Genomic DNA, 57,327 nt, shown 5'->3' with positions numbered 1-57,327 from the left:
GCCTGGGCGGGCTTCAGGTGCGCGAGCACGAGGGCGATGGTCTGGGGCAGCTCGCCCTCGAGCAGGGCGATGACCTGGCCGGGCTCGGCGTCGTCGAGGAACTCGAACGACTGACCGGCCAGGTTCGACGCCAGCCGGTCCATCACACCGGCGGCGCGCTCGGCGCCGAAGGACGCCTCGAGCAGGCCCAACGCGGTCTCCTTGCCGCCGCGACGGTTCGTGCGGCCGGTGCGGGTGAGGCGGTGGAACTCGCCGAGGGTGCGGTCGACGACCTCGTCGTCGACGCGGCGCATCCGGACGATCTCCTGCGAGATCTCCTCGGCCTCCAGCTCGGTGAACTGCTTCATGACCTCGGCGGCCCGCTCGGTGTCCATCTGCATGAGGATGAGCGCGACCTTCTGCGCCCCGGTCAGCGGTCGGTCGGTGCCGGGTGCGGGGACGACGGCGCTCACACCGACGCCCGGTCGTCGAGCAGGCCGCGGAGGAGCTCGGCAGTGCGCTTCGGGTCGCGCTCGGCGAGGGCCGCGATGTCCTGGCGGCGGCGTTCCGCGGTGATCTCGTCCGTGGTGAGGACCTCGGTCGGGGCGTCGTCGTGCGGCAGGGCCTGCAGCGCCACGGTCGGGGCGTCCCCGGCCTCGAGACCGGTGCGGACGTCGGCCGGTTCGACGGCGAGCGGCAGCGGGAACGCCTCACCGAAGGCGTCGAGCTCACCGATGTCGACCTGTTCGCGCTGCTGGCGGCGGCTGCGACGTGCCAGGACCACCATCAGGGCGACGAGGGCCAGGACGATCCCGACGACGATCCCGGCGGTGCGGATCGCCGACCAGAGCGCCTCCTGCTGGTCCGCCTGCTGCTGCGCTTCGAGCGCCTTCGCGGCGTCGTCGGCGGCACTGGTGTCGAAGTCCATCATCGCGACCTTGACCTGGTCGCCGCGGGTCGTGTCGACGCCGGCGGCGTTCGCCACCAGGTCGTTGATGCTCTGCAGGTTGACGCCCTGCACGGACTTCGCCTTGGAGTTGAGCGCGACCGAGATCGTCTGGCGGTCCATCGCACCGGCCGGGATCTGCGTCGTCTCGGTGGTCTTGTCGACGGCGTTGTTCTTCGTCGCGGACTGGTTCTCGTACCCGCCGTCGCCGTTCCCGGTGCCCGAGCTGGCGGTGCCGTTCGGGACGGCGATGTTGTCCGGACCGAGGACGCCCGTCGCGCCGGCGCCGGCACCGGTGGCCCCGGCGCCGTACTGCTCCTTCGTGGACGACTCGTTGAGCGCCACCGGGCCGGTCGTCGGCGTCGTGTAGGACTCGGTCGTGCGGGTGCCGGAGTTGTCGCTCATGGTCGCGGCGACGACGACGCTGGCGTTGCCGGCACCGAGCGTGGTGTCGAGCAGGTCCTGCACCTTCTTGCTCGTCGCGGCGTCGTAGTCGGCGGCCTGGTCGGTGCCGGAGCCGGTCGCGCCGGTGCCGACCGCCGACAGGGTCTGGCCCTTCTGGTCGACCACGGACACGTCGGTCGGCTGCATGCCCTCGACGGCGGCGCTCGTCAGGTGCACGATGGCCTGGACCTGGTCGGTGCCGAGCTGGGAGCCGTTCTTCGTGGCGATGAAGACCGACGCGGTGGGGTCCTTCTCCTCGGACACGAACACCGACTTCTTCGGGATCGCCAGCTGCACGCTCGCGGTCTGCACGCCGTCCAGCGCGGAGATCGTCTTGGCGAGCTCGCCCTCGATCGCGCGCTTGTAGGTGACGTCCTGCTGGAACTCGGAGCTCGTCACGCCCATGGTGTCGAGCAGCGAGTAGCCGCCCTCGTTCGACGACGGCAACCCGTTCGAGGCGGCCTTGAGTCGCTCCGTGTAGACCTTCGCCTGCGGGACCAGGATCGTCGCGCCGCCGTCGGTGAGCTGGAAGGGCACGCCGTCGGTGGTGAGCTGGTCGGTGACCGAACTCGCGTCGGCAGCGGCCAGGCCGGTGAACAGCGGCGCGTACGACGGCTTGCCGAGCCAGGACGCGAGCGCGATGCCGCCGAGCACGAGTGCCGCGATGCCGATGACCGCGATGGTCCGCTGTGCGGCGGTGAACCCCTTGACGTACGCGCCGAGGCGGCCGAGCACGTTCTGCATGCCGGCGGGCATCAGGCCTGCATCCGCATGATCTCGTTGAACGCGTCGACGCCCTTGTTGCGGACCGCGGCGACGAGCTCGAGTGTGACCTGCGCACGGGTGGACGCGATGGTGGCGTCGTGGATGTCGTCGAGGTTGCCGGTGACGGCCTTCAGGGCCAGCGTCTTCGAGTCGCTCTGCAGCTGCTGCAGCCCGTCGACGGCGTTGCCGAGACTGGCGGCGAACCCGTCGCCCCCGGTCCCGGTGACCGCGGACGAACCGAGGTCGCTGCTGGTGCCGGTGACGTTGGTCACGGCGTTCGTCATCGCGTTGGTGGTCACACCGTTCACGGCGTCGATGGGCATCAGTTCTTCCCGATCTGCAGTGCCGCCTCGTAGGCGGTCTTGGCACGGTCGACCACGGCGGCGTTCGCCTGGTAGCCGCGCTGGGCCATGATGAGGTCCGCCATCTGCGTACCGAGGTCGATGTCCGGCATGCGGACGTAGCCCTCGGGGTTCGCGAGCGGGTTGTCCGGGTCGTAGGTGACCCGGCCGGCGGCGCTGCCGAACGCGGCGCCCTTGACGTAGGCGCCGGAGACGCCGTTGCCCTCCTGGACCTCGACGTAGCGGGCCTGGAACGCGGAGTCGTCCATGGACCGGACGGTGTTGACGTTGGCGATGTTGTCGGAGATCGCGTCGAGCCACTTGCGGTGCACGGTCATGCCGGTGCTCGCGATCCCGATCGCGTCGAAGGTCGTCACGAGTTGGTCCGCATCGCCGCACGGACGCTGGTGAGCTCGGAGTTCATCGCCTGCGTCGCGAACTGGTACCGCAGCACCGTGTCGACGTTCGACAGCGTCTCCTCGTCGAGGTTGACGTTGTTGCCGTTCGTGTTCGTCGGCTCCAGGCTCCGCGCGACGGTCGGCGTGGTGCGGCCGTTCCCGTCGACGATCGACTTCGCGAGCGCGTCCTCGAACTGGACCTTGCCGGCCCGGAAGTCCGTGGTGTTGATGTTCGCGATGTTGTCGGCGATCACGCGCTGACGCATCGACAGGCCGTCGAGTGCGCTCTGCAGCGCGGCAGACGTCACGGAGTCGAACACGGATGGGTCCCCTCGTCGGGCGTCGTCGGGGTGACGTCGCCGTGGCGGTGGTGGCCGATCCGTGGCCGGGTGGTCGAGCGATCCGTGCTCAGAGAGGCCTATCGGCGGCTCCGCTGAGCCGTGTAAGCCGTCGCCCCGAACGGGGGCCGGTGTGGCGTCAGGCGCTCGCGTCGAGGTAGACGGAGGCCTGCGGCGTGCGCGTGGCGTCGACCGCGCGGAGCGCGCCGAGGTGCTCGAGCGTCACGCGGCGGGCGTCCTCGACCACCGTCATCCGGTCCCGCTGCGCGGCGAGCAGCCGGGAGGCACGACCCACCAGGTCGCGTGGGATCGGTCCCAGCCCGGTCGGCTCGGACCAGGGGGTGCCGTCACCGGCCGCGGCGGTCACGTCGGCCGCGTCGCGCTCGAGGGTTGCCTCGAGGTCGGCGAGGGCCGCTTCCCAGCGGTCGTGGGTGTCCTTGTCAGGCGACACCGAGCGCCCCGCCCGCGGTGTGCTGCGGGGCGACCTGGGCCGCCGGCAACGAGGCGGCGGCGTCGTGCCACGCCTGACGGAGCGGGTCGAGGATCCGGATGCAGTCCCGGGTGGCCTGGACGTCACGGTGGACGTTCGCGGTGATGAGCGACGTCGACGCGTAGTTGTACACGGCGAGCAGTCCTTCGCCGCCGTCCCACACGTCGATCTTCAGCGTCGAGGACAGCTCCCCGACGATGGCCTGCGCGTGCAGGAGCTGCTCGCGGGCGGCGTCCCAGTCCGCGGCGACCTGGGCGGTCTCGGCGCGGTGTAGGTCGAGCAGCAGGCGGTCGTACAGCATCGTGACGAGCTGCGCGGGCGTCGCCGACAGCACGGCCTCGTTCGTGTACTGGGCGCGGCGCTGGTCGGTGACGGACCGGGGCTGCGCGGCCTGCCGGAAGGCGGCGGCGCCGCTGAGGTCGAAGGCGTTCATGACGGTTCTCCTGCGGCTCAGCTGGACAGCGTCGACAGCTGACCGGCCAGCCAGCTCGACTGCGACTGCAGCTTGCTGAGGCTGGTCTCGAGCGCGGCGTACTGCGTCTGCAGGGTCGCGCGGCGCAGGGTCAGTCGGTCGGTCCAGGAGTCGATCTGCGTGTTGAGGTCCTTGACCACGGACTGCTTGCCCGTGATCGCGGTCGTGATGGAACCGGTGTACTTGTCGCTGGCGGCCGTGGCGGCGTCCGAGACGGCCTTCGCCACGCCGGACAGCACCGCCTGCGTGCCGGCGGGGTCGGCGGCGAGGGCCTTCTGGAACGCGGCGGCGTCGAAGTCGAAGTCGCCGTCCTTCGAGATCACGATGCCGATCGACGACGGCGACTTCCCGTTGACCGGGGTCGACATCGCGCTGGTCAGCCGCTGGACGGCCGAGCGCGTCGTGGCGTCGCCGAGCAGGACCCCCGCCGTGGTGCTCGTCGTCCCGCTCGTCGGACTCGTGGTGCTCGTGACGCCGGTGTTCGACGCGTAGTACGACGTGACGGCGTTGAGCGCATCGACGAGCCCCGAGGCCACGCCCTGCGCCTTCGTGCTGTCCCGGCCGACCGTGATCGTCGTGGGGTCCGTCGACGCCTTCGAGACGGTGACGTTGACGCCGGGCAGCAGGTCGCTGAACGCGTTCGTCGCACTGGTGACGGTCTGCGCGGCCGCGGTCCCGGCCCACAGGGTCACCGACGCGTCGGCGGCCCGGGTGACGACGGCCGCGCCGGGCTCGGCCAGCACGTCGGTCGCGGTCCCCGCGGTCACGTCCGCCGCGGTCCCCCGGTGCAGGGTGAACCCGTTCGCGGCACCTGTGGCGGTGCTCGTCAACTGCAGCCGGTAGAGCTTGGTGCCGCTGGCGTCGGTCCCCGCAGCGACCTTCGTCGCGGTGACCCCGGCGGCGGAGCCGTTGATCGCGGTCACGGTGTCATCGAGTGAGCCCGAGGCCGGGGTGACCGTCGTGCTGGTGCCGTCCGGCTTCGTGAAGGTCAGCGGCGACGCGGTGTCCCCCCAGGACGACATCGCGGCGGTGACACCGACCTGCGCGGCGGCGGTCTGACCGACCGTGAAGGACACCGAGCCCGCGGTGGCGCTCGCGCCCGTCGACACGCTGGCGTTCGTGGCGCTCGACGTGGCCGTGAAGGTGTCGAGCGAACCGGCCTTCGCGGCCGCCGAGGCCTTCGTCGCCAGGGACTGCACGAGTCCGTTGATCGTCTGCAGCGACGAGATGAACGAGTTGGTCGTGGTGACCTTGGACTTGAGCAGGGTCTGCGGGACCTGCTCGATGCTCATCAGCGAGTTGATGAGGTCGGTGGTCTTGAGTCCGGAGACCAGGCCGTCGATCGCGAGCGAGGTGCTCGTCGCGGACGTGGTGGACATCGCTGGCTCCCCGGTGGTCGGCGGCTCGGAGTGGAGGCGGACCGGCCGAGGTCAGTCCGCAGGGGTGGAGGCCACCACCGAGGAGCACCCGAACGGCTCCTCGGCGGTGGCGACCGGTGCGACTAGCGGAGCAGCGACAGGACGCCCTGCGTGCTCTGGTTCGCCTGCGCGAGCATCGACGTGCCGGCCTGGCTGAGGATGTTGTCGCGCGTGTACTTGACCATCTCCTCCGCCATGTCGACGTCGGTGATGCGGGACTTCGCCGCGGTGAGGTTCTCCTTGGCCACGTTCGTCACGTTGATGGCGTGGTCGAAGCGGTTCTGGATCGCACCGAGGTTGGAGCGAGCCGACGAGACCTGAGCGATCTGCGCGTCGATCAGCTTGATCGAGGCCTGGGCGTTCGCCGCGGTGTCGAACTTGACCCCGCCGGTCACGGCCGTGCCAGCAGCGCCGGCGCCGAGGCCGTCGCCAGCGGTGGCGTTGTCAGCGGTGGCGAGGGTGCCACCGTCGAGTGCCGTGACCACGATGCCGACACCGGCACCGTTGTCGTCCTTCTTGACCGCCACGGAGAAGTGCGACGAGAAGTCGGCGTCCGAACGGAGGGCCGACGCGTACTCGTCGACGCTCTGGAACTTGGCGGCGGAGCCGTCAGCGGTGTCCTTGAGCGTGCCGGTCTTGACGGTGGTGCTGACGCCGTCCTTCGTCGAGGTGAACGACACGGAACCGGTGGTCAGGTCCGCGACGTCGTCGATGGCGAAGGTGGTGCCGGTCAGGTCGAGGTCGCCTCCGGAGAGTGCGTTCGAGATCGACTTGACGTTGGCGCCCGACAGGTCGACCGTGATCTGGCTGTTCTCGTCACCGTTCGCGCCGACCTGGAACTTCATGTTGGTCTGGGACCCGTCGAGCAGGTTGATCCCGTTGAAGTTCGTCGACGTCGCGATGCGGCCGAGCTCCTTCTGGAGCTGGTCCGACTCGGTCTTGATCGCCGCACGCGACGTGTCGTTGTTCGAGTCGTTGCCGGCCTGGACGGCCAGGTCGCGCATGCGCTGGAGGATCGAGTGGGTCTCGGTGAGGCCACCTTCAGCGGTCTGCACGACGGAGATGCCGTCCTGCGCGTTGCGGGCGGCGACCGTGAGGCCACCGACCTGGGACTTCAGTCCCTCGGAGATCGACAGACCGGCAGCGTCGTCGGCAGCACGGTTGATGCGGAGGCCGCTCGAGAGCTTCTCGAGGGACTTCGACAGGTCGTTCTGCGTCGCGTTGAGGTTCCGGTACGTGTTGAGTGCCGAGAGGTTGGTGTTGATGGACATACCCATGATGTGTTCCTCCGTGAAACTGGGCCGATCGTCAGCCCGTCCGTGGGCTGACATGTGTTCCTCTCGGCCGTTCGGCCGGAGGCGTTAGACGATCCGTCGGACGAGTTCACGTCCGCTGGACCGCCGGACGGTCAACTGGCCGCGACGACGCCGACCGAGGTCGCGTCCTGCACCGCACGGGTGACCCCGGCGGCGGCGTTCGTGGCGACGCGGGCCAGGTAGGCGCTCCGGCGGGCGGCGGTGGTGCGGGACGCCGGCTCGGGGGCGGCACCACCGTCGCCGTAGTGCTCGGCGAGGCCGTCGCGGAGCAGGCGCATCGCCTCCGACCGCTGCTGCGAGACGGCGGAGTGGGTGATGCCCAGCTCGGCGGCGACGTCGGTTACCGTGCGGTCGCCGAAGTACACGGCCTCGACGATCAGGCGCATCCGGTCGGGCAGCGCCTGCACGGCGGCGACCAGGTAGCGGCGCTTCTCGGCTTCGAGCAGGTCCTCGCCGGGCAGCGGCAGGTCGGCGGCGACGGTGTCGTGCACGGTCTCGTCGATCGGGCTGACGGTGCGCGCGGCGTCGGTGAGGGCGTCCACGGCGGTCTGCCGGTCGACGCCCATCGCGTCGGCGATCTCCTGCGGGGTGACACGGCGTCCGAGCCCGGCGGACAGGGCCTCCTGGGTGGCGAGGGTCTCCCGGATGCGCTTCCGGGTCCCGCGACTGGCCCAGTCGCCGGCGCGCAGGTCGTCGGCGATCGCACCGGTGATACGGGTGCGGGCGTACGCGCCGAACGGCACACCGAGGGTCGGGTCGAAGGCGTCGGCGGCCTGCACCAGTGCGACGGAGCCGACCTGTCCGAGGTCGTCGCGGCTGAGGTGCGTGGCGCGAGCGCAGGTCTCGGCGACGATGTAGCCGACGAGCGGCAGGTGCTCGACGATCATCGCGTTGCGTTCGTTCCGGTCCATGGTGTTCCCCTGGTCGTCCTGTGTCGACTGACCCGTCCCTGGGCATGACGATCACCGGCGTCGGGACCGCCGGATACGTCGAAGAACCGCCGGGATCCGTCCCTGCGGTGCGCTCGCGCCCGTGGACGCGAGTGTGGGGTTGTCCCCCGGTGCTGATCTCGAACCTATCGGCTGCCTGAGCGCCGGACGAGACATGTTCCGTACCCAATGCGGGGGGAGGGGCACCCCACTCCGGTCCGCCGTTCAGGGGACCTCAGCCGGGTTTGTCCCCCGATCGGAGGACGCCGTGCCCGGTGCTTACGCCGGAGCGGTCAGCGTCGATAAGTCCTGGTGACCGCAGCTGGCGGTCGCCTGATCCCGGAGGGAGCTGATGAGCGTGAACGACCTGTCCGCCGTCCTGTGGCGCGAACGCGAATTGCTCGAACTGCTCACGTTCAAGCTCGAGGAGGAGCAGCTCCTGCTCGCCGCCGGGCGCTCCCGCTGGATCTCGCACGCCAGCCGTGAGGTCGAGCAGGTCCTCGACCGGCTCCGCACCACCGGCCTCGAGCGCAGCGCCCAGAGCGCCGCCGTCGCCGAGGAGTGGGGCATGCCCTCCGACGCTCCCCTGCGTGAGGTCGTCGCCGCCGCACCGTCCGGCCCCTGGGGCGAGATCCTCGCGTCGCACCTCGCCGCGATGCTCGAGCTCACCACGCACATCGGGTCCCTGCGCGACGAGAACGACCGCTTCCTGCGCGTCGCCGCCCAGGCGACGCAGGAGACCCTCGCCGGCACCGTGACCGACGCCGACACCTACGACGCCAGTGGGTCGTCCGGCAACGCCACCGACGGCGCACGACTCTTCGACGGGAACCTGTAGCGATGGTGAGCACCTTCGGCTCCCTGCAGACCGCCTACTCGGGTCTCGCCGCGGCCCGCGCGGGCCTCGACGTCACCGGCCAGAACATGGCGAACGTCGGCACCACCGGCTACACCCGGCAGCGGATCGTGCAGACCGAGGTCGGCGCTCCCGCCCAGACCGGGTTCGTCCGCGGCACCGCGGCGCTCGCAGGTCAGGGTGTGTCCGTCGACGCGATCGCCCGGCTGGCGTCCTCGACCCTGGACACCCGTGTCCGGTTCTCGGCCGGCGCCGCCGCGTACGCCGACACCCGGAGCGCCGCGCTCGACCAGCTCGAGACCGGTCTGCACGAGCCCGGCGCCGACGGCCTCTCCGCGAAGCTCGACGGGCTCTGGTCCGCCTGGAGCGACCTCGCCACGCACATCGACGACCCCGGCTCGGCCAGCGCACTGATCGGCGCGGCGAAGACCGTCGCCACCGCCCTGTCCGCCGGCTCGTCCGCGATCGACGCCCAGTGGTCCGCGACCCGCTCGACCCTCGCCACGCAGGTCGGCCAGCTCAACGACGCCGCGAAGCAGGTCGCCGACCTCAACGGCGCGATCCGCACCGCGCTGGCATCGGGCGGCACGGCGAACGAGCTCCTCGACCAGCGCGACCAGCTCACCGAGGAGATCGCGACCCTGACCGGCGCGGCCGTCCGCGACAACGGCGACGGCACGGTCGACGTCGTGATCGGCGGCAACCCGCTCGTGCAGGGCACCACCGCGCGCAGTGTCACGCTCGAGGGCCCGCCCACCCTCGACGCCATGAACACGACGACGAGCACCGGGCAGCCGTCGGCCCCGTCCCTCCGCTGGGTCGGCGGCTCGGTCGGCCCGGTCGCCCTCGACGGTGGCTCGATCGCCGGCGGCCTGTCGCTGCTCGCACCGGCGAACGACGCCCACACCGGCGGCGCCCTCGCCGAAGCCTCCGCCGCGTACGACCGCGTCGCCACCGACCTCGCCACGAAGGTCAACGCCCTGCACGCCACCGGCACGACCCCCTCGGGTGCGAAGGGCACCGCGTTCTTCGCCCTCGCCGCCGGGGTCCCCGCCGCACGGGGGCTGTCCGTCGTCCCCACCGACGGCTCCGGCCTCGCGACGCGGAGCGCCTCTGGCCAGTTCGACGCCTCGGTGCTCACCGCGATCGCGGGCATCGGCTCCGGCGCCGGAGCCCCTGACACGACCTGGGCGACGTTCGTGACGGGGGTGGGCAGCGCCTCCCGGACGGCCGCGTCGGAATCGACGCTCACCGGACTCGCCCTGACCAACGCGCGGACGCAACAGCAGTCCAGCGCCGGCGTCGACATGGACGAGGAGAACGTCTCCCTGCTCGCCTACCAGCACGCCTACCAGGGTGCGGCGCGGGTCCTCACCGCCGTCGACGAGATGCTCGACACCATCATCAACCGCCTCGGCCTCGTCGGGAGGAGCTGACCGTGATCACCCGTGTGACCACCCACATGACCATGGCGGCCGCGCAGGCTCGGCTGCAGGCCGGTGCCGCGAAGGTCGCCGACCTGACCGACCAGGCGACCACGCTCAAGGCGATCCGGAAGCCCTCCGACGACCCGGCCGGCACGGCCACCGCGATGCAGGTGCGCAAGGAGCAGGCGCAGGCCGCCCAGCACGCCCGGAACGCGGACGACGCCGCCGGTTGGCTCGCCACGACCGACTCCGCCCTCGCGGACGTCGGCGACGTCCTCGGCAAGGTCCGCGACCTCACCGTGCAGGCCGCGAGCGACGGCACCATGAACCCCACCGCCCGCGATGCCTTCGTGAAGGAGTTGCAGGGGCTGAAGGCCGACCTGCTCAGCACGGCGAACACGAAGTACGGCACCCGCTCGGTCTTCGCGGGGTCCTCGCCCGCCGGCTCCGCGTACGCCGACGACACCACGTGGGCCGGCAGCTCGAGCTCGAGCGTCACCCGCACCATCGGCACCGGCGAGCAGGTCCGCGTCGACACCGACGGCAGCGCCGTCTTCGGGACCGGCAGCTCGTCGGTCTTCGCACTCCTCGACGGCATCGTCGCCGACCTTCAGGCAGGCACGAACGTGAACCCACGACTCAACCAGATCGATGCCGCCCAGCTCGCCGTCCGCGGCGCCCAGGCCGACGTCGGTGTCCGGCACTCGGCCGCGCTGTCCGCGCAGGACTCGCTGAAGACCCTGTCCACCACGCTGGAGGGACGCCGGTCCGGTGTCGAGGACAAGGCCCTCGCCCAGGCCGTCCTGGACCTGCAGGTCCAGAGCACCAACTACCAGGCAGCCCTCGCCGTCACCGCGAAGGTCCTGCAGCCGACCCTGATGGACTACCTCCGATGAGCATCGACCTGACCTTCCCCGTCGCACCGTTCGGCCTCGAGCCGCTGCGCGCGTTCACGCTCGACCTGGTCGACGGTGCCGAGGGCCTGTTCGCCCTGGTCGGCCTCGGCACCACAGCCTCCGGAGTGGACGCCCCGCGGCTCTACCTGCTCGACGCCGCGGTGCACCTGCCCGACTACGCGCCGCGTCTGTCCGACGAGCAGGCCGACGTCATCGAGCTGACCCGCGCCGAGGAGGCGATGCTGCTGGTCGTCGCGAACCCCGACGCGTCGGGCACGACGGTGAACCTCCTGGCACCCGTCGTCGTGAACGCCCGCACCGGTGTCGGCGCGCAGTTCATCCTCGAGGACCAGGACCTGCCGCTCCGCGCGGAGCTCGCGCGCCACTGACGCCCAGCGTCCCCGGGCACCCCCGGCGTAGCGTCGCCGACATGTCCAGCACCCCCCGTGACCACGACGCGCTCGTGCCGACGCCCGCAGCACCCGTCCAGTCCGCTCCCTCCCCCGACGCCGGGCGCCTGCAGCCCGACGCCCCCGCATGGAACGGCTGGCTCGACCGGGCCATCTCGGTCCAGCGTCCGGCCGTCGTCGCGCACGTCGCCCGCGTCCGTCGCCGGCACCCGGACGCGTCCCCCGCGCAGGTCATCGAGATCCTGGAGCGCCAGTACCTGACCGCGGTCACGTCCGGCGGGGCCGCGGTCGGTGCCAGCGCGGTCATCCCGGGCGTCGGCATGATCGCGAGCCTCGGGCTGAGCGGCGCCGAGACCGTCGGGTTCCTCGAGGCCAGCGCGCTCTTCGCCCAGTCCGTCACCGAGGTGCACGGCATCACCGTCGAGGACCCCGAGCGGGCCCGCGCCCTGGTCATGGCGATGATGCTCGGCGCGCCCGGCTCGCAGCTCGTCAAGCAGCTCGCCGGGCAGGCCGGCGGCGGGCAGGGTCGGACCGCCTTCTGGGGTGAGCTCGTCACGTCGTCCCTGCCGAAGCAGGCCGTCAGCGGCATCGGCGGCCGGCTCCGCGCGTCGTTCGTGAAGCGGTTCCTGACCCGTCAGGGCACGTCGATCCTCGGCCGCGCGATCCCGTTCGGCATCGGCGCGGTCGTCGGGGGGCTCGGCAACCACGCGCTCGGCCGCAAGGTCGTGCAGTCCTCCCGGAGCGCCTTCGGTCCGCCGCCCGCGCACTTCACGGTCGTGCTGCCCCAGCAGGCCGGCGGCGAACCGAAGGACACGAAGTCGCTGAGCAAGCGGCAGCAGCGTGCCCTGGACCGCGGACGCGGCCACTGACGCAGACCCTGCCGATGACGGACGGGAGGCCCGCCACCAGCTGGTGGCGGGCCTCCCGTCCGTCGTGCGGTCGCGACCGGCGAAGCGTCAGCGCCGGATCGGCGTCATGACGACCTGACCGGCGTGCGCGAACCCGCCGCCGAAGCCGAACAGCAGTGCCGGGACGCCCTCGGGGAGCTCCCCGCGGTGCCAGGCCTTCGACAGCCCGAGCGGGACGCTCGCGGCCGAGGTGTTGCCGGACTCGACGACGTCGCGGACGACGTACTTGCCCTCGCCGCCGAGCGCGGTGACGAGCGGCTCGATGATCCGCAGGTTCGCCTGGTGGAACGCGAACACCCCGATGTCGTCGAGCGTCAGGCCGGCGCGCTCGACGACGGCGCGGGCGTGCCCCTCGGCCTCGGTGATCGCCCACCGGTAGATCGAGCGGCCCTCCTGCTGGAAGACCTCGGGGTCGTGCGTGACGCGGACGGCGTCCTGCAGGTGCGGCACGCTGCCCCACGACACGGAGCTGATCTGCGGCTCGTCGGACACGCCCAGGACCGCTGCGCCCGCGCCGTCACCGACCAGGACACAGGTCGAACGGTCGGTCCAGTCGGCGATCCGGGAGAGCGTCTCGGAGCCGATCACGAGTGCGGTGTCGGCGGCACCTGTGCGGATCGCCTGGTCGGCCGTCGCCATGGCGTACTCGAAGCCGCTGCACGCGGTGTTGATGTCGATCGGCGCGGGACCGTTCGACATGCCGAGTGCCGCCGCGACCCGGCCGGCCGTGTACGGCGAGCGGTCCCGGTGGGTGGTCGATGCCACCACCACCAGGTCCACGTCGGTCGGCGCGACGCCGGCGTCCGCCAGGGCGTTGCGCGCGGCCTCGGTCGCCATCGACGTGACGCTGTCGTCGGGCCCGGCGATGTGCCGCGTCTTGATGCCGGTGCGGGTGGTGATCCACTCGTCGTTCGTGTCGACCATGGTCGACAGTTCGTCGTTGGTGAGGATCCGGTCGGGCTGGTGGTGGCCGAACCCGATGATCCGGCTGCCTCGGAGTGCTGGGATGTTCACACCCGGCACGCTACGCCTGTCGTCCAGCGCGGCATGCCCGGCACGGCATGCTCACTCCCGGGCCTTCGCCGTCGCGCGACGGTTCGCCTTCTTGATCGCGTCCACGAGCTCGTCCTTCGTCATGCCGGAACGGCCGCTGACGTCCAGACGCTTCGCGACGTCGAGCAGGTGCGCCTTCGAGGCGTTCGCGTCGACGCCCTCCTCGGTCGTGCCGGAGCCGCGGGACCCTGCTGCGCCGGAGTCCGACGGGCCGGAGGAGTCCTTCTCCTCCCAGTGGTCGCCGACCTTCTCGTACTCGTGCTTCACCGCGGCCCAGGCCGTGCGGCCGGCGCGCTGCCCGTCGCCGTACTCGGCCTCGGCGGACTCCCGGGCGGCGCGGTAGATCTCCTGCGCGTGCTCCGGGGACCGCTGCAGGGTGCTGGGGAGGTCGTCGTCGGCGGGCATGATCGCTCCTTCGTCGCGTGCTGGTCCGGCTCCTCACCGGTACTCCCAGTGCCTGGCAGGGCATCGAGGCAGGGGCGTAGACCTGGACCATGGACTACACACACCTCGGACGGACAGGGCTGTCGGTGTCACGGGCAGTGCTCGGCACGATGAACTTCGGACCGGAGACCAGCGAGGACGACTCGCACGCGATCATGGACCGGGCCCACGAACTCGGCGTCAACTTCTTCGACACCGCCAACGCGTACGGCGGCTCGGTGGGCAAGGGCGCCACCGAGGAGATCATCGGACGGTGGTTCGCCCGGGGCGGCGGACGCCGCGAGAAGACGATCCTCGCCACGAAGGTCTACGGCGACATGACCGGCTGGCCGAACGGCGAGAAGCTCAGCGCGTACAACATCCGCCAGTCGATCGACGCCTCGCTCCGACGCCTGCAGACCGACCACATCGACCTGTACCAGATGCACCACGTCGACCGGGACACGCCCTGGGACGAGATCTGGCAGGCGATGGAGATCGCGGTCGGCCAGGGGAAGATCCTCTACGTCGGCTCGTCGAACTTCGCCGGGTGGCACATCGCCCAGGCGCAGGAGGCCGCGAAGCACCGGAACTTCCTCGGGCTCGTCAGCGAGCAGTCGATCTACAACCTGGTCGTCCGGGACATCGAGCGCGAGGTCCTGCCGGCCGCGCAGCACTACGGCCTCGGCGTCATCCCGTGGTCGCCGTTGCAGGGCGGTCTGCTCGGTGGTGTCATCGAGAAGACCGAGAACGGGTCCCGCCGCCTGTCCGGCCGCAGCGCCGAGTACGTCGACGCGCACCGTGACCAGCTGACCGCGTACGAGTCGTTCGCGAAGGAGCTCGGACACACGCCGGGCGAGGTCGCGCTCGCGTGGCTGCTGCACCAGCCGGGCGTCACCGCGCCGATCACCGGCCCCCGCACGATGGAGCAGTGGGAGTCCGCGGTCCGTGCCGTCGACGTGCGCCTGGACCAGTCGGCGCTCGACCGCCTCGACGAGCTCTTCCCGGGACACAAGACGTCCCCCGAGGACTACGCCTGGTGACCTGACCTCCCGCAAGACGCAACGTGGGCGGTGTCACGCAACGGTGTTCCGTTGCGCGGCGCCGCCCACGTTGCGTTTCCCGGACGGCTCGGGTGCGGGTCCAGCCGGCCGGGGCTACGGATGGCTCGACGGAACCACCGACGAAGGGACACGCACGATGACCACCTCGATGCCCAACGACCACGGCGGCGACGGCGGCAACACCGAGCTCGGTGAGGCGATGCAGCACGAGGCTGCGACCACCGGGGACACCGCAGGCGGCAGCACCCACGTCGAGGAGCGCGCAGACGACGACCGCTCCGGCCTCGATCTGGAGGACCGTGGGGACCAGGAGCAGTCCGCTCTGGCCGCCCTGGGGAACGACGCTCGTGGTGGCGATGCCCTCGTCGGCGGTGGCGACGACCTCGGCGACACCTCCGCCGGCACCCAGACCGACGACCAGGCAGCACCGGGCGGCTCGCGCGAGCGTGGCGCCGACACGGACTGACCTCGTCCCGTCCGGCCCCGCGAAACGCAACCGCGGCGGCATCGCGCAGCGGTACTCCGTTGCGCGGCGTCGCCCACGTTGCGTTTCGCGGGCGCACGCACGACGACGGCCCCCGCTCGAGTGAGCGGGGGCCGTCGTCGTGTGGAGCGAGCGTGTCAGCGGACGCCGACCGGGCTCTTGTCCTCCTCGTCGTAGAGGACGTAGCCCTCTTCGCCGTGGACCGCGGTGTCGATGCCGGCGACCTCGTCCTCGGTCTTGACGCGGAAGCCGATCGTCTTCTCGATGATGAAGCCGATGACGAAGGCCAGGACGAAGGAGTAGACACCGACGGCTGCGGCGGCCGCGGCCTGCTTGCCGAGCTGCTCGAACGAGCCCGAGTAGATCAGGCCGGTGTCGTTGGCGAAGAAGCCGAGGAACAGCGTGCCGAAGATGCCGCCGACCAGGTGCACGCCGACCACGTCGAGCGAGTCGTCGAAGCCCAGGCGGTACTTCCAGTCGATCGCGAAGCAGCAGACGATGCCGGCGAGGAAGCCGAGCACCAGGCCCCATCCGGGCGTCAGGTTGGCGCAGGCCGGGGTGATCGCGACGAGACCGGTGACGGCACCCGAGGCGGCGCCGACGGAGGTGGCCTTGCCGTCCTTGAGCTTCTCGACGAGCAGCCAGCCGAGGATCGCGGCGGCCGGGGCGGCGAGCGTGTTCACCCAGGCGATCGAGGCGATGCCGTCAGCGGCACCCTCGGAGCCGGCGTTGAAGCCGAACCAGCCGAACCAGAGGATGGCGGCACCGAGCAGGACGAAGGGCGGGTTGTGCGGCTTGTGCGCACCCTTGGCGAAGCCGACACGCTTGCCGAGCACCAGCGCCAGGGCGAGGCCCGCGGCACCCGCGTTGATGTGCACCGCGGTGCCACCGGCGAAGTCGATGACGCCCCACGTGGCGGCCCAGCCGGAGGTCAGGTTGAACACCCAGGAGGCGACCGGGAAGTACACGACGGTGACCCAGACGCCGGCGAAGACCATCCACGCGCCGAACTTGGCGCGGTCGGCGATCGCGCCGGAGATGAGGGCGACGGTGATGATCGCGAACGTCGCCTGGAAGCCGACGAAGGCCATCGACGGGTAGGACGCGTCGATCTTCGAGGCCGTGGCCTCCTCGAACGCCTGGCCGAGGCCGAGCTGGTTCCAGTCGATGCTGAAGAAGCCGACGACGCCGGAGATCGCCGTGTGGTCGCCGGGGTTCGCGAAGGCAATCGCGTAGCCGTAGAGCACCCAGAGGACGCTCACCAGGGCGATCGCTCCGAACGACATCATCATCATGCTGATGACGGACTTCGCCTTCACCAGTCCGCCGTAGAAGAAGGCCAGGCCGGGTGTCATGAACAACACCAGGGCCGCCATGACCAACACGAACGTCGTGTTGCCCTGATCAAGCATGTGTGCACCTCTCGTCGCTGTGCGGCTCTCGTCCGCCTCGGGTGCGACCGAGTCTGGCGACGACGTGTTTCACCGGAGCGCTCGGTCTGTTTCGCGGAGGTAACGTCACGGCGCGTTCTGTGAACGCTGTGTTTCGTGGACCGGTCAGCGCGGTGTGCAGGTGCCCCGAGCGACGTGCGAGGACGGTCAGGAGGCCCGGGGCTCGGTCTCCGCGCTGGCGTCGGTCTCCGCGCGCGTCAGCGCCACGACACGGCTGGCCGCGCGGAGGTACTTCTTGCGGTACCCGCCCTCGAGCATCACCTCGGGGTAGACGGTGTCGAGCGGGATGCCGGAGGCGACGATCCGCACCTGCGCGTCGTAGAGCCGGTCGACGAGCGCCACCCAGCGGAGCGCGTCGGTCTGGTCGGTGAACGCCTGCACGTCGGTCAGTCCGACGGCGTCGAGGCCGTCGACCAGCGCGACGTACTTCGACGGGTGCACCGACGCCAGGTGGGCCACGACGGAGCGGAAGTCGTCCTGCGTGACGCGGGCCGGGCCTCCCGACCGGGACGTCCTCACCGAGGACAGGGTCGCCAGGACGGACGGGACGTCGTCGACCACCGAGGCGGACTCGTCGACGGCACGGCGACGGAAGTCGAGGCCGTCGATCCGCATCGTGTCGAACCGGTCCGACATCGCCTGGATCTCCCGCAGGAAGTCCTGCGCCGCGAACCGGCCCTCGCCGAGCGCTCCCGGCGGGGTGTTCGACGTCGCGGCGAAGCGGGTACCGGTCTCGGACAGCTCCTTGATGAGCCGCGTCATCACCATCGTGTCGCCCGGGTCGTCGAGCTCGAACTCGTCGATGCAGACCAGCGAGGTGCCGCGGAGCAGGTCGACGGTGCCCTGGAAGCCGAGTGCGCCGACGAGGGCGGTGTACTCGATGAAGGTGCCGAACGTCTTCCGGCCGGACGCGGCGTGGTAGGCGGCGGCGAGCAGGTGGGTCTTGCCGACGCCGAACCCGCCGTCCAGGTACACGCCCGATCGCGCCGGGGTCTCGGGCTCCTTGCGCTTCCGGCCGAACAGGCCGCGCTTGGCGGGCTCCGGCCGTGTGGCGACGAACGCTTCGACCGCGTCGCGGACCTCGGCCTGCGACGCGTACTCCGGGTCGGGGCGGTACGAGGCGAACGACGCGGTGGTGAACTGCGGCGGCGGCACCAGGGAGTCGGCCATCTGCTGCGGGGTCACCTGCGGGTCGCGGTCCACGAGGTGGGCGACGGGAGCGAGTTCGGGCAAGACGGCCTTCCGGTGCGGAGCGTGCGTGTCGTGTACGTCGTGCGTGTCGTCTCCGTCGTGGAGTGTCACGGTGCGGCGGGGACTCGGCCCGTCCGCGTACCGTTGCCGTCGACGCGCAAGGACCGATCGTAGTCCGCGCGCCACCGATCCCCAGGAGGTACCCCCGATGACCGCACCGGTCGACCCGTCCGAGAAGTTCCGCTCCTACGCGCACCCCGAGCGCCTGGTGTCCACCGAGTGGCTGCAGGAGCAACTCGACGCCGGAGCCGGATCGCCGGAGCTCGTCGTGGTGGAGTCCGACGAGGACGTCCTGCTCTACGAGACCGGGCACATCCCGGGCTCGGTGAAGATCGACTGGCACACCGACCTCAACGACCCGGTGCAGCGCGACTACATCGACGGCGAGGCCTTCGCCCGACTCGTCGGCGGCAAGGGCATCGGCCGTGACACCACCGTCGTCATCCACGGCGACAAGAACAACTGGTGGGCGGCCTACGCCCTCTGGGTCTTCACGCTCTTCGGGCACGAGGACGTCCGCCTGCTCGACGGCGGCCGGGCGAAGTGGATCGCCGAGGGCCGCGCGATGACCACCGACCGGACGACCGTCGAGCCGGTCGAGTACCCCGTCGTGGAGCGCCACGACGAGCCGGTCCGCGCCTTCAAGGACGACGTCCTCGCCCACCTCGGCAAGCCCCTCATCGACGTCCGCAGTGCCCCGGAGTACTCCGGTGACCGGACCACCGCGCCGGACTACCCGGAGGAGGGCGCCCTCCGCGGCGGCCACATCCCCACCGCCGTGAACATCCCGTGGGCGACCGCCGCCGCCGCGGACGGCACGTTCAAGTCGCGGGACGAGCTCGACGCCGTCTACCGCGACGGCGCCGGCATCGGCGACGCCGACGAGGTCATCGCCTACTGCCGCATCGGTGAGCGATCCAGCCACACCTGGTTCGTCCTGCAGCACCTGCTCGGCTACGACAACGTGCGGAACTACGACGGATCCTGGACCGAGTGGGGCAGCGCCGTCCGCGTCCCGATCGCGGTGGGATCCGAGCCGGGTACGCTGCCTGCTCGATGACGGACGCAGCACTCCCCCAGCCCCTCGCCGAGATCCGCGACAACTTCCTCGCGCTCTCGTTGAACGACCGCCTGCAGCTCCTGCTCGAGTTCTCCGACGAGCTGCCGGCCCTCCCGCCGCGCGTGCAGGGACACGAGGACGAACTCGAACGTGTCGAGGAGTGCCAGTCCCCGGTCTTCATCACCGTCACGGTCGGCGCGGACGGCGACGCACCCGACGTCGTCCGGATGCACGCCACGGCGCCGCGCGAGTCCCCCACCACCCGCGGGTTCGCCTCGATCCTGGCGCAGGGGCTCTCCGGCCTCACCGCCCAGCAGGTGCTCGCCGTGCCGGCCGACTACCCGCTCACGATCGGGCTGTCCGAGGCGGTCAGCCCGCTGCGGATCCGCGGCATGGTCGGCATGCTCGGCCGGGTGCAGCGGCAGGTCACGGCGGCGGTCGCGTAGCCGCCTCGTTCCGGACGGGCACGGCCCGCTCAGCGGTGACGCGCCAGCGTCACGCGGGCCGCGCCGACCGAGCCTGCGAGGGAGGCGCGGTGCCAGCTGGTGCCGCGCCTCCCGTCCGTCATTCACCCATCTGCCCGCAGAACGTCCCGGCGGAACGAGCGGTACACGTGGCAGGATGGGCCCGTCAACCGACGAGGGGAACGGGACGACATGGGGAAGATCCACGGCAACGACCCGACGGGGTACTCATACGGAGACGCCGACGGACTGAAGTCCGCTGCGACGGGGCTCGCGAGCGCGATCAGCGGCCAGAAGGGGTCACGGGCGTCGTACGTCACGACCGCGAGCCGGGAGTTCCGGGGGTACTTCTCCCAGGTCTTCGCGGACAACGCCGATGTCGCCTCACGCGGGGCGTCCGAGCTCGTCGACGCGCTGCAGAGTCTGTCCGGCTTCGTCGAGCAGCTGCGTGAGGCCGCGAAGCAGGAGGACGACCGGCGGGCGAAGGCGAAGGCCTGGGCGGCGCGCAAGAAGGAGCGCGAGGACAACTTGTTCGTCGCCGCGACCCACGAGGTCGGGACGTGGTTCGGCGCCGACGACGACCCGAAGCCACCGGAGCCGGAGCCCGAGCCGCACCGCCAGGCCGACGCCGTGACGGTGAGCGGCCGGACCATCCCGGCCGGTGGGGGTGGCGGAGGCGGCGGCACGTCGTCTGCGGTGCCCGCAGACCTCCGGTCGTTCCAGTCCGGCATCCGGTCGTGTGACGAGTCACTCGCTGGTGCGGTCTCGACCTTCCGCAACGCGCTGACCGACTACGAGTCCGGCTGCAACCCGTGCTGGGGCACGCTGAACGCGCAGTCGCTCGTGACCGCCGTCAACGACTGGCTGACCGCGAACGGGCAGGACGCGGCCTGGGCAGGGACCGTCGCGGCGCAGTTCGAGGCCGCAGGCGGTGGCACCGGACCCGCCACCCTGTCGGACGCCTCGATCTCGGCAGCCCTGGCGGCGGCCGGCATCGACGCCACCCGCGACGACCTCACCATCGGCCCGTTCTCGGCGATGGGCACCCCGCCGACGAACGGCTTCGCCGACGACCCGGTGAACACCGCGACGGGCAACTTCCTCGAGCCGGAGACGGACCTGCGCTTCGGTGGGGCCGGGGCAGCGCTGCACTTCTCGCGGATGTACAACTCGCTCGACACCCGGGTCGGGTGGTTCGGCATCGGCTGGTCGTCGGTGCTCGACGTCCGGTTGGAGCTCGGCGACGAGGTCGCGTCGATCGTGCTCGACGACGGACGCCAGGTCGACTTCCCCCGGGACGGCGACGGCTGGGGACGCGGGGTCGGCGAGGACCTCTGGCTCCGCCGTGAGGACGCCGTGCTCGTCGTCGCCGACAACGCCGGCGGTCGATGGACGTTCACGCCCGCCGGGCTCTGGCTCGGCACCGACCGGGGGCCGGGCACCGGCGTCTCGGTCGTCCGGGACGCCGACGACCGGATCACCCGGCTCGAGCACGAACTCGGCCGCGCGGTCCACGTCGAGTACCAGGACGACCGCGTCGCCTCCGTCTCGGCGTCGGACGGCCGCCGTGTCGAGTACCGGTACGACGACGCCCGCCGCCTCGTCGCCGCGCAGGACGCGGTCGGCACGCGACGCTACCGGTGGGACGACGCGGGCCTGGTCGACCAGGTAACCGCGGCCTCCGGCGTCGTCGAGTGCGTCAACGTGTACGACGCGCAGGGCCGTGTGGTCGAGCAGCGCACCCCGTTCGGACGCACCGTCCGGTTCGCGTACCTGCAGGGCCGGGTGACCTCGGTGTCGGACACCGACGGAACCGCCACGAACACCTGGATCTCGGACCGGAAGGGCCGCGTCGTCGGGATCGTCGACGCCGACGGCCGCCGTCAGTCGATGTCGTACGACCCGCACGGCAACCTGGTCTCGGTCACGGAGCGCGACGGCCAGACGACCGTCCACGGGTACGACGACCGTGGCCGACGCGTCCGCACCGTGACGCCGGAGGGCGCCGACCTGACGTACGGCCACGACGAGCAGGACCGCGTCACGACGATCGTCACGGCGGCCGGTGGCGTCGTCGAGTACGAGTACGCCGACGCAGCGGACCGCAACCCGTCGGTCGTCGTCGACCCCGTCGGCGGTCGGACCGAGCTCGAGTGGCGCGGCGGTGTGCTCGTCCGGTGCACCGACCCGACCGGGGTGACCGTCACCTTCCACCACGACCGGTTCGGCGACGTCGTCGGCATCGAGAACGCCGACGGCGCGGTCGCACGACTCGAGCGCGACGACGCCGGTCGTGTCGTCGAAGCCCGGACGCCCCTCGGCCACCGCACGCGCTACCGGTACGACGCCTCCGGACTGTTGACCTCGCGTGAGGAGCCCGACGGCGGCGTGTGGCGGTACGAACACGGTCCGGGCGGCCGGGTCACCGCGACGGTCGACCCCACCGGTGCACGGACCGAGCTGAGCTACGGACCGCACGGCCAGGTCGTCGCGACGACGGACCCGCTCGGTCGGGTCGTCACGAAGGACTTCGACGCGCTCGGCAACGTGACGACGGCGACCCTGCCGGACGGGGCCGAGTGGCGCTTCGTCCACGACGCGCTCTCGCGTCTCGGCACCGTGGTCGACCCGGCCGGCGGCAGCTGGGCCCGCGAGTACGACGCAACCGGGCAGGTCAGCGCGACCGTCGACCCGACCGGCGTCCGGACCGAGACCGAGCGCGCACGTGTCGACGGCATCGCGGTCGTGCGGAACGCGTTCGAGGACGTCACCGTCCGCACGGACGAACTCGGTCGGCCGCTGTCGGTCGAACACGCGGACTCCTCCGCGGAGCTGACCACCTACGACGCCGCAGGACGCCCGGTGGAGCTCGTCGACGCCGACGGTGGTCTCACGGTCATCGAGCGCGACCGGGCCGGTCGGGTCGTCACGGTGACCACGCCCGCCGGGCGGACGAGCCGCTACGAGTACGACCGCTGTGGTCGTCCCGTCGCCGCCGTCGACCCGGCCGGCGCCCGCACCACGCTGACGTACGACGCCGATTCGCGGATCACGGCGCGGACGATGCCCGACGGGACGGTCGCGCGGACCGAGTACGACGCCGTCGGCCGTGTCGTGCGCTCCCAGGTGCCGGGCGTCGGCACCGCGGAGTACCGGTACGACCGGGTCGGTCGGGTCGTCTCGGCACGTGACTCCCGGTTCGGGCAGCGGTCGTTCCGGTACGACGCCGCCGGCCAGTTGACCGCCGCGGTGAACGGACTCGGTGGGGTGACCCGCTACGAGTACGACGAACGCGGGCGCCTCGTCCGCACCACCGACCCACTCGGCGGTGTGACGGTCCGGACGTACACGCAGCTCGACAAGGTGGCGACGTCGACCGACCCGCTGGGACGAACGACCACCGCGACCTACGACGCGGCCGGCCGCCAGCTGACCCAGACCGACCCCGACGGCAGGACCCTGCGATGGGAGCACGACGCCGCCGGGCTCGAGGTCGCCCAGTACGCCGACGACGCACTGCTCGCCCGCATCGACCGCGACCCGCGCTCCCGGACCGTCACGATCACCGACCACACCCGTGGCGGGGATCCGGTGGACCACACGCTGGATTACAGCCGGCTCGGACAGCTCGTCCGTCGCAGCACCGGCTCCCGTGAGACCCGGTGGAGCCACGACGCCGACGGCCTCCGCACCGCCGTGTACTCCCCCGACGGCACGGTCACCCGGTACGACCGCGATGCCGTGGGTCGTGTCAGCCGTGTCGAGCACACCGCCTTCGGCGAGGTCCGGTACGACCACGACCCTGCCGGACGCCTGACGGGCCTCCGGGCCGGTGACCAGCTGCAGTCCTGGCGCTACGCGGACGGCCAGCTCGTCGAGCACACGACGACCGACGCCGACGGGTCCGACGTGACCCGCATCGAGCGGGACCCCGACGGGCGGATCCTGTCGGTGGACGGCCCCGCCGGACGGACCAGGTACGGCCACGACGACGGGGCACAGCTGGTCTCCGCCGAACTCGTGTCAGCTATGGGTTCTGACCACCGGTCCGACTGGGTCTACGACGCAGCCGGACGGCTCGTCGAGGAACGCACCGATGATCGAGTCCGCCGGTTCCACCACGACGCGGCAGGTCAACTCCTCCGGGTCGAGGACGGTGACGAGTCCGTCACCTACGAGTACGACGGGCGCGGCCAGCGCACGCGCGAACTCCGGAGCGACGGCAGCACCACCGACTCACTCTGGGACGCCCGCGGGTGGCTCACGGGCACCCGGACACAGGGTCCGGATGGCTCAGCGTCGACCAACCTGACGGTCGATGCCCTCGGCGAACTCGCCGATGTCGACGGTGTCCCGATCGCCTGGGACACCGCGGCGGCCACGCCGACGCTCCTCGCTGTCGGCGACGCTCCGGTCCTCCGTGCTCCCGGTGGCATCACCGGAGTCGGTGACGCCTGGACGACCGCCGGTTGGCGCAGCGCTCGTGCCGCATCGGAAGCGGACCCGTGGCAGGTCCTCGCCGACGTCGGAGGCGCGTCCCTGCCCGCAGCCCTCGGTCTGGGTGCCGACGGCACGCTGCAGGTCGCCGGCCTGGAGTGGATGGGCGCCCGCGCCTACGACCCGACCACGCGCGGGTTCCTCTCCGTCGACCCGCTCGCTCCGCCCGCCGGAGCCGCGTGGGGTGGCAACCCGTACTCGTTCGCCGGGAACGACCCGCTGCACGCGCTCGACCCGCTCGGGCTCGCGCCGATCACCGACGCCGAGCTCGAGGCCTACGCCGCCAGTGAGCAGGGTCCCCTGGCCCGGGCCGCAGCGGCCACGGGAGAATGGTTCAAGGACAACTGGGAGTACGTCGCCGGTGGCGCGATGGTCGTCGGCGGTGGACTCCTCATGGCCACCGGCGTCGGCGGCCCGGTCGGCATGATGCTCATCAGCGCCGGCGCGGACACCATCATCCAGAAGGCCACCACCGGCGAGGTCAACTGGGGGCAGGTCGCCGTCAGCGGAGCGTTCGGCGCGGTCGGCGGCGGCTTCGGTGCGGCGATCGGGAAGCACTTCGTCGGGAACGCGGTCGAGGGCGCAGTCGAGAACGTCGCGAACACCGTCGTCAGTGGGCAGCCGGTCACGCCAGGCAGCCTGCTGCGAAACGCCGCGGAGGGGGCGGCGACGTCGGCAGCCACCGGCGGGGTGCTCAACAAGGTGCATCTGCCGACAGCGGTGAACAAGCTCGGCGACGAGCTCCCGACGCCCTTCGAAGGTCAGAAGATCTACCGTGTCTACGGCGGAGATGCTCAGCCGACCGGTGCCTCATGGTCGCCGTCCCACCCTGGGTCTGTTGCCAACTACCGCGACGTCGCAGGACTACCGTCAGGGAAGACCGGGCCCGATTACAGCGTGAACTCGGGGCGGTTCCTGCTCGAAGGGACGTTGCGCGACCCCAGCGCGGTGGTGAAGACGAGGGCAGCGCTTCCCCTGGACGGCAACCGAGGCGGACTAGACGAGTACATCATCCCGAACGGCATCGACAAGGGCGCGATCCAGCTCGATCGCGTCAGCGGCATCAATCCGGAGTTCTGACATGCAAGAAGTCTTCTTCCTCTCGTCCATGGACAGCAAGCGGTTCTCGTCTGTCTTCCGGTGCGAAGTGGAACGACCGATCGAGCTCCCGAACGGTCATCATGCACTGATGGTCAGCTGCGATCCGCCGCTGAACGGTCAGGAGCTCGGCCATCCACTCGGCATCGGGGAGCTGTTGCTCTGGAGCCGGTTCGAGGACGAAGACCTCTGGACCTTCCCTGCCTTCCCGCACTTCGTGCAGATCTGCCTCCCTGACGTCGATCTGCCTGCCCATGCCATGCCTTCGAGCATCGCATGGGGCGAGATTTACAAGACCGAGGCCGACGCGTACGCCCACGAGATGAGCGCTCGCACGCGCTCCTCGACGACGTGATCGAGTTGGTCGGCAAGCTCCCGCAGACTCGCGAACCGCACTCCGAGGCAGCAAGAAGCGATCGGTGAGAGCGAGCGAATGAGGACCATGTCGTTCCGCAGGAGATCAGGCCACCCGGCAACCAGGAGACCCCAGCCCGACTTCGTGACGTACCACCGCTTTATCGGCTCACAGCCGATGGGCGTCCTGACGTTCCGCAACGTCGTCAACGGGATGACCATCCCTCCCCTGCGCTGGCTCGTCACCGACCTGGACATGGTCGCGCTGCCCCACTCGGACCTCAATGTCGTCGAGTGGGAGCAGAAGGTTCACGACAGCAGCGGCGCCGGGCTGTGGATCACCGACGACGACATGCGGCGCTTCGTCCGGGAGAACCACCAGATGATCGACGGCGAGTTCTTCGGCTCACCGATCGGCAGCACCACGACGGACGCCTCGCAGGCAGTGATCCGCATCGACTTCTTCGACAGCACGACGGTCACCGTCACCCTGGATCGTTCGGTGATCGGGACCTCCTGGGAGTTCGAACTGTTCCTCGGACCCGGCGTTCTCGCTTCCGGCATCGGGAGCCGCGACGAGGAGATCGCCTCCGAGCAGCGCCGCGCACAGGACGAGCAGCGCCGCGCACAGGAGGAACGTGACGGTCAGCAGATCCGCGCACTCGTCCGCGCGTGCCTCCAGAACGCTCGGATCGACGAGGCACCGGCGCTCCTCACCCAGCTCGACGCAGTGGTCGACGTCACGCCCTCAGGGCCGCGCGCCTGGTCGCTCGAACTCGAACGCGACGACCTGCCACGCGTCGACCTCCCCGACGGACCACTGCCGGAAGCCGCCAGTTACCGAACCGACGCCGAGGCAGTCGGGGGCGAGTTGCTCATCTGGGCGCACGACGGCAGGATCCAGATGGTCGAGCTCCCGTGGTTCACCGACGAGATGCCGACCGAACTGCCGCGTCTCGATCAGCTCGTCTTCCCGGCAGAGCGAGACGCCGGAGACGGCGAGAGGACACCGTGACCAACACCACGTCGGCCCCCATCCAACTGCACGTCGCCGGCGACACGGTCGACGCCATCGCGATCGACACCGCCGTCACCGTCCGCTTCTCGAGCGGAGCGACCCTCCGGTTCGAGACCGGCTTCGCGCTGACCGAGAACGACGGCACGCACACCTTCATGGAGCCCGGCGATCCGCCCTCGCTCCTGCCGCTCCTCGCCCTGCACACGAAGGTGGTGGAACGCGGCACCGTCACCGGCGCCCGCATCGCCGTCCGCTTCGCATCGGGTGAGCTGCTGGAGGGGTGGTCCCACCGCGACCGGCCGTCGTGGCACTGGTCCGAACCAGGACGAGCGCGCCTGGACATCGACGTCCTGACCGGCGGCGAGGTCGACGCCCGCACGCTGCCCGGAGGGACGCCGTCATGAGCGCAGGAGTGGGTCGCGACGGCCCCGGAGGAGGCTCCGTGACCGACGACCACAGGCTCGATCTCACCAACGCCCGGGTGGACGTCCTGACCGTCACCCTCCAGACCTCCATCGAGTTCTCGAACGGCACGACGATGCAGTTCGAGGCCGAGTTCGCGATCACCGGTCCGGACGGGGAACGCCGGATCGTGGACCCGACGGACCCGACGTCGCTCGCACCCGTCCTGGCCCTGCACGGCGACAGGGTCACGAACGCGACACTCGACGGCGCCGACCTCCGGCTCGACTTCGCATCCGGGACGGTCCTGGAGGCCTGGCCCGACGAGTCGTACGAGTCGTGGAACCACCACGGCGCCGGGCCGGAGCCTCGGGTGATCATCGCCATGCCCGGCGGTGGCCTGGCAGTCGTCGACCCACCAGCGACGTCCGACTGACCAGTCGTGCCACGATGAGGGTGTCATCGGACGAGGGGAACGGACGACGTGTTCGGCAAGCGCAAGAAGGACCAGCCATCGGGCTCCGAGTTCCACCAGACCAACAGTGAGCAGCAGCTCTTCGCGCAGTTGTTGGCCGAGACCCGGGCCAACCCGGAGAAGCTGTTCACGATCGAGATGATCGATCGTGGCAACCCTGGCCGCGACCTCGACGATCGTCTGAAGCGACTCCGCCACGCGGGCGTGACGATGACGCGGCCGTCCTCGGCCGAGGGTGTCCCGCCACGGTCGTCGTCGCACTCCGAGTCCGGGACCGCCGAGACTCCCGCCGACGAGCTGCTCCCGCTCAGCCGCGAACCCTTCACCGTCGAGGCCGGTGACGTCTTCTTCATCCCGGACGGCGGCGGCAGCGTGCTGCTCGGGCACGTCCTCGCGACGCTGCACGGCGCCGTCTACGTCGCGGTCTTCCAGCGCCCCGAGGACCTGCCGCGACCCGCCGACCCGCTCGTCGTGCTCGCCACGCAGCCGGTGGTGGCCGGGCTCACCCTGCCGGCGCGGTTCCAACCGGGCATGTGGGAGGTCGTCGGCAACGTCGCCCCGGACACCGACCGTCTGTTGCCCGCGTACACCTGGGGCACCGACCTCGACGGCGTGCACGTCACCGACTTCTCCGGGTCGCGCTCCCGACCGGCGACCGAGATCGAGGCGACGACGATCCCCCGCCGCGTCGTCGTGTCGCCGTACTTCATCGACATCGCCGTGCGCGCCGTGGTCGGCCTCGTCGACTGGCACCCCGACTTCGAGCACCTCCGCTACCGCTCCAGCCCGCGGTCCGTCGACCTCTTCCCCGACAGCTGAAGCTGGTAGCCGTTCAAGTTTCCGTCCCCCGCCGAGGGTGTCCCGCCGCGGTCGTCGTCGCACTCCGAACCACGAAGTGTCGAGATGCCCACCGACGAGCTGCTCCCGCTCAGCATCAGGAAGGAGGAGGCCGGATGACCTCGACAGTGCCGCAGGACCTCGAGATGGTCACGTACACGATCGCCGCTGATCGAATCGCGCTGCCCGACCTCGTGCAGTTCTTCTCAGAACTCGAGGCACCCGAGCTCGTCTGGGTCCTCACGACCATCTACGCCGTCACGTCCCCTGACCAGTGGGTCGAAGCACTCCCACTCGAACGCCGAGTCGACGCCGCGGCGGAACCAGGGCTCATCCTCAGCCACGCCGAGGCGAGGGACATCGCCGACAGCATCTGGCAGCTCATCGACGGCGAGTTCCTCGGGTACCTCCGCGGCGCCGACCTGACCGACGAGACCAACCTGGTCGTCCGCATCGACGCGTTCGACAGCGGCGAATGGACCGTGACGGTCCGACCACCGCTCACGACGATGAGCGATGCCTTCGACCGGACGTACGGCCCAGCGCGGCCCGGTCGACCGGCGACCCGTCTCGAGGAGTTCGGGCCAGGCCGGCAGACGGCGACCTAGATGCTCGCTTCGTAGCCGTCCCACTGTGCGCCGGAGGTCTCCGCGGTGATCCCTTCGAAGAACCGCACCGCCTCGCCGAGTCGGGCGTCGTCCACGAGCACGTTCTGCTGATCGGCGGCGACGTACCACTCCGCACCCGACGGCTTGACTGCGACGTTCCACCCGGCGGCGGCGATCCGCGCGGAGGCTGCCTTGGCGGACCCTTCGTCCGGGAAGTAGACGAAGTGGACCCAGTCGCGCGGCTGGGACAGGTCGCCGCCCCGCTGCACGATCTGCTGCAGCACGGGGTTCGTCGGCAACGAGGGCACCGTCTCGGGGCGCTTGCGGAACGGCCACATGGGTCGAGTGTCGCAGACGGTACCAACGGCGGACGGGAGGCGCGGTGCCAGCTGGCACCGCGCCTCCCGTCCGACCGCCGGTCCCGTCTACCGCGCGTCGGCTGTCGGCCGCACCACGTCGTTCAGCCACGCCCGGATCCGCGCGTCGAACCACTCCGCGTCGTGGTTCCAGAGCTTGGTGTGCCGGGCGACGTGCGCGACCTCGAGCCGCACCAGGTCCGGTCGGGCGGCGGCGAGGGCGTACGACGCCGATGCGGGCACGAACCCGTCGTCGTCGCTGTGCAGCAGCAGGATCGGCACCTGCAGTTCGTCGGCGCGGGCGACCATGTCGAGTTCCCGCAGGTCGATCGGCTGGTCCAGTCCGGCGACCCGGTGGACGACCGGCGTGCGGAGGACCCACTGCGCCACCTTCCGCACCGGTCGGGGCAGCCGGAGCGCCCGGCTCTGCGACTTCAGGACCGCGTGCCAGTCGACGACCGCCGACTCCAGGACGACGCCGCTGACGAGCCCTGCGAGCCCCGAGCGCACCAGGGTCTGCAGGACCACGGCACCGCCCATCGACCAGCCCATCAGCACGACGCTCGTGGCACCCTGCTGCGCGACCCAGTCCAGGGCGGCGTCGACGTCCTCCCACTCGGTCGACCCCAGGCCGTAGCGGCCGTCCGGGCTCGGTGGTGCGACCCCGTCGTTCCGCCACGACACCAGCAGCACCGAGTAGCCGGCCGCGCGGAACACCGGCACCGCGCGGATCGTCTCGGCGCGGGTGACACCGCGGCCGTGCACCAGGACAGCCCAGGGCGCGGCCGGGTCGTCGGTGCGGACGACCCAGGCGGGCGCGGGGCCGTTCGGGGTCTGCACGTCGACGTCCTCGACCGGCACCCCGAGCTCCCCCGGGGTCAGGTAGAACCAGCCGCCCCACCGGCCGCGTCGGGCCACGGTGGGGTCGCCGGCGTCGACGGCGATGACCCGACGGGTGACGGTCGTGTCGGTGGTGTCGAGCACCTCGCCGACGCGCATGTGCCCCGTCGCGCCGCCGAACCACAGGCTGTACCGACCCGGGGACTCGGTGTCGGGACTGCGTCCCAGGGAGACGGTGCGTGCCTCCAGGTCGACGGCGGTGATCGGCACCCGCTCGGTGCGCTTGCGGTCCGGGGTGACCACGGCCCGGGCGACGGCGGCGACCGACCCGGCGACGACGGCGACGCCGACCGCGGCGGTGGTGATGCCGGCGCCCAGCGCGAGGAGGCCGACGGACCGGACGGCATCGGGACGGCGGGCCATGCGGGCCTTCCAGGACGAGGACGACTGCGGGCAGCACGACTGCGCGCGGAACGGCGTGCCGCCCGCGCCGGTGCTCGGTCCGGAGCCTAGTCTGCATCCGTGCCCGAATCCCGAGACCCCGACGCCGAACCGGAGGCGTTCGCGCGTCTCCGCGCGTTCGTGTCGAGTGGCAGGACCCGCACCGAGACCACGGTCACCGAGATCCCGTCGCCGAGCCGCATCGCACCCTTCTCGCTCGCCCTGGCGGCGGACGTGTCGGGCGTCGTGCACGGTGTGGACTCGGACCTCGGCACCGGACGCTTCATCGCCCTGCACGACCCCGCAGAGCCGGAGGGGTGGGGCGGCGCGTACCGCATCGTCACCTTCGCGCAGGCCCCGCTCGAGCCGGAGATCGGCGTCGACGAGTTCGTCGCCGACGTCACCTGGAGCTGGCTCGTCGACGCCCTCGAGGCGCACGGTGCCCGGTACGGCAACGCGTCCGGCACCGCGACGAAGATCATCTCCCGCGGCTACGGCGAGCTCGCGGCTCAGGGCGACGGCGCCCAACTGGAACTGCGGGCCTCGTGGACGCCCCTCGACGACGACCTGACGCCGCACGTGCAGGCCTGGGAAGAGATCGTGGCGATGCTCGCCGGACTCCCCCCGGCCTCGGACGGTGTCTCGCTCCTGGCCCCCCGGAGGCTCGCCCGTGACTGACGCCGATCCCGCATACGAGGACGCGCACGCCGCTGTCCACGTCATCGAGGAACGCGACGAGTACCTCGACGCCGTCGCACGGCTCGCCGCCGGTACCGGCCCGGTCGCGGTCGACGCCGAGCGCGCCAGCGGCTACCGCTACTCGCAGCGCGCCTACCTGATCCAGATGTTCCGCCGCGGGTCCGGCTCGTTCCTGTTCGACCCGATCGCGATCGGTGACTTCAGCGACCTGCAGGCCGCACTCGTCGACGAGGAGTGGGTGTTCCACGCCGCGTCCCAGGACCTGCCCTGCCTCCGCGAGGTCGGCCTGGTCCCGACCCGGATCTTCGACACCGAGCTCGGTGCCCGCATCGCCGGGTTCCCCCGTGTCGGCCTCGGCGCGGTCGTCGAGCAACTGCTCGGCATCACGCTCGCGAAGGCGCACTCCGCCGCCGACTGGTCGACCCGCCCGCTCCCGCAGGCGTGGCTCGTCTACGCCGCGCTGGACGTCGAACTGCTGCCCGACCTCCGCGACTCGCTCGCCGAGGTCCTGGACGCTGCCGGCAAGACGCGGATCGCGGAAGAGGAGTTCGCGGCCGTCCTCGCTCGCGGCCCGAAGCCCCCGCGTGCCGAACCGTGGCGTCGACTGTCCGGCATGAACGTGCTCCGCGGCGCCCGGGCCCTCGCGATCGCCCGGTCACTCTGGCAGGCGCGGGACGCTTACGCGCAGGAGACCGACATCGCCCCGGGACGCACCATCCCGGACTCGGCGATCGTCGCCGCCGCCGCTGCTGCCCCGGCCTCCCGCGCCGAACTCGGTGCGCTGAAGGCCTTCACCGGCCGCGCCAGCCGCTCCGAGCTCGACCGCTGGTGGGCCGCCGTGGAAGCGGGCCAGGCCACCGAGGACCTGCCACGTCTGCGAGGCGGGGGCGAGCCGAGCCTCCCACCGCCCCGCGCCTGGGCCGAACGCAACCCGGCCGCCGACCGTCGGTACCGTGCGGCCCGCGCGGCCGTCACGGCGCGTGCGGCGGAGCTCGACCTCCCCGTGGAGAACCTGCTGACGCCGGAGACGCTCCGTCTGGTGTCGTGGAACCCGCCGAAGACCGTCGCGACCGAGACCGTCGGTGCGACGCTCGCATCGCACGACGCCCGGCCGTGGCAGGTCGAGCAGACCGCGTCGGTCATCGCGCACGCGTTCGAGGTCGCCGCGGACCGGTCCGTCGAGGACCCGGCGGCCGCGGTCACGGCGACCACGGCCTCCCGTCCGGACGAGACGACGGCGGACGCCGACGACGCGACGCCCGACGCCGGCGCGCCCGGTGCGGTCGGTGCGGTCGGTCTTGTCGCAGACGGACAGACCGACGCCACGACCGGGACGACCGGCTCGTAGGAACCGCCCAACCGACGTGCCCCCGCCCAGCCGGGGGTACTAGCGTCGGAGCGTCGCCGGGCGAGGCCCGGCCGGTCGGGGTGACACGTCGCTCCGGCCCGATCGTTGTGGATCTGGAGGCTCGCATTGCCGAAGACATCAGACGTCGTGTTCGTGGACGGTGTCCGTACCCCGTTCGGCCGCGCCGGTGAGAAGGGGGTGTTCTGGCGGACCCGCGCCGACGACCTCGCCGTGCACGCGATGCGTGGCCTGCTCGACCGGAACAGCTCGCTCGACGGTGCCGCCGTGGACGACGTCGCCGTCGCCGCGACCACCCAGCAGGGCGACCAGGGCCTGACCCTCGGCCGCACGGTGGGCATGCTCGCCGGCCTGCCGAAGACCGTCCCCGGGTACGCCATCGACCGTATGTGCGCCGGTGCCATGACGAGTGTCACGACGCTCGCCGGTGCCATCGCCTTCGGTGCCGCCGACATCGCCATCGCCGGCGGTGTCGAGCACATGGGCCGGCACCCGATGGGCTTCAACGCCGACCCAAACCCCCGCTTCGTCGCGGAGCGCATGGTCTCCAGCGACGCCCTCGTCATGGGCGCCACCGCCGAGCGCCTGCACGACCGCTTCCCCGCCATCACGAAGGACCGCACCGACGCCTTCGCCGTGCAGTCCCAGCAGCGCTACGCCGCCGCCTGGGGTGCCGGCAAGCTGCAGCCGGACGTCATCCCGGTCGAGGTCAACGCCGGAGCAGGCTGGGACATCGTCTCGGCCGACGAGCCGCCACGACCCGGCACCACCCTGGAGGCCCTGGCCGCGTTGAAGACGCCGTTCCGGCCCCACGGACGGGTCACCGCCGGCAACGCCGCCGGGCTGAACGACGGCGCGACGATGAGCCTCCTCGCGTCCGAGGACGGCGCGAAGCAGCACGGTCTGGCGACGAAGATGCGCATGGTCTCCTTCGCCTTCATGGGCGTCGACCCAGAGGTCATGGGCGTCGGCCCCATCCCCGCCACCGACAAGGCACTGCGGAAGGCCGGGCTGTCCATCGACGACATCGGACTGTTCGAGATCAACGAGGCCTTCGCCGTGCAGGTCCTGGCGTTCCTGGACAACTACGGCATCGCGCAGGACTCCCCGAACGTGAACGCCTGGGGTGGCGCGATCGCCGTCGGCCACCCGCTCGCGTCGAGCGGTGTCCGCCTGATGAACCAGCTCGCGGCCCAGTTCGCCGAGCGCCCCGACGTCAAGTACGGCATCACCACGATGTGCATCGGGCTCGGCCAGGGCGGCACCGTCATCTGGGAGAACCCGAACTTCAGCAAGTCCGCGGCACGGAAGGCGGCCTGACCATGACCACCACCCCGATCGACCAGCTGACCGCCCTGAGCGAGGACGAGGTCGTCACGCACTCGTACGTCAAGCACGTCGCGCTGCCCTCCGGCGGCACACTCGCGCTGATCACGCTCGACAACGGCAAGGACTACAAGCGCCCCTCGACGCTCGGCCCGCGCACGATGCGCGAGCTGTCGGACGTGCTCGACACGCTGCGTGAGGCCGCGTCGGCGGGCACGATCCAGGCCGTCGCGATCACCGGCAAGGAGTACTGCTTCGCCGCCGGTGCCGATCTCTCCCAGGCGGCGGCGCTCCCCTCTCGCGAGGTCGCACACGAGCTCGGTGTGCTCGGCCACGCGACGCTCCGGAAGTTCAGCGAGCTCGGTGTGCCGTCGTTCGCGTTCGTCAACGGCATCGCGCTCGGCGGCGGGCTCGAGGTCGCGCTGCACTGCACCTACCGCGTGTTCTCGTCCGCTGCCCAGGGCATCGGGCTGCCCGAGGTCTTCCTCGGCATCATCCCGGGATGGGGTGGTGCGACCCTGCTCCCCCGCCTCATCGGTCCGGAGAAGGCCCTGCGGGTCATCGTCGAGAACCCGCTGAAGAACAACCGCCTGATGGACGGCCCGGCCGCGGTCGACCTCGGTATTGGCGATGTGCTGATCCCCTCGGTGACGTTCCTGCCGTCCGCGGTCGCCTGGGCTGACGGCGTCGTGTCCGGCCGCACCAAGGTCGTGCGGAAGAACGAGCCCGGACTGATCGAGAAGGCCGCCTGGGGCACCGTCGTCAAGGTCGCCCGTGGGCAGGTCGCGTCGAAGATCGGCACGGTCCCGAAGTCGCCGTTCCGCGCACTCGACCTCGTCGCCGCCGCCCGCAGCGGTTCGTTGGACGAGCGCTTCGCCGGGGAGGACGACGCCCTGGCCGACCTGCTCGCCGGGGACCAGTTCGCCGCGTCGATGTACGCGTTCGACCTCGTGCAGAAGCGGGCGAAGCGTCCGGTCGGCGCTCCCGGGGGCGTCGACGCGAAGAAGATCACCAAGGTGGGCGTCCTCGGCGCCGGACTCATGGCGTCCCAGTTCGCGCTGCTCTTCGCCCGTCGTCTCGGTGTGCCGGTCGTCATCACCGACGTCTCGCAGGAGCGCGTCGACGCCGGTGTCGCCCGGATCCGCCAGTCCGTCGACGAGATGCTCGCCAAGGGCCGCCTCTCGCAGGACGACGCGAACCGCATCACCGCACTCGTCAGCGGCTCGGTGTCCTACGAAGCGTTCGCCGACGCCGACTGGGTGATCGAGGCCGTCTTCGAGGAGATGGGCGTCAAGCAGGAGGTGTTCCGGAAGATCGAGCAGGTCATCGCTCCGGACGCCATCCTCGCCACGAACACCTCGTCGCTCTCCGTCGACGAGATGGCCTCGGTGCTGACGAACCCGGAACGCCTCGTCGGCTTCCACTTCTTCAACCCGGTCGCGGTGATGCCGTTGCTCGAGGTGGTCCGAGCCGCGAAGACCTCCGACGAGGCCCTCGCCACCGCCCTCGCCGTCGCGAAGACGCTGAAGAAGACCGCCATCGTCACGGCCGACCAGCCGGGCTTCGTCGTCAACCGGGTCCTCGCACGCGTCCTCGGTGAGGCCATGCGTGGCGTCGAGGAGGGCACCTCGTTCGAGACCGTCGCCGACGGTGCGGCTCCCCTGGGCCTGCCGATGTCACCGTTCGAACTGCTCGAGCTCGTCGGCCTGCCGGTCGGTGCGCACGTGCTCGACTCCCACCACGCGGCCTGGCCGGAGCGCTTCTACCCCGGTGACGGGCTGAAGCGGATCGCGGAGCACGGGACGATCCTGACCCGCGACAAGAAGGGCAACGCGACCGGGTACGACCCCGCTGCCGTGAAGCTCGTCGCACCGTCGAAGAAGGACGCCGCACCGGTCGACGCTGCCGAGATGCAGCGTCGCTTCGAGGACGCCCTGGCCGACGAGGTGCACCGCATGCTCGAGGACGGGGTGGTGCAGCACGTCGAGGAGATCGACCTCGGCATGATCCTCGGCGCGGGCTACCCGTTCCAGGCCGGTGGCATCAGCCCGTACCTCGACCGCTCCGGTGCGTCCGAGCGCGTCTTCGGCGGCACGTTCCACGAGCCGCCGATCGTCGGCCCCGCCTCCCGCTAGCGCGCACGGCGCTGGCGCTGCTCGGCGCACGGCGCGGCTCGGCGCACGGCGCGGCTCGGCGCACGGCGCTGACTGGCTCCGCACAACAGAAACCGCCCCGAACCAGGGGATCCCGTGGTCCGGGGCGGTTTCTGTTGTGCGCCGCCGAAGTGCACCGGGCGCGACGGGCGCCGCGCGACGGGCGTCAGCGCTCGGCGGACTCCCGCGACCGCGCCGGCTTCGCCTGGGGCAGCTTCGTGCCGACGACCTGGTCGATGACGTCGCGGGCGATCGCCTGCGCGGTCAGCCCCGCATCGCTGAGGATCTGACTCCGGCTGGCGTGGTCGATGAACGCGTCCGGCAGACCGAGCTCGTTGACGCCGGTGTCGACCCCGGCAGCGCGGAGGTCCTGCCGCAGCCGGGTCCCGACGCCACCAACACGGACGCCGTCCTCGATCGTGATGACCAACCGGTGGTCGCGGGACAGGTCGATGAGCGACGCCGGGATCGGCACCACCCAGCGCGGGTCGACGACGGTCACACCGATGCCCTGCGCCTCGAGCAGCGCGGCGGCCTCGAGCGCCGTCGGCACCATCGAGCCGACGGCCACGATCAGGACGTCCTCGGCCGATGTGGCCTGGTGCAGCACGTCGACCCCGTCGTCGAGCCGTCGGAGCGCGGGGATGTCCAGTCCGACCTGACCCTTGGACCACCGGAGGACCGTCGGCGCGTCATCGACCGCCACGGCCTCCCGGAACTCCTCTCGCAGGGTGACGGCGTCGCGTGGGGCGGCGATCCGGATGCCGGGGACGACCTGCAGCAGCGCCAGGTCCCACATCCCGTGGTGCGAGGGACCGTCCGGACCGGTGATGCCGGCACGGTCGAGGACGAAGGTGACGCCGGCCCGGTGCAGGGCGACGTCCATGAGCACCTGGTCGAACGCCCGGTTGAGGAACGTCGCGTACAGCGCCACGACGGGGTGGAGTCCCCCGTACGCCAACCCTGCGGCCGTGGTGACGGCGTGCTGTTCGGCGATGCCGACGTCGATGACCCGGTCCGGGTGCGCCTGCTGGAACAGGTGCAGTCCGGTCGGACGGAGCATCGCGGCGGTGATGGCCATGATCCGCGGGTCCTCGTGGCCGACCTCGGCGAGCGTCGCGGCGAAGACGGAGGTCCACGACGGACCCGAGGCCTTGTCGAGCGACTCGCCCGTCTCCGGGTCGATGTGCCCGACGGCGTGGAACTGGTCCGCCTGGTCGCGGAGGGCGGGCTCGAAGCCGTGACCCTTCTCGGTGATCGCGTGCACGATGACGGGCGAGCCGTAGCCCTTCGCCTGCCGGAGCGCCGCCTCCATCGCCTGCTGGTCGTGCCCGTCGACGGGTCCGACGTACTTGATGTCGAGGTTCGAGTACAGCGCCTCGTTGTTCGTGAAGCGCGACAGGAAACCGTGCAGGCCGCCTCGGAGCCCCCGGTACACCGCACGTCCGGGTGCGCCGAAGTGGTCGGCAGCGGCCCGGCTCTTCTCGTACAGGGTGCGGTACTCGCGTCGGGTCCGGACGGAGCTGAGGAAGCGGGCCATCCCGCCGATCGTCGGCGCGTACGAGCGGCCGTTGTCGTTGACCACGATCACCAGTCGGCGGTCGTTCTGGTCCGAGATGTTGTTGAGCGCCTCCCACGTCATGCCACCCGTGAGGGCGCCGTCCCCGACCACGGCGACGACCGTGCGGTCGGACTGCCCGGTCTGCTGGAAGGCACGGGAGATGCCGTCCGCCCAGGACAGCGACGAGGACGCGTGCGACGACTCGACGATGTCGTGCTCCGACTCGCTCCGCTGCGGGTAGCCGGCGATGCCCCCACGCTCCCGCAGACGCGAGAAGTCCTGCCGGCCGGTGACGAGCTTGTGCACGTACGACTGGTGACCGGTGTCGAAGACGAACGGGTCGTGCGGCGAGTCGAAGACCCGGTGCATGGCGAGGGTCAGCTCGACGACGCCCAGGTTCGGCCCGAGGTGCCCGCCGGTCTTGGCGACCTCGGCGACCAGGAAGGTGCGGATCTCCGCGGCGAGGTCGGTCATCTGCGCGTCGGAGAGACGCTTCAGGTCGCGCGGCGACGTGATGCTGGCGAGCAGGCTCACGGGCGCTCCTTTCGTACGGCGGTCGGCCCACTCTATGCGCGCGACCAGCGGACGGACTGGAGGCGCGGTGGCAGCCCGCCACGCGCCTCCCGTCCTCCGCGGAACGCAACGAGAGCGGCTCCCCGCAACGGAGTACCGCTGCGGGGAGCCGCCCAGGTTGCGTTTTGCGGGGTCAGACGAGCGAACGGAGGACGTACTGCAGGATGCCGCCGTTGCGGTAGTAGTCGGCCTCACCCGGGGTGTCGATGCGGACGACCGCGTCGAACTCGATCGGCTGCTTGCCGGCGGGCGAGTGCTCGGTCGGCTCGGCCGTGACGTGCACGGTCTTCGGCGTGGTGCCCTCGTTGAGCGCGGTCAGACCGGAGATCGAGATGGACTCGGTGCCGTCGAGCCCGAGGGACTCGATCGACTCCCCCGCCGGGAACTGCAGCGGGACGACGCCCATGCCGATGAGGTTCGAGCGGTGGATCCGCTCGAAGCTCTCGGTGATGACCGCCTTGACGCCCAGGAGGCTCGTGCCCTTCGCCGCCCAGTCACGGGAGGAACCGGAGCCGTACTCCTTGCCGCCCAGGACGACGAGCGGGGTGCCCTGCGCCTGGTAGTGCTCGGACGCGTCGTAGATGAACGACTGCGCACCGTCGGGCGTCGTGAAGTCGCGGGTGTAGCCACCCTCGACGCCGTCCAGGAGCTGGTTGCGGAGCCGGATGTTCGCGAACGTGCCGCGGATCATCACCTCGTGGTTGCCGCGACGTGAGCCGTAGGAGTTGAAGTCCTTGCGGTCGACGCCGTGCTCGCCGAGGTACTTGCCCGCCGGGCTGTCGGCCTTGATCGATCCGGCCGGGGAGATGTGGTCGGTCGTGACCGAGTCGCCGAGCTTCGCGAGCACGCGGGCACCGGAGATGTCCGACACGGCGTCCGGCTGCATCGTCATGCCGTCGAAGTACGGGGGCTTCCGCACGTAGGTCGACTGCGCGTCCCATTCGAACGTGTCACCGGTCGGGGTCGGCAGGTTCTTCCACCGGTCGTCGCCCTCGAACACGGAGCCGTACTCGTGGGTGAACATCTCGGTGTCGATCGACGAGTCGATGACCTGCTGGACCTCGGCCGTGTCGGGCCAGATGTCCTTGAGGAAGACGTCGTTGCCGTCGGTGTCGGTGCCGAGCGCGTCGGTGTCGAAGTCGAAGTGCATCGAGCCGGCGAGGGCGTACGCGATGACCAGCGGCGGGGACGCCAGGTAGTTCATCTTCACGTCGGGGTTGATGCGTCCCTCGAAGTTGCGGTTGCCCGAGAGCACCGCGGTCACGGCGAGGTCGTTGTCCTGCACGGCCTGCGAGATCTCCTCGGGCAGTGGGCCCGAGTTGCCGATGCAGGTGGTGCAGCCGTAGCCGACCGTGTAGAAGCCGAGGTCCTCGAGGTAGGTCGTCAGACCGGCCTTCTCGTAGTAGTCCGTGACGACCTTGGAACCCGGCGCGAGGGTGGTCTTGACCCACGGCTTGGCCTTCAGGCCCTTCTTCGACGCGTTGCGCGCGAGGATGCCCGCGGCCATCATCACCGACGGGTTCGACGTGTTGGTGCACGACGTGATCGCGGCGATCGCGACGGCACCGTGGTCGATCGTGAAGGGGTCGCCTTCGGCGATCGCGACCGAGGTCGGCTTCGAGACCGTACCGGGCGCGCTGGAGGCGTGGACCGGGACCTCGGACGCCGGAGCGTCCTGCAGGTCGTCGACGGCGTGCTCGTCACCGGGGGCAGCGGCCACCGGGTCGGACGCCGGGAACGTGTCCGCGACGGCCTTGTCCTCTTCGGTGTGCTCGATGCTCGCGTAGTTTGCGAGGTCGACCTCGAACTGGTCCTTCGCCTCGGACAGGACGATGCGGTCCTGCGGGCGCTTCGGGCCGGAGATCGAGGGGACCACCGTCGAGAGGTCGAGCTCGAGGTACTCCGAGTACGCCGGCTCGACCGAGGGGTCGTGCCACAGACCCTGCGCCTTCGAGTAGGCCTCGACCAGGGCGATCTGCGCCTCGTCGCGACCGGTCAGCCGCAGGTAGTCGAGCGTGACGTCGTCGACCGGGAAGATCGCGGCCGTCGAGCCGAACTCGGGGCTCATGTTGCCGATGGTCGCGCGGTTCGCGAGCGGCACCGCGCCGACACCCTCGCCGTAGAACTCGACGAACTTGCCGACCACACCGTGCTTGCGGAGCTGCTCCGTGATCGTGAGCACCACGTCGGTCGCGGTCACACCGGCGGGGATCGCACCCGAGAGCTTGAAGCCGACGACCTTCGGGATGAGCATGGAGACCGGCTGGCCGAGCATCGCCGCCTCGGCCTCGATGCCGCCGACGCCCCAGCCCAGCACCCCGAGGCCGTTGACCATCGTGGTGTGCGAGTCGGTGCCGACGAGGGTGTCCGGGTAGGCGTACGTCTCGCCGTCGAAGTCACGCGTGTAGGTGACCTTCGCCAGGTACTCGATGTTGACCTGGTGGACGATGCCGGTGCCCGGCGGGACGACCTTGAAGTCCTCGAACGCCGTCTGGCCCCAGCGGAGGAACTGGTAGCGCTCCCCGTTCCGCTCGTACTCCAGGTCGGTGTTGCGCTGGAGGGCGTCGGAGCTGCCGAAGAGGTCCGCGATCACCGAGTGGTCGATGACCATCTCGGCCGGGGACAGCGGGTTGATCTTGTTCGGGTCGCCGCCGATCTCGGCCATCGCCTCGCGCATGGTGGCGAGGTCGACGATGCACGGCACACCGGTGAAGTCCTGCATGACCACGCGGGCCGGGGAGAACTGGATCTCGGTGTCCGGGTCTGCCTCCGGCTTCCACGAGCCGAGGGCGCGGATCTGGCCTTCGGTGACGTTCGCGCCGTCCTCGGTGCGCAGGAGGTTCTCGAGCAGCACCTTGAGGCTGTACGGGAGCTTCTCGTGCCCGGGCACGGCGTCGATCCGGTGGATGGCGTAGTCGACACCCCCGACCGAGAGCGTGTCCTTCGATCCGAAGCTGTTGACTGCAGCCACTGTGCCGCCTCCTGAGTTGATCGGTGTGCCCTCATCCTCGCGGGCCGCGGGACGTCCCACCAGCAAGGTGAACCTAAACCCGGGGACTCCGTCGTGCCCGGAGGAAAGTGTCTTGACGTCGAGACAACTCTACACCGCGGCGGGTTCGTCCCGGACGAAGACGGTCCGGACGAGCAGCCACGTCACCCAGAGCAGGGCTGCGTAGAGCGGGACGCCGGTGATCAACTTGATGCCGGCGAGCAGCTCGACCTGCGCTGCCAGCCAGAGCGGGATCTCGAACGCGAGCCGGAAGGCGAAGAGCCCGGCCCACATCCAGGTCGCGACGGTCAGGACGCGACGCTTCGCCGGGTCGTCCCGCCAGTCGTGACCGTCGTCGTCGCCCGGCACGAGCAGGCCGACGACCAGGCCGATCAGTGGCCGGCGGATCGCCAGCGTGACGAGGATGACCGCCAGGAAGACGGCGTTGATGACGATGCCGGGGATGAAGTTGCTCTCGGCGCGACCCGTCAGCAGGGCGAGGCCCGCCGAGATCGCGACGCCGAAGATGCCCGCGAAGGACATCATGATCGACTGCCGCTGGAGCAGCCGGAGCACCACGAAGACGAGCCCGATCGCGACCGGGACGACGACGCTCGGCACGACCTCCTTCGTGATCGCGTAGACGATCAGGAAGGCGAAGCCCGGCAGCACCGACTCGGCGAGCCCGCGGACACCCCCGACCGCGGTCAGCAGGGCCTTGCCGGAGGGCGCCTCGCCCGGGGCGACCTGACCGATGCCGGCGTTGCGCACCGCGTCCCGCAGCTGGGCCTGCAGTGACAGCGGCTCCGCGCGCTCCTCGACGAACGGATCCGACGCGGCGGAGCCGGTGGTCGGGGTGACCCCGTCGGGACGGGAGCGGTCGTCGTGGTCCGTCACCGGGCCTCCAGGCTGGTTCGTCGGGGTCGGCCGCAGCCGCGTCAGATGGTCGACTGGGTCGACTTCGGCATGTGCAACGGGATGAGGTCGCGCGGCGGCATCGGGGTCGTTCCACGAACGACGACGACGCTGCGGAAGAGCTCCTCGATGTCGGCGGCGTCCTCGGGCTGCTCGGCGGCCTTGCCGGCGATGACCCCACGGAGGAACCAGCGCGGGCCGTCGACCCCGACGAAGCGGGCCGCTCGGACCCCGTCGGTGACCCCAGCGCCGCCCACGACGGGCACCTGCGCGCGGAGTTCCGGACCGAACGGGCCGTCGACCTCCGTGACGACACCGCCCTGCTGCTGGATCTGCTCGGCGATCTGCGCACGGATCTCGTGCCAGAGGCCGGTCGAGCGCGGCGCGGCGAACGGCTGCACCTGCAGGGTCGACTCGTCGTAGTCCAGGCCGACGGCGACCACACGCTGCGAGTCCTCTTCGACCTCGAGGCGGAGGTGCAGGCCCTCGCGCGGCAGGATCTTCACGCCGCCGAGGTCGACGTACGGTCGGACCAGGTTCGCCTCGGTCTCGTCGAGGGGACCGTTGTCGCCACGGTCCAGCGGAGCCGACTTGTCGGTCGACTCGGTGGCCAGGACCTCGTCGAAGCCCGCGTCTGCGTCGTCCGCGAGCTCGATCTCGGGCGAGGGCCCGGCGACCTCGACGTCGTCCACCACGGCCTCGGCGACCTCGACCTCGTCGCGCTTGCGTCGTCCGATCCTCATGACCGCGTCCCTTCCAGACCCTGCTCGTGCATGTCGACGGGCGTCACCGCTCCGTCGTTCCGATCGGCGTCCTGTCCGGCGCCGACGACGCCGGAGGACACCTCGTGACCGGTCCGGTCACCGTAGCCCGACGACCCGAACCCGCCCTGGCCGCGGACGCTCTGCGGCAGCTCGGTGACCTGCGTGAACGTCACGCGGGGCACCGGCATGACGATCAGCTGTGCGATCCGGTCGCCGACCCGGACCTCGTACGGCTCCGTGGCGTCCGTGTTGAGCAACGCGACCTTCACTTCGCCGCGGTACCCCGAGTCGATCGTGCCGGGTGCGTTCACGATGGTGATGCCGTGCTTCGCGGCCAGACCACTGCGGGGCACGACGAAGCCGACGTGCTGCTCCGGCAGGGCGATCGCCAGCCCGGTGCCGACCAGGCGGCGTTCCCCGGGCGCGAGCACGAAGGACTCGGCCGACACGAGATCCGCTCCGGCGTCGCCGGGCTTGGCGAAGGCGGGAGCGGCGTTGCCGGTCCAGAGGACGTCGACTGCTTCGGTCACGAGTCGAGGGTAGTGCAGACCGTGACCGATCCGTGACCTGCTCGGAGCACGCAGCGGCTCGTGGTCGAATGGAGGGGTGACCGTGTACCGCGAACGACTGTGGGCTCCGCCCGCCCTGTACCTGGCGACGGCGCTCGTCATCCCCGCGAGCCTGCTCGTCTTCCTCCCCATCAGCGCGACGGCCGGGGTCGCCGTGGCCATCGGCATGGAGCTCGCTGTGCTCGTGCTGCTGTGGGCTCTCGCACCCGTCATCGAGGTGACGGACACCGAGTTCCACGCCGGTCGGGCGCACCTGCCCCGCTCGGTCGTCGGCGAGGTCGCCGGCTTCACCGGTGCGGCCGCGACGAGCCAGCGTGGACCGGAGCTCGACGCCCGCGCCTGGACCCTGTTCCGCGGCTACGTGCACGGCGTCGTCAAGGTGGAGGTCCGGGACGCCGCCGACCCCACCCCGTACTGGCTGGTGAGCGTCCGGGACCCGGAGGCCGTCACCCGTGCCCTGACGAGCGGCGCCGAGCGGGCGAACCGGACCGATCCGGTCTGAGCCCGGCCTCGCGAGCAGGAGTGCCAGCACGCAGAACGGCCCGCATCCAGCAGGATGCGGGCCGTTCTGCGCTCGGTCGGTGCTTCAGAGTGCTGCGCACTCCATGCACACGGGGCCGAGCTTCGTCTCGTGGTCGAGCTGCGAGCGGTGCTTCACCAGGAAGCACTCGACACAGGTGAACTCGTCGACCTGCGGGGGCAGGACGACGACGTCGAGGTCGACGTCGCTGAGGTCCTGGCCCGCGAGCTCGAAGCTGCCCGGGTTGTCAGAATCGTCGTCGACGACTCCCGACATCTTGTCGGGGACGCGCTCCTTGAGGGCCTCGATCGACTCCGAGTCGGAGTTGTCGTCGGTCTTCCGGGGGGCGTCGTAATCGGTGGCCATGCCCATCCATTTCTCGTATCGAGAGGTCGTCGCCGGATTCGGCGGCGACAGTTTGCACCACGGCCCGTCCGAGTGCAAACCGAGTACTCGAGCGGTGCGTTCTGGCCGTGCAACCCGGCGCGCATCCCGACCATTCCCGAAGCCGGGGACGAGACGCACGGCACGCCGTGCGCCTGCGCGGAAAGTGCTGCAGCGGCCTGCATACTCCTCGGGTACGACGCACGACCGTACGCAGGCAGCGGAAGGCGGAACCATGCAAGACGTGAGAGTCATCGGAGTCGAATCCGGGTCACTCCTCCTGGCGACCGACGGCGGGACCGAGTTCCGGCTGCCCGTCACCGCGTCGCTCCCGGGCCAGGTCCGGCAGGCGAACCCCGACTCCGGGCCGCAGAAGCGCGTGTCGCCGAAGGACGTGCAGGCGCGCATCCGCAGCGGTTCCGACGCCGCCGACGTCGCCGCCTCCCTCGGCGTCGAGGTCGACTACGTCCGCCGGTTCGAGGGTCCGGTCCTCGCCGGGCGCGCGTTCGTGCTCGACGCCGCCCGCCGGGTCAGCGTGACCCCGGTCGACGACGCGTCGCCGGACACCTTCGGCGAGGCCATCACGGCGCGCCTGGAGGCCGGGGACGCCACCGACGTCGCCTGGTCGAGCTGGAAGCACGTCGAGAACGGCTGGCAGGTCCAGGTCCGGTACACCGCTGCCGAGGTCGAGCACGACGCCCAGTGGCGCTTCGACCCGAAGACCGCAACGCTCGTGCCCGACAACGGCGACGCGCACCGCCTGTCGCACACCGAGGACGAGGGCATCGCCCCGCGCCTCCGCGCCGTCGAGTACGAGCGCCAGGACGAGGACGGCACCCGCTTCGACTCCGGCGCCTTCCACGTCGAGGAGGCCGCAGCCGCCGAGGAGCCCGCAGCTCCCGAGGCCGTCGAGCGCACCGCACTGCGCCCGCCGCTCCCCCGCATCGGCACCTCGTACGTCGAGGAGCGCGCGCCCGGCAACGAGACCGCCGACCTGCTCGAGGCCCTCCGTCGCCGCCGCGGTGAGCGTGAGGCCGCGACCTTCCCGGACCAGCAGGACGCCCCGCGCGGCACCTCGGTCGGCGTCGTCGACCTGCCCGTCTCGCCCGTCGACGACTCGGACACGGCCCCGCAGCCGGAGGCCCGTCCCACGGCCGTCCCGGACGCCGACGGCCGTCCCGACCGCCGCAAGCGCAACCGCCGGGCGATGCCCAGCTGGGACGAGATCGTCTTCGGCACCCGCCCGGACGACGACACCGTCTGACCCGTCCTGCCGACCGTCCGGTCAGGAGGCCCGTCCCGCGTCCGTGGGGCGGGCCTCCTGTCCGTCCCGGTTTCGGTCCGTCCCGGTACCGGTCCGTCCCGGCCCCTCCGCGCCCACGTCGGTCAGCGCTCCGGTCCGCCAGCGCTCCGGTCCATCAGCGCATCGGGCTACTGGGCGAACGCGCCGGCCAGGCGCAGCGGGACGAGCAGTTCGTCGTCACTCATCGCCCCGTGCTGGCCGATCATCCGGCCGGGCTCCGTGCCCTCCGGGACCCCGCGGTCGTCGTTGAACGCCCACGACCCCTTCGCGACGAGCAGCACGTCGCCGATCCGCGGCATGACCTCCGGGTCGACCGGTCCGAACCACCCGGCGGCCACGGCTTCGTCGCGGCTGGCGACCACCGCACGCTTGCCCAGCGACGCGCGGAACGCCTCGACGAGCGCTGGTACGTCCGTTCCCGGCGCAACGGTCAGCTGACGGCAGCGTGGATCGCCCGCCACGCCGACGACGTCCACCAGGAGTTCCGGGTCCATCGGGACGTTCGCGTGCGGCGGCACGTCGAGCACGCCGTGGTCCGCGGTCACGAGCACCCCGACGTCGGGCGCGATGCGGTCGGCGAGGCGGGACAGCTCGGCGTCCACCGACTCGAGCGCCGCGGTCCACCGGTCGGACTGCCAGCCGTGCTTGTGCCCGATCGAGTCGAGCTCCGGGATGTAGAGGTAGACGAGCTGCTGCCCGGTCGCGGTCGCGTCGAGCGCGGCGTCGATGCGGGCCGGGATCGTGTCGCCGGCCACGAAGCGCGCGCCACCGAGCACGTTCGCCGTCATGCCCGAGGACCGGTAGCGGCTCGGGGCGACGACGACCGGGTCCACACCGAGGTCCGACGCCGCGGTGAACACCGTCTCGGAGCGCAGCCACCCGGCGGGGACCTCGGTGTCCCACCCACTGAGCAGGTTCATCACCCGCGACTCGTCCGGGTTCCACCCGCTGTACCCGACGACACCGTGCGCACCGGGTGGCCGGCCGGTCGTGAGCGTCGTCAGCGCCGCGGCGGTCGTCGTCGGGAAGCCGCTGCGCAGGCGCTTCTTCGTCGCGGTGAGGAAGCGCGCGTGACCCGCCCGTGCAGCGAGGGCGTTCGCGCCGAGGCCGTCGACCAGCACGACGATCGCGGAACGGGCGGGACGGAGGGTGATCCGGGCCTCCCGGCCGGTGTCCCGCAACCAGGCGTCGTCGGCGACGCCCAGCGCGACGAGGCAACTCGGCAGCACGTCGGCGAGGTTCACGGCGGCGTCGGGGGCCGTCGGTACGCTTGTTCCCACCCCCAGAGTCTTCCAGATCGAGCTGGGTCGGCAGGAAGGTGCCATGGCACGCACGGACGTCGTCGGACTGCCCGACGGTGAGCGCATCGAGGACGTCGACGTCTCGGAGGAGATGCAGGGCTCCTTCCTGGAGTACGCGTACTCGGTCATCTACTCACGCGCGTTGCCCGACGCCCGCGACGGCCTGAAGCCCGTGCAGCGCCGCATCCTCTACCAGATGGCGGAGATGGGCCTGCGGCCGGACCGCGGCCACGTGAAGAGCGCCCGCGTCACCGGTGAGGTGATGGGGAAGCTGCACCCGCACGGCGACGGCGCGATCTACGACGCGCTCGTCCGGCTCGCGCAGCCGTTCACCATGCGCGTGCCGCTGATCGACGGGCACGGCAACTTCGGCTCCCTCGACGACGGCCCGGCTGCTGCCCGGTACACCGAGGCGCGCCTGGCGGAACCGTCGATGGCGATGACGGAGGGGCTCGGCGAGGACGTCGTCGACTTCGTGCCCAACTACGACAACCAGATCATGCAGCCGAGCGTGCTGCCGGCGGCCTTCCCGAACCTGCTCGTCAACGGCGCGTCCGGCATCGCGGTCGGGATGGCGACGAACATGGCGCCGCACAACCTCGGCGAGGTCGTCGAGGCCGCGAAGCACCTGCTCATGCACCCGCGGGCCACGCTCGAGGAGCTCATGGAGTTCGTCCCGGGTCCGGACCTGCCCTCCGGCGGCACCATCGTCGGGCTCTCCGGGGTCCGTGACGCCTACGCGACCGGTCGCGGGACCTTCCGGACCCGGGCGAAGGTCTCGGTCGAGAACCTCACCCCACGCAAGTCCGGGCTGGTCGTCACCGAGCTGCCCTACCTGGTCGGGCCCGAGCGGGTCATCGAGAAGATCAAGGACGGGGTGCAGTCGAAGAAGCTCGTCGGCATCTCGGACGTCAACGACCTGACCGACCGCAACCACGGCCTCCGGCTCGTCATCGGCATCAAGTCCGGCTTCAACCCGACGGCCGTCCTCGAGCAGCTCTACAAGCACACGCCGCTCGAAGAGAACTTCGGGATCAACAACGTCGCTCTGGTCGACGGCTCGCCCCGTACGCTCGGGCTCCGCGACCTGCTGGACGTCTACGTCAAGCACCGCCTGTCCGTGGTCACCCGGCGTTCCCAGTACCGGCTGGCCCGACGTCGTGAGCGCCTGCACCTGGTCGAGGGGCTGCTCATCGCGATCCTCGACATCGACGAGGTCATCCAGGTCATCCGCACCTCCGACGACTCCGAAGCCGCACGGAACCGGCTCCGCGACGTCTTCGACCTGTCGGAGGTGCAGGCCGAGTACATCCTCGAGCTCCGTCTGCGCCGTCTGACGAAGTTCTCGCGCATGGAGCTCGAGGGCGAACGCGACCAGCTGCTCGCCGACATCGCCGCGCTCGAGGAACTGCTCGCGTCCGACGAACGGCTGCGCGCCCAGGTCGCGACCGAGCTGACCGCGGTGTCCGAGGAGTTCGCCACGCCCCGCCGCACCCTGCTCACGGAAGCCGACGCGCCCGTCCGTGGCGGTCGGAAGGCCACGGTGGACCCGGAGTCGCTCCAGGTCGCCGACGCCCCCTGCCGAGTGCTGCTCTCGACGACCGGACGACTCGTCCGTGTCGACATCCCCGCCGCGGAGTCCGGCATCGTGCACGTGCCGAAGCGCTCGAAGCACGACGCCGTACGCTCCGCCGTCGTCAGCACCGTCCGCGGGCAGGTCGGCGCGCTCACCTCGACCGGGCGTGTCGTGCGGTTCTCCCCCGTGGACGTCCCGGCCGTCCCACCCGCGTCGGTGCGGCTCGACGCCGGAGTCCGGGTCAGCGAGTACCTCGGTGTCCCGAAGAGCGAGACCGTGGTCGCCCTCGTATCGCTCGACGCGTCCGTCGCGGACTCGGTCGCCATCGGCACCGCGCAGGGCATCGTCAAGCGCGTCGTCCCGGCGGCCTGGCCCGACAAACCGGACTTCCCCGCCATCGGGCTGAAGCCGGGCGACCACGTCGTCGGCGCCACCCAGGCACCCGAGTCGGACGACCTGGTGTTCATCACCTCGAACGCCCAGCTGCTCCGGTTCCCGGCCGCCGCCGTCCGACCGCAGGGCCTCCCGGCCGGCGGCGTCGCGGGCGTGTCGCTCGCCGGTGGTGCCACCGTGGTCTGGTTCGGCTCCGTCGCCCTCACCGAGGACACCGTCGTCGCCACCGTCTCCACCACCTCGAGCGCCCTGCCGGGCACCGACGCGGGTCGCGCCAAGGTCTCCGCCCTCACCGAGTTCCCGGCGAAGGGCCGTGGCACGCAGGGCGTCCGGGCACACGCGTTCCTCAAGGGCGAGGACGGCCTCACCGTCGCCTGGGCCGGCGTCGCGCCGCCGCATGCGGTCGGCTCGGACGGTGCTGCCCGGACCCTGCCGGACTGGCTGTCGAAGCGCGACGGGTCGGGCAGTCCGCTCGATGCCGAGGTCGTCACCATCGGTGGCAGTGCCGCCGCCGTCGACGGGACCCCGGGCGAGGTCTGACACGCCTTCGGCTCCGCGAGACGCCGCCGTGTCCGCGAGACGGCGCCGGGTTCGGCGGCGTCTCGGCGTCGTGGCGGCGTCTCGACGTCATGGCGTCGTCCGGGCGGGACCGCTTCGGACGGGAGGCGCGGGGCGGGCCCGTACCGTGCCTCCCGTCCGCGAGACGGTCGGGCACGCCGCCGGTCAGGCGTCGATGCGCTCGCGGTCCAGGCCCTCGCCCGCCAGGATGAACTCCTTGCGCGGCGCGACGTCGTTGCCCATGAGCAGCTCGAACACCTTCGCCGCCGACTCCGCGTCCGACACGTTCACCCGCCGGAGCGTCCGGTGCGCACGGTCCATCGTCGTCTCGGCCAGCTGGTCGGCGTCCATCTCGCCCAACCCCTTGTACCGCTGGATCGGCTCGAGGTACTTCTTGTTCGACCGCTCGAGCTTCTTCAGCAGCGTCGTGAGCTCCTGCTCGGAGTACGTGTACAGCGTGTCGTTCGGCTTGCCACGGTTCACGACCACGACCCGGTGCAGCGGCGGCACTGCGGCGAAGACCCGGCCCTGTTCGATCATCGGCCGCATGTACCGGAAGAACAGCGTCAGCAGCAGCGTGCGGATGTGGGCACCGTCGACGTCGGCGTCCGACATGATGATGATCTTGCCGTAGCGGGCCTGGTCGAGCTCGAACGTGCGGCCGGAACCGGCGCCGATGACCTGGATGATCGACGCGCACTCGACGTTCGAGAGCATGTCCGACACGGACGCCTTCTGCACGTTGAGGATCTTGCCGCGGATCGGCAGGAGCGCCTGGTACTCGCTGTTCCGGGCGAGCTTCGCGGTACCCAGGGCCGAGTCGCCCTCGACGATGAACAGTTCGGTGCCCTCGACGTCGTTCGACCGGCAGTCCGCGAGCTTCGTCGGCAGCGAGGAGTTCTCGAGCGCGTTCTTGCGGCGTTGCGTCTCCTTGTGCGCACGGGCCGAGATGCGCGTCTTCATCTCGGCGACGACCTTCTCGAGGAGTCCGGCTGCCTGTGCCTTCTCGGTGCGCTGCGTCGAGGTGAGGATCTCGGTCATCCGCTTCGACACGACCGAGTCGACGATGCGTCGGACCGCGGGCGTGCCGAGGATCTCCTTCGTCTGTCCCTCGAACTGCGGCTCGGGCAGCCGGACGGTCAGCACGGCGGTGAGACCGGCGAGCACATCGTCCTTCTCGAGCTTGTCCTGACCGACCTTGAGCTTGCGGGCGTTCGCCTCGACCTGGGTTCGGACCGCCTTGACCAGACCTGCTTCGAAACCCGTCTGGTGCGTCCCGCCCTTCGGCGTGGCGATGATGTTGACGAAGCTGCGGAACATCGTCTCGTAGCCGTCGCCCCACCGCAGTGCGACGTCGACCTCACAGGTGCGCTCGACCTCGGTGGACACCATGTGGCCCTTGTCGTCGAGCATCGGCACGGTCTCCTTGAAGGTGCCCGAACCCTGGATGCGCCAGACGTCGGTCTTCGCGCCGTCCACCGCCAGGTGCTCGACGAACTCGCCGATGCCACCCTCGTAGCGGAAGCGCTCGACGACCGGGCCCTGCTCCACGCGTACGCTCGGCTCGCCGTCGAGGGGCGGCGCCGCCAGCGCGGCTCGTTCCGCGGCGGCCGACATCGAGGCGGGGCGGGCATCGGTGATGGTCAACCCGAGTCCGGGGACCAGGAACGCCGTCTGACGCGCCCGATTCACCAGGTCACCGGTGCTGAACGCGGCGTCCTTCGTGAAGATCTGCCGGTCCGCCCAGTACCGCACCCGGGTGCCGGTGACGCCCTTCTTCACCTTGCCGATGACCCGGAGTTCGCTGCCCGAGGTGAACGGTGCGAACGGCGCGTCGGGCCCGATGCCCTGCGCGTCGTCGAAGATGCCGGGCTCCCCGCGGTGGAAGGACATGGCGTAGGTCTTGCCGCCCCGGTCGACCTCGACGTCGAGGCGCTCCGACAGCGCGTTCACGACGGAGGCACCGACCCCGTGCAACCCGCCGGAGGCCGCGTACGACCCCGAGCCGAACTTGCCGCCGGCGTGCAGCTTCGTGAACACGACCTCCACCCCGGTCAGGCCGGTCTTCGGTTCGACGTCGACGGGGATGCCACGAGCGACGTCGGAGACCTCGACCGACCCGTCCGCGTGCAACGTGACACCGATCTCGTCACCGTGCCCCGCGAGGGCTTCGTCGACCGAGTTGTCGATGACCTCCCACAGGCAGTGCATCAGGCCGCGGGAGTCCGTCGAGCCGATGTACATGCCGGGACGCTTCCGGACCGCCTCGAGTCCTTCGAGGACGGAGAGATGCCGTGCGGAGTAGTCGGAGCTCACCGGATGAGCGTACCGAGCATGTCCGACACGGCACGGAGGCGCGGGCGAAATACGCATGGCTCACCAGCAGAAGCAGGGAGCATGGAGTACTTCAGAATGGAACTGACACGGGTGGCCTTCTCGCTGGTCCCGGTACGGGTCCGACGTGTGACCTCGGTCGTCGCCCTCGCCGTCGCGATGATCGCGGCGCTCCCGAACACTCTCGGGATCATCGAGTACCTCGGCCTCGGTTCTGCCATCGACGTCTGTGTCGCGTTCGCAGCGGGTGCCGTCGCATACTTGTCGACTCTCGGCTTGGGGTACCTGTCCAGTCTGCTCGTCGAGCGACCGGCGCAACGTCGGGCGCGGGCGCGCCGCCTGCGCCGTGCGGTGCAGCACGAACAGCTCTGCAGCCGTCCCGACACTCGTACTGGGGATGATCGGTCCGCGCTGAGCGAAATGGGCGCCCCGGATGCCGCACATCCAGGCAGGACGTGTTGAGATGGTGCAACCAAGAAGCACCACCTGCAATCCGTGAGGAGCACAGCAATGACCCAGACCGTGCAGGACCTCTCCATCGACGAAGTCAGCAACCACCAGCTCACCGCTGCCGACCGGTGTGACAGCTGCGGAGCGCAGGCGTACATCCGAGCCACCATGGCGAGCGGCGAACTGTTCTTCTGCGCCCACCACGGAGCTGAGTTCAAGGACAAGCTCGCCGCCACCGCGATCGAGTGGCACGACGAGAGCAGCCGACTCCACGAGTCGAAGTAAGCGCGACGCACCACACGACGGGCCCGGATCCACATGGATCCGGGCCCGTCGTCGTCCTGGCATCCGTCATGTGACGGACGAAACCGCCTGGAGGCCCGGCACCGGTCTCCCGCACCGATGCCGGGCCTCCAGGCGGCCGCCGTCGACCACCGGCTACGCGATGCGCTTGAACGCCTTGTCGACGTACCGGTCGATCGTGGCGCGGGCTTCACGTGCGTACTCGTCGATCGTCGCCGTCCGACCCGGGTCCGGCGTGTAGTCGCGGCCGAGTCGGGCCGTCGCCGCGGCGAGCACGGCGTCGGTCAGCTGCGGGTTGAGCGGCAGGATCGGCCCCTGCGTGTGCGTGCCGAACGAGTTGCCGGTGACGGCACCCTCGACCGGCGAACCGGCCTGGTTGCCCCCACCGGAGACGACGTCCGCGAACGGCGAGACGCCGTCGGCGAGCTCGATGCGTGCAGCGTGGTCCTCGAAGCCGGCCAGCCGGGTCGACGCTCCCGGCAGCAGCGGGTACCGCGACTCGAGGACGAGGTAGTTCACACGGCGCTCTGCCCCACGAACGGCTCGGGCGTCGAACACGCCGAAGCCGTCGATCGGGGCGCCGTCGGTCGGGACGACCTGGTTCGTGGCGAGGTCGAACCCGCCGCCGACCGCCACCACCGGCACTCCGGCGGTCGCGAAGTCGCGCAGGACCGAACCGACCCGGGTGACGTCCGTACCGAGCGAGCGCATCGCGCTGAGCGGTCCGTTGCCCACCACCACCACGTCGGCCGCCGAGGGCAACTCGTCGCCCGGGGCGTACTCGACGACCTCGGTGACGATGTCGGCGGTGGCGGCACGACGGACGAGGGCTGCGACGTTGCCGCGGTCCCCCGACACGCCCATCTGCCGCGGGTAGACGTGCAGGATGGTCAGGCGATCGGCCGTCATGCGGTCTTCTCCATGTCCGGGTGGCCGAGGGCCTTCCGGGCGATCATCATGATCTCGTAGTTGACGATGAAGTTCTTCGTGCCCGTCGTCGTGGCACCAAGGCCCTGCATGTGCCGGATCGCCGACTCGACGTCAGGCTCGACACGACCGATGCGGACACCGGCGTGCTCGAGGGCGATCGCGATCTGCCAGGCCTTGTCGCCCGAGACGACGTCGACGTGGTCGAGCTTCGAGAAGTCGATGTCGTAGATCCAGGAGATGTCGGGCGTGCCCTCGTCGATCGCCATGAGGACCTGCTCCGGGTGCGCCGGCAGGGCGTCGAGGTTGAGCTGCAGGCTCGCGGCGTTCTTGAACATCGTGAACTCGGCGGACTCACCGGCGATCGGCAGACGCTCGCCGCGACCGTAGGCGGGCTTCATCCGCTCGAACGCCTTGGTGACGGCGGCTGGACGGAACTGGTCGCCCAGTGCGGCACTGGCCGTCGCGGCGGCAGCGGCGGCGTCCACCGCGTAGTGGAGGCCGCGGGCCGGCAGGCGGACCGGGATCTCGGAACCCGCGAACGCGATGGTGGCGCCGTCCCCGGAGAAGGCCACGATCTCGGCATCGGCGGTCGTCTGTGCCCGGTCAGCAGCGGCGACGAAGTCGTCGGCGTTCTGCAGTCCGTTCGGGGCGGCTGCGACCACCTCGGTGCTCGCGCCGAACCGCAGGACCCGTTGCCCGTCGACGGCAACGTAGGCGTCGAGGAACTGGTCGTCGTGGTTCGTGATGACGTTCGCGGTCGACAGCGCGGCCGTGTCGAGCATCATCGTCGCGACCCGCTCGGTCTCGAAGAACCGGTAGAGCTGGTCGACCTGGACGTTGAGCATCGTCACCGTGGACGGCGACAGGATGCCGGCGAGTTCGACGGCGAAGGCCTCGTCGACCTCGAGGATCCCGATGTCCGCCTTGAGCTTGCCGCCCAGCGAGACCTGGGACAGCAGTGCCGACGCGATGCCCTGCGGCAGGTTCGCACCGGACGGGTTCGTGAAGACCCGCAGACCGTGCGCCCGCACGATCTCCGAGATCATGTGGGTCGTCGTCGACTTTCCGTTCGACCCCAGCACGAAGACCACACCGTTGGGGAACTGCCGCGTCACGTGCTGCAGGAAGTCCGGCACCAGCTTGAGGACGATGTAGCCCGGGTATGCGGACCCGCCGCCCCGCGCTCGCGCGAGGGCACGGAGGATCCGCCCGACCAGGATCGGGACCACGAAACGCACCGGTCGGCCTACTCGAGGTAGTCGCGGAGCGACTGCGACCGGGACGGGTGGCGGAGCTTCGCCATCGTCTTCGACTCGATCTGGCGGATGCGCTCGCGCGTGACGCCGAACGTGTCGCCGATCTGGTCGAGGGTCTTCGGCTGGCCGTCGCCCAGGCCGAAACGCATCCGGATCACGCCGGCCTCGCGCTCGGAGAGGGAGTCGAGCAGGCTCTCGAGCTGCTTCTGCAGCATCGTGAAGCCCACCGCGTCGGCCGGGACGACCGCTTCGGTGTCCTCGATGAGGTCACCGAACTCGGAGTCGCCGTCTTCACCGAGCGGGGTGTGCAGGGAGATCGGTTCGCGACCGTACTTCTGGACCTCGACGACCTTCTCAGGCGTCATGTCGAGTTCGCGGGCGAGTTCTTCCGGCGTGGGCTCGCGACCGAGGTCTTGCAGCATCTGCCGCTGGACACGGGCCAGCTTGTTGATGACCTCGACCATGTGCACCGGGATGCGGATGGTGCGGGCCTGGTCGGCCATCGCGCGGGTGATGGCCTGACGGATCCACCAGGTCGCGTAGGTCGAGAACTTGAAGCCCTTCGTGTAGTCGAACTTCTCGACGGCACGGATCAGGCCCAGGTTGCCCTCCTGGATGAGGTCGAGGAACTGCATCCCCCGGCCCGTGTAGCGCTTCGCGAGCGAGACGACCAGTCGGAGGTTCGCACCGAGCAGGTGCGACTTCGCGCGCTGACCGTCGCGGGCGACCCAGCGCAGCTCGCGCTCGGCCGGCTTGGACAGCCCCGTCGAGTGCTGCAGCTTGTCCTCGGCGAACAGGCCGGCCTCGATGCGCATCGCGAGCTCGACCTCCTGCTCGGCGTTGAGCAGCGCGACCTTGCCGATCTGCTTGAGGTAGTCCTTCACCGGGTCGGCGGTGGCACCCGTGATGGTCGTCGAGTAGACCGGCGCTTCATCGTCGTCGGTCTGTGAGATGACGAGCGCGCCGGCGGCGACCGCGGCAGTGTCCGTCGCGGGCTTCGCAGCCGAGTCGTCGTCCGAGTCCTCGGTCGCGTCGTCGGTCGTCTCGGTGGCGTCCTCGGCCACCTCGACCGGCGTCTCGTCCTCGGTGCCCTCTTCGTCGTCCTCCGAGGCGGCGGCCTTCTTGCCACTCGCCTTCTTCGGAGCCGCCTTCTTCGGGGCGGCCTTCTTGGCGGCGGTGGTGGTCCTGGTGGCGCGCTTCTTCGGCGCGGCCGTGCCCTCCGTCGTGTCCGTGGCGTCTTCCGCCACGACGCCGTCGGGCGTGGTGTCCTTCGTGGGATCGACCGTCGTGCTCCGGGCAGCCATGCGATCACCTTCCTCGTCGTGCCACGTTCCTGGGGTCGTGGCCTTCCCTCGCCGCCCAGGGCCAGCGCCGCGGTCCCCCACGTCGTCTGGTCCTACCGTTCCGGGCAGCACTAGGACCCATGTCAAGTCCCCCGACGCTGAACGCAGGGAACCCGAAAGGGTCCGTGATCATTATTGCACGCGTCCTTTCCGGAATCGTGCAACGAGTGCAACCCACAGTGGAGCCACCCGTATTCCGTCCTCCGCGTGCAGTCGTGCCCGCGTCCGACGCCGGGCCAGGAGCAGCATCACCACACCGAACCCGACGACCACGTACTGGACGGTCATCGCGACGCGGAAGTTCTGCCAGGCGAACGTGTCGGTGCCGGACGCCGCCGCCAGCACGTCGAGCAGCGACCCGATCGCGAACATCATCACGAAGGCCGCGAGGAAGCCGCCGACGTTCACCACGCCGTTCGCGGACCCGAGTGAGCCGACCGGGTTGAAGGACCGGGCGAAGTCGAACCCGATGAGAGAGCCCGGCCCACCGACCCCCATCGCCACGACCAGCAGGACGAGGAGCCACGTCGGCGGCTGGCCCGGCCAGAGCAACACCGCCGTCCACACCACACCGAGCGCGGCGACGATCCCGAGCACCAGGTTGGAACGCCGCATCGGGAACCGCGCGCAGAGCAGGCCGAGGACCGGGCCGGCGACGAACCCGACGACGACGATCACGGTGAGGAAGGTGGCTGCCTCGGTCGCCGAGTAGCCCAGGCCGCGGAGCATCGGGACGCCCCAGAGCAGGCTGAACACCGTGCCGGAGGACTGCGTCACGTAGTGCGACCAGAAGCCGAGCTGTGTGCCGGGCCGGCGGAGGGCGTGGCCGAAGGTGTGGAACGCGGCGCCCCACGAGTGCGGGATCGGGATCGTGTCGGTGCGGACCACGACCGGACCCGCGCGCACGAACACCACCGCCAGGACGAGCCCCACGGCACTGGCGATCGCCGCGACCCCGAACGCCGCGTCCCACCCGACGGTGTGCAGGAGCAGGGCGAACGGGAACGCCGAGACGATCTGTCCGACCTGCCCGAGGTTGCCCGTCCACTGCGAGATCTGCGGCAGGAGGGACCCGCTGAACCACATCGGCAGCAGACGCATCACCGAGATGAACGTCATGGCGTCGCCGGCACCGACGAGCACCCGCCCGACGATCGCCGGCCCGATCGTCGGCGACAGCGCGACGACGGCTTGGCCGATCGTCAGCAGCAGGGCGCCGAGGAGCACCAGGCGACGTGGTCCCACCCGGTCG

The 57,327-nt window shown here is 70.8% G+C and carries 53 protein-coding genes and 1 pseudogene (2 of these 54 running past the window's edge); 25 read left to right on the top strand and 29 right to left on the bottom strand.

Translation table 11 applies throughout. The features are described 5' to 3' along the window. From fliG to DEJ33_RS04775, 11 genes and pseudogenes are all read right to left on the bottom strand, one after another. Positions 1–452, bottom strand: the 5' portion of a protein-coding gene (gene fliG, locus DEJ33_RS04820; protein WP_111194382.1) for a flagellar motor switch protein FliG. Its footprint begins 586 nt before the window's first position; 452 of the gene's 1,038 nt are visible here — the first part of the coding sequence; its start codon is at positions 450–452; the stop codon falls past the left edge of the window. Continuing rightward, complete coding sequence (gene fliF / locus DEJ33_RS04815; protein WP_111194381.1) at positions 449–2,125, bottom strand: flagellar basal-body MS-ring/collar protein FliF; 1,677 nt, start codon at positions 2,123–2,125, stop codon at positions 449–451. Before fliF ends, fliG begins: the two co-directional genes overlap by 4 nt. Continuing rightward, the gene (gene fliE, locus DEJ33_RS04810; RefSeq protein ID WP_181421458.1) at positions 2,125–2,457 is read right to left on the bottom strand and encodes a flagellar hook-basal body complex protein FliE; all 333 of its coding nucleotides are present in this window, start codon (positions 2,455–2,457) and stop codon (positions 2,125–2,127) included. The genes fliF and fliE overlap by 1 nt, the downstream gene beginning before the upstream one ends. After that, complete coding sequence (locus DEJ33_RS04805) at positions 2,457–2,852, bottom strand: flagellar basal body rod protein FlgC (RefSeq protein WP_258368647.1); 396 nt, start codon at positions 2,850–2,852, stop codon at positions 2,457–2,459. Before DEJ33_RS04805 ends, fliE begins: the two co-directional genes overlap by 1 nt. After that, on the bottom strand, positions 2,849–3,193 hold the full coding sequence (locus DEJ33_RS04800; protein ID WP_110902396.1) for a flagellar basal body protein: 345 nt from the start codon (positions 3,191–3,193) through the stop codon (positions 2,849–2,851). Before DEJ33_RS04800 ends, DEJ33_RS04805 begins: the two co-directional genes overlap by 4 nt. Before the next feature lie 157 nt (positions 3,194–3,350). Beyond that, a complete protein-coding gene (locus DEJ33_RS04795; RefSeq protein ID WP_111194380.1) occupies positions 3,351–3,662 on the bottom strand; it encodes a hypothetical protein in 312 nt (103 codons plus the stop codon). Next, the gene (fliS, locus tag DEJ33_RS04790; RefSeq protein WP_111194379.1) at positions 3,652–4,134 is read right to left on the bottom strand and encodes a flagellar export chaperone FliS; all 483 of its coding nucleotides are present in this window, start codon (positions 4,132–4,134) and stop codon (positions 3,652–3,654) included. Before fliS ends, DEJ33_RS04795 begins: the two co-directional genes overlap by 11 nt. A gap of 17 nt (positions 4,135–4,151) precedes the next feature. After that, positions 4,152–5,552, bottom strand: coding sequence for a flagellar filament capping protein FliD (fliD, locus tag DEJ33_RS04785; protein WP_111194378.1), 1,401 nt, complete (start codon positions 5,550–5,552; stop codon positions 4,152–4,154). Positions 5,553–5,674: 122 nt separating this feature from the next. Continuing rightward, positions 5,675–6,436 carry a flagellin gene (locus DEJ33_RS17745; RefSeq protein WP_375334697.1) on the bottom strand — a complete coding sequence of 254 codons (762 nt, stop codon included), beginning with the start codon at positions 6,434–6,436 and terminating at the stop codon, positions 5,675–5,677. Continuing rightward, positions 6,412–6,868: pseudogene (locus DEJ33_RS17740) on the bottom strand (flagellin); the annotation flags it as partial. The pseudogene DEJ33_RS17740 and the gene DEJ33_RS17745, both read right to left, overlap by 25 nt. Positions 6,869–6,999: 131 nt before the next feature. Then, complete coding sequence (locus DEJ33_RS04775; RefSeq protein ID WP_111077835.1) at positions 7,000–7,818, bottom strand: sigma-70 family RNA polymerase sigma factor; 819 nt, start codon at positions 7,816–7,818, stop codon at positions 7,000–7,002. 370 nt (positions 7,819–8,188) lie between these two features. On the opposite strand from DEJ33_RS04775, the gene DEJ33_RS04770 reads away from it, so the two are divergent. From DEJ33_RS04770 to DEJ33_RS04750, 5 genes are read left to right on the top strand one after another with little or no spacing between them, the layout of a single operon-like run. Further along, a complete protein-coding gene (locus DEJ33_RS04770) occupies positions 8,189–8,674 on the top strand; it encodes a flagellar protein FlgN (protein ID WP_111077836.1) in 486 nt (161 codons plus the stop codon). Between the two features lie 2 nt (positions 8,675–8,676). After that, on the top strand, positions 8,677–10,128 hold the full coding sequence (gene flgK / locus DEJ33_RS04765) for a flagellar hook-associated protein FlgK (protein WP_181437250.1): 1,452 nt from the start codon (positions 8,677–8,679) through the stop codon (positions 10,126–10,128). A 2-nt stretch (positions 10,129–10,130) separates the two neighbouring features. Continuing rightward, positions 10,131–11,015, top strand: a complete 885-nt coding sequence (flgL, locus tag DEJ33_RS04760; protein WP_111194377.1) for a flagellar hook-associated protein FlgL — start codon at positions 10,131–10,133, stop codon at positions 11,013–11,015. After that, positions 11,012–11,404, top strand: a complete 393-nt coding sequence (fliW, locus tag DEJ33_RS04755) for a flagellar assembly protein FliW (RefSeq protein WP_111194376.1) — start codon at positions 11,012–11,014, stop codon at positions 11,402–11,404. The genes flgL and fliW overlap by 4 nt, the downstream gene beginning before the upstream one ends. Before the next feature lie 41 nt (positions 11,405–11,445). Continuing rightward, the gene (locus tag DEJ33_RS04750; protein ID WP_181432767.1) at positions 11,446–12,294 is read left to right on the top strand and encodes a hypothetical protein; all 849 of its coding nucleotides are present in this window, start codon (positions 11,446–11,448) and stop codon (positions 12,292–12,294) included. A gap of 87 nt (positions 12,295–12,381) precedes the next feature. Here the strand turns inward: DEJ33_RS04750 and DEJ33_RS04745 are convergent, their stop codons facing one another. Both DEJ33_RS04745 and DEJ33_RS04740 read right to left on the bottom strand, forming a co-directional pair. Beyond that, positions 12,382–13,347, bottom strand: a complete 966-nt coding sequence (locus DEJ33_RS04745; protein ID WP_111077839.1) for a beta-ketoacyl-ACP synthase III — start codon at positions 13,345–13,347, stop codon at positions 12,382–12,384. A gap of 51 nt (positions 13,348–13,398) precedes the next feature. Further along, on the bottom strand, positions 13,399–13,791 hold the full coding sequence (locus DEJ33_RS04740; RefSeq protein ID WP_111077840.1) for a ChaB family protein: 393 nt from the start codon (positions 13,789–13,791) through the stop codon (positions 13,399–13,401). Between the two features lie 89 nt (positions 13,792–13,880). On the opposite strand from DEJ33_RS04740, the gene DEJ33_RS04735 reads away from it, so the two are divergent. Together DEJ33_RS04735 and DEJ33_RS04730 are read left to right on the top strand one after the other, a co-directional pair. Continuing rightward, a complete protein-coding gene (locus tag DEJ33_RS04735; protein ID WP_111077841.1) occupies positions 13,881–14,852 on the top strand; it encodes an aldo/keto reductase in 972 nt (323 codons plus the stop codon). A 157-nt stretch (positions 14,853–15,009) separates the two neighbouring features. Beyond that, the gene (locus DEJ33_RS04730; RefSeq protein WP_111044215.1) at positions 15,010–15,339 is read left to right on the top strand and encodes a hypothetical protein; all 330 of its coding nucleotides are present in this window, start codon (positions 15,010–15,012) and stop codon (positions 15,337–15,339) included. A 155-nt stretch (positions 15,340–15,494) separates the two neighbouring features. On the opposite strand, the gene DEJ33_RS04725 is transcribed toward DEJ33_RS04730, so the two are convergent. Further along, positions 15,495–16,769: an ammonium transporter gene (locus DEJ33_RS04725; RefSeq protein ID WP_110902409.1), complete on the bottom strand. Its 1,275-nt coding sequence runs from the start codon at positions 16,767–16,769 to the stop codon at positions 15,495–15,497. 186 nt (positions 16,770–16,955) lie between these two features. Then, positions 16,956–18,041 (bottom strand): cell division protein ZapE, encoded by a 1,086-nt coding sequence (zapE, locus tag DEJ33_RS04720; RefSeq protein ID WP_258378091.1) that lies wholly within the window; start codon positions 18,039–18,041, stop codon positions 16,956–16,958. Positions 18,042–18,207: 166 nt separating this feature from the next. On the opposite strand from zapE, the gene DEJ33_RS04715 reads away from it, so the two are divergent. From DEJ33_RS04715 to DEJ33_RS04675, 9 genes are all read left to right on the top strand, one after another. After that, the gene (locus DEJ33_RS04715; protein ID WP_111077842.1) at positions 18,208–19,119 is read left to right on the top strand and encodes a sulfurtransferase; all 912 of its coding nucleotides are present in this window, start codon (positions 18,208–18,210) and stop codon (positions 19,117–19,119) included. Next, a complete protein-coding gene (locus tag DEJ33_RS04710; protein ID WP_111194375.1) occupies positions 19,116–19,565 on the top strand; it encodes a SufE family protein in 450 nt (149 codons plus the stop codon). Before DEJ33_RS04715 ends, DEJ33_RS04710 begins: the two co-directional genes overlap by 4 nt. A gap of 210 nt (positions 19,566–19,775) precedes the next feature. Continuing rightward, complete coding sequence (locus DEJ33_RS04705; RefSeq protein WP_111194374.1) at positions 19,776–25,160, top strand: DUF6531 domain-containing protein; 5,385 nt, start codon at positions 19,776–19,778, stop codon at positions 25,158–25,160. Position 25,161: 1 nt separating this feature from the next. Beyond that, complete coding sequence (locus DEJ33_RS04700) at positions 25,162–25,533, top strand: hypothetical protein (protein WP_111077845.1); 372 nt, start codon at positions 25,162–25,164, stop codon at positions 25,531–25,533. A gap of 144 nt (positions 25,534–25,677) precedes the next feature. Next, on the top strand, positions 25,678–26,547 hold the full coding sequence (locus tag DEJ33_RS04695; protein WP_146242522.1) for a hypothetical protein: 870 nt from the start codon (positions 25,678–25,680) through the stop codon (positions 26,545–26,547). Beyond that, positions 26,544–26,954, top strand: coding sequence for a DUF6188 family protein (locus tag DEJ33_RS04690; RefSeq protein ID WP_111077847.1), 411 nt, complete (start codon positions 26,544–26,546; stop codon positions 26,952–26,954). The genes DEJ33_RS04695 and DEJ33_RS04690 overlap by 4 nt, the downstream gene beginning before the upstream one ends. Positions 26,955–26,992: 38 nt before the next feature. After that, positions 26,993–27,388, top strand: a complete 396-nt coding sequence (locus DEJ33_RS04685) for a DUF6188 family protein (RefSeq protein WP_111077848.1) — start codon at positions 26,993–26,995, stop codon at positions 27,386–27,388. A gap of 48 nt (positions 27,389–27,436) precedes the next feature. Continuing rightward, complete coding sequence (locus tag DEJ33_RS04680) at positions 27,437–28,246, top strand: hypothetical protein (RefSeq protein ID WP_111194372.1); 810 nt, start codon at positions 27,437–27,439, stop codon at positions 28,244–28,246. Positions 28,247–28,380: 134 nt separating this feature from the next. Next, positions 28,381–28,872: a hypothetical protein gene (locus tag DEJ33_RS04675; protein ID WP_111077850.1), complete on the top strand. Its 492-nt coding sequence runs from the start codon at positions 28,381–28,383 to the stop codon at positions 28,870–28,872. On the opposite strand, the gene DEJ33_RS04670 is transcribed toward DEJ33_RS04675, so the two are convergent. Next, a complete protein-coding gene (locus DEJ33_RS04670; RefSeq protein WP_111077851.1) occupies positions 28,869–29,210 on the bottom strand; it encodes a ribonuclease E inhibitor RraB in 342 nt (113 codons plus the stop codon). The genes DEJ33_RS04675 and DEJ33_RS04670 overlap by 4 nt on opposite strands. 87 nt (positions 29,211–29,297) lie before the next feature. Continuing rightward, positions 29,298–30,491 (bottom strand): S9 family peptidase, encoded by a 1,194-nt coding sequence (locus tag DEJ33_RS04665; RefSeq protein WP_111194371.1) that lies wholly within the window; start codon positions 30,489–30,491, stop codon positions 29,298–29,300. A gap of 99 nt (positions 30,492–30,590) precedes the next feature. On the opposite strand from DEJ33_RS04665, the gene DEJ33_RS04660 reads away from it, so the two are divergent. The 4 genes from DEJ33_RS04660 (at position 30,591) to DEJ33_RS04645 (ending at position 36,035) form a co-directional block, all read left to right on the top strand. Continuing rightward, positions 30,591–31,187, top strand: coding sequence for a DUF3000 domain-containing protein (locus DEJ33_RS04660; protein ID WP_110902428.1), 597 nt, complete (start codon positions 30,591–30,593; stop codon positions 31,185–31,187). Next, a complete protein-coding gene (locus DEJ33_RS04655; protein ID WP_111194370.1) occupies positions 31,180–32,556 on the top strand; it encodes an HRDC domain-containing protein in 1,377 nt (458 codons plus the stop codon). The genes DEJ33_RS04660 and DEJ33_RS04655 overlap by 8 nt, the downstream gene beginning before the upstream one ends. 126 nt (positions 32,557–32,682) lie before the next feature. Further along, positions 32,683–33,894 carry a thiolase family protein gene (locus DEJ33_RS04650; RefSeq protein WP_111194369.1) on the top strand — a complete coding sequence of 404 codons (1,212 nt, stop codon included), beginning with the start codon at positions 32,683–32,685 and terminating at the stop codon, positions 33,892–33,894. A gap of 2 nt (positions 33,895–33,896) precedes the next feature. Continuing rightward, positions 33,897–36,035 carry a 3-hydroxyacyl-CoA dehydrogenase NAD-binding domain-containing protein gene (locus DEJ33_RS04645; RefSeq protein WP_111194368.1) on the top strand — a complete coding sequence of 713 codons (2,139 nt, stop codon included), beginning with the start codon at positions 33,897–33,899 and terminating at the stop codon, positions 36,033–36,035. Positions 36,036–36,219: 184 nt separating this feature from the next. On the opposite strand, the gene dxs is transcribed toward DEJ33_RS04645, so the two are convergent. The 5 genes from dxs to dut form a co-directional block, all read right to left on the bottom strand. Then, complete coding sequence (gene dxs, locus DEJ33_RS04640) at positions 36,220–38,148, bottom strand: 1-deoxy-D-xylulose-5-phosphate synthase (RefSeq protein WP_111194367.1); 1,929 nt, start codon at positions 38,146–38,148, stop codon at positions 36,220–36,222. 172 nt (positions 38,149–38,320) lie between these two features. Beyond that, entirely contained in the window at positions 38,321–41,158 is a 2,838-nt protein-coding gene (locus DEJ33_RS04635; protein WP_111194366.1) for an aconitate hydratase, read from the bottom strand. Positions 41,159–41,287: 129 nt separating this feature from the next. Next, positions 41,288–42,073 carry a DUF3159 domain-containing protein gene (locus DEJ33_RS04630; protein WP_258366441.1) on the bottom strand — a complete coding sequence of 262 codons (786 nt, stop codon included), beginning with the start codon at positions 42,071–42,073 and terminating at the stop codon, positions 41,288–41,290. A gap of 41 nt (positions 42,074–42,114) precedes the next feature. Further along, on the bottom strand, positions 42,115–42,834 hold the full coding sequence (locus tag DEJ33_RS04625; protein ID WP_110902434.1) for a DUF3710 domain-containing protein: 720 nt from the start codon (positions 42,832–42,834) through the stop codon (positions 42,115–42,117). After that, entirely contained in the window at positions 42,831–43,385 is a 555-nt protein-coding gene (gene dut / locus DEJ33_RS04620; RefSeq protein WP_111194365.1) for a dUTP diphosphatase, read from the bottom strand. The genes DEJ33_RS04625 and dut overlap by 4 nt, the downstream gene beginning before the upstream one ends. 76 nt (positions 43,386–43,461) lie before the next feature. Here dut and DEJ33_RS04615 point away from each other — a divergent pair, with 76 nt between their 5' ends. After that, positions 43,462–43,926 (top strand): DUF3093 domain-containing protein, encoded by a 465-nt coding sequence (locus tag DEJ33_RS04615; protein ID WP_111077858.1) that lies wholly within the window; start codon positions 43,462–43,464, stop codon positions 43,924–43,926. A gap of 84 nt (positions 43,927–44,010) precedes the next feature. On the opposite strand, the gene DEJ33_RS04610 is transcribed toward DEJ33_RS04615, so the two are convergent. Beyond that, entirely contained in the window at positions 44,011–44,310 is a 300-nt protein-coding gene (locus DEJ33_RS04610; protein WP_110825450.1) for a DUF4193 domain-containing protein, read from the bottom strand. 262 nt (positions 44,311–44,572) lie between these two features. Between DEJ33_RS04610 and sepH the strand changes: the two genes are divergently transcribed. Further along, positions 44,573–45,592 carry a septation protein SepH gene (gene sepH / locus DEJ33_RS04605; RefSeq protein WP_181437249.1) on the top strand — a complete coding sequence of 340 codons (1,020 nt, stop codon included), beginning with the start codon at positions 44,573–44,575 and terminating at the stop codon, positions 45,590–45,592. Between the two features lie 167 nt (positions 45,593–45,759). On the opposite strand, the gene DEJ33_RS04600 is transcribed toward sepH, so the two are convergent. Further along, positions 45,760–46,911, bottom strand: coding sequence for an alkaline phosphatase family protein (locus DEJ33_RS04600; RefSeq protein ID WP_220034440.1), 1,152 nt, complete (start codon positions 46,909–46,911; stop codon positions 45,760–45,762). 43 nt (positions 46,912–46,954) lie between these two features. On the opposite strand from DEJ33_RS04600, the gene DEJ33_RS04595 reads away from it, so the two are divergent. After that, the gene (locus DEJ33_RS04595) at positions 46,955–49,441 is read left to right on the top strand and encodes a DNA topoisomerase (ATP-hydrolyzing) subunit A (RefSeq protein ID WP_111194363.1); all 2,487 of its coding nucleotides are present in this window, start codon (positions 46,955–46,957) and stop codon (positions 49,439–49,441) included. 183 nt (positions 49,442–49,624) lie between these two features. Here the strand turns inward: DEJ33_RS04595 and DEJ33_RS04590 are convergent, their stop codons facing one another. Further along, the gene (locus tag DEJ33_RS04590; protein WP_111194362.1) at positions 49,625–51,832 is read right to left on the bottom strand and encodes a type IIA DNA topoisomerase subunit B; all 2,208 of its coding nucleotides are present in this window, start codon (positions 51,830–51,832) and stop codon (positions 49,625–49,627) included. A gap of 24 nt (positions 51,833–51,856) precedes the next feature. Between DEJ33_RS04590 and DEJ33_RS04585 the strand changes: the two genes are divergently transcribed. Further along, positions 51,857–52,255 (top strand): hypothetical protein, encoded by a 399-nt coding sequence (locus DEJ33_RS04585; RefSeq protein WP_111194361.1) that lies wholly within the window; start codon positions 51,857–51,859, stop codon positions 52,253–52,255. A 48-nt stretch (positions 52,256–52,303) separates the two neighbouring features. Further along, complete coding sequence (locus DEJ33_RS04580; protein ID WP_110902441.1) at positions 52,304–52,528, top strand: hypothetical protein; 225 nt, start codon at positions 52,304–52,306, stop codon at positions 52,526–52,528. 153 nt (positions 52,529–52,681) lie between these two features. On the opposite strand, the gene DEJ33_RS04575 is transcribed toward DEJ33_RS04580, so the two are convergent. The 4 genes from DEJ33_RS04575 to DEJ33_RS04560 all read right to left on the bottom strand — a co-directional run. After that, complete coding sequence (locus DEJ33_RS04575; protein WP_111077864.1) at positions 52,682–53,455, bottom strand: type 1 glutamine amidotransferase; 774 nt, start codon at positions 53,453–53,455, stop codon at positions 52,682–52,684. Next, entirely contained in the window at positions 53,452–54,714 is a 1,263-nt protein-coding gene (locus DEJ33_RS04570) for a MurT ligase domain-containing protein (protein WP_111077865.1), read from the bottom strand. The genes DEJ33_RS04575 and DEJ33_RS04570 overlap by 4 nt, the downstream gene beginning before the upstream one ends. 8 nt (positions 54,715–54,722) lie before the next feature. After that, a complete protein-coding gene (locus tag DEJ33_RS04565; protein WP_111077866.1) occupies positions 54,723–56,036 on the bottom strand; it encodes an RNA polymerase sigma factor in 1,314 nt (437 codons plus the stop codon). A 171-nt stretch (positions 56,037–56,207) separates the two neighbouring features. Further along, positions 56,208–57,327, bottom strand: the 3' portion of a protein-coding gene (locus DEJ33_RS04560; protein ID WP_111194360.1) for a nitrate/nitrite transporter. The gene runs 200 nt beyond the window's last position; 1,120 of the gene's 1,320 nt are visible here — the last part of the coding sequence; its start codon lies off the right edge, out of view; the stop codon is at positions 56,208–56,210.

The sequence above is a fragment of the Curtobacterium sp. MCPF17_047 genome, from assembly GCF_003234045.1.
In the GTDB taxonomy this organism is placed as follows: Bacteria; Actinomycetota; Actinomycetes; order Actinomycetales; family Microbacteriaceae; genus Curtobacterium.
This window is presented reverse-complemented; position numbering and strand designations above follow the sequence as displayed.

What these genes read in the sequence shown, in the direction of transcription:
- fliF (WP_111194381.1), bottom strand. Translation starts at nt 2,125, where the DNA reads ATGCCCGCCGGCATGCAGAACGTGCTCGGCCGCCTCGGCGCGTACGTC.
- fliE (WP_181421458.1), bottom strand. Translation starts at nt 2,457, where the DNA reads ATGCCCATCGACGCCGTGAACGGTGTGACCACCAACGCGATGACGAAC.
- fliS (WP_111194379.1), bottom strand. Translation starts at nt 4,134, where the DNA reads ATGAACGCCTTCGACCTCAGCGGCGCCGCCGCCTTCCGGCAGGCCGCG.
- fliD (WP_111194378.1), bottom strand. Translation starts at nt 5,552, where the DNA reads ATGTCCACCACGTCCGCGACGAGCACCTCGCTCGCGATCGACGGCCTG.
- DEJ33_RS17745 (WP_375334697.1), bottom strand. Translation starts at nt 6,436, where the DNA reads ATGAAGTTCCAGGTCGGCGCGAACGGTGACGAGAACAGCCAGATCACG.
- DEJ33_RS04775 (WP_111077835.1), bottom strand. Translation starts at nt 7,818, where the DNA reads ATGGACCGGAACGAACGCAACGCGATGATCGTCGAGCACCTGCCGCTC.
- DEJ33_RS04770 (WP_111077836.1), top strand. Translation starts at nt 8,189, where the DNA reads ATGAGCGTGAACGACCTGTCCGCCGTCCTGTGGCGCGAACGCGAATTG.
- flgK (WP_181437250.1), top strand. Translation starts at nt 8,677, where the DNA reads ATGGTGAGCACCTTCGGCTCCCTGCAGACCGCCTACTCGGGTCTCGCC.
- fliW (WP_111194376.1), top strand. Translation starts at nt 11,012, where the DNA reads ATGAGCATCGACCTGACCTTCCCCGTCGCACCGTTCGGCCTCGAGCCG.
- DEJ33_RS04750 (WP_181432767.1), top strand. Translation starts at nt 11,446, where the DNA reads ATGTCCAGCACCCCCCGTGACCACGACGCGCTCGTGCCGACGCCCGCA.
- DEJ33_RS04740 (WP_111077840.1), bottom strand. Translation starts at nt 13,791, where the DNA reads ATGCCCGCCGACGACGACCTCCCCAGCACCCTGCAGCGGTCCCCGGAG.
- DEJ33_RS04735 (WP_111077841.1), top strand. Translation starts at nt 13,881, where the DNA reads ATGGACTACACACACCTCGGACGGACAGGGCTGTCGGTGTCACGGGCA.
- DEJ33_RS04730 (WP_111044215.1), top strand. Translation starts at nt 15,010, where the DNA reads ATGACCACCTCGATGCCCAACGACCACGGCGGCGACGGCGGCAACACC.
- DEJ33_RS04725 (WP_110902409.1), bottom strand. Translation starts at nt 16,769, where the DNA reads ATGCTTGATCAGGGCAACACGACGTTCGTGTTGGTCATGGCGGCCCTG.
- DEJ33_RS04715 (WP_111077842.1), top strand. Translation starts at nt 18,208, where the DNA reads ATGACCGCACCGGTCGACCCGTCCGAGAAGTTCCGCTCCTACGCGCAC.
- DEJ33_RS04710 (WP_111194375.1), top strand. Translation starts at nt 19,116, where the DNA reads ATGACGGACGCAGCACTCCCCCAGCCCCTCGCCGAGATCCGCGACAAC.
- DEJ33_RS04705 (WP_111194374.1), top strand. Translation starts at nt 19,776, where the DNA reads ATGGGGAAGATCCACGGCAACGACCCGACGGGGTACTCATACGGAGAC.
- DEJ33_RS04700 (WP_111077845.1), top strand. Translation starts at nt 25,162, where the DNA reads ATGCAAGAAGTCTTCTTCCTCTCGTCCATGGACAGCAAGCGGTTCTCG.
- DEJ33_RS04675 (WP_111077850.1), top strand. Translation starts at nt 28,381, where the DNA reads ATGACCTCGACAGTGCCGCAGGACCTCGAGATGGTCACGTACACGATC.
- DEJ33_RS04670 (WP_111077851.1), bottom strand. Translation starts at nt 29,210, where the DNA reads ATGTGGCCGTTCCGCAAGCGCCCCGAGACGGTGCCCTCGTTGCCGACG.
- DEJ33_RS04665 (WP_111194371.1), bottom strand. Translation starts at nt 30,491, where the DNA reads ATGGCCCGCCGTCCCGATGCCGTCCGGTCCGTCGGCCTCCTCGCGCTG.
- DEJ33_RS04645 (WP_111194368.1), top strand. Translation starts at nt 33,897, where the DNA reads ATGACCACCACCCCGATCGACCAGCTGACCGCCCTGAGCGAGGACGAG.
- DEJ33_RS04625 (WP_110902434.1), bottom strand. Translation starts at nt 42,834, where the DNA reads ATGAGGATCGGACGACGCAAGCGCGACGAGGTCGAGGTCGCCGAGGCC.
- DEJ33_RS04610 (WP_110825450.1), bottom strand. Translation starts at nt 44,310, where the DNA reads ATGGCCACCGATTACGACGCCCCCCGGAAGACCGACGACAACTCCGAC.
- DEJ33_RS04595 (WP_111194363.1), top strand. Translation starts at nt 46,955, where the DNA reads ATGGCACGCACGGACGTCGTCGGACTGCCCGACGGTGAGCGCATCGAG.
- DEJ33_RS04590 (WP_111194362.1), bottom strand. Translation starts at nt 51,832, where the DNA reads ATGCGTATTTCGCCCGCGCCTCCGTGCCGTGTCGGACATGCTCGGTAC.
- DEJ33_RS04585 (WP_111194361.1), top strand. Translation starts at nt 51,857, where the DNA reads ATGGAGTACTTCAGAATGGAACTGACACGGGTGGCCTTCTCGCTGGTC.
- DEJ33_RS04580 (WP_110902441.1), top strand. Translation starts at nt 52,304, where the DNA reads ATGACCCAGACCGTGCAGGACCTCTCCATCGACGAAGTCAGCAACCAC.
- DEJ33_RS04575 (WP_111077864.1), bottom strand. Translation starts at nt 53,455, where the DNA reads ATGACGGCCGATCGCCTGACCATCCTGCACGTCTACCCGCGGCAGATG.
- DEJ33_RS04565 (WP_111077866.1), bottom strand. Translation starts at nt 56,036, where the DNA reads ATGGCTGCCCGGAGCACGACGGTCGATCCCACGAAGGACACCACGCCC.